The sequence below is a fragment of the Amycolatopsis sp. NPDC114503 genome (assembly GCF_055633655.1).
The window spans coordinates 412,970-469,754 of the sequence record NZ_JBVKDT010000001.1; the positions used below are offsets into that span (position 1 = coordinate 412,970).

At 68.4% G+C, this 56,785-nt stretch carries 49 protein-coding genes, 1 tRNA gene and 1 pseudogene (2 of these 51 cut by a window edge); 24 read left to right on the plus strand and 27 right to left on the minus strand.

Annotated features, from left to right (window positions below):
- Positions 1–981, minus strand: the 5' portion of a protein-coding gene (locus ACZ7OI_RS02090; RefSeq protein ID WP_470262387.1) for a tetratricopeptide repeat protein. The gene continues 327 nt to the left of window position 1, outside the view; only the first 981 of its 1,308 coding nucleotides appear in the window; the start codon lies at positions 979–981; its stop codon lies beyond the left edge, outside the window.
- 421 nt (positions 982–1,402) lie between these two features.
- Between ACZ7OI_RS02090 and ACZ7OI_RS02095 the strand changes: the two genes are divergently transcribed.
- From ACZ7OI_RS02095 to ACZ7OI_RS02105, 3 genes are all read left to right on the plus strand, one after another.
- Positions 1,403–1,762, plus strand: coding sequence for a hypothetical protein (locus ACZ7OI_RS02095; RefSeq protein WP_354736068.1), 360 nt, complete (start codon positions 1,403–1,405; stop codon positions 1,760–1,762).
- Between the two features lie 14 nt (positions 1,763–1,776).
- Entirely contained in the window at positions 1,777–2,199 is a 423-nt protein-coding gene (locus ACZ7OI_RS02100) for a hypothetical protein (protein ID WP_470262388.1), read from the plus strand.
- Positions 2,200–2,767: 568 nt separating this feature from the next.
- On the plus strand, positions 2,768–7,696 hold the full coding sequence (locus tag ACZ7OI_RS02105) for an RHS repeat-associated core domain-containing protein (protein WP_470262389.1): 4,929 nt from the start codon (positions 2,768–2,770) through the stop codon (positions 7,694–7,696).
- A gap of 13 nt (positions 7,697–7,709) precedes the next feature.
- Here the strand turns inward: ACZ7OI_RS02105 and ACZ7OI_RS02110 are convergent, their stop codons facing one another.
- Genes ACZ7OI_RS02110 through ACZ7OI_RS02125 form a run of 4 tightly spaced genes read right to left on the minus strand, consistent with a single transcriptional unit; the run spans position 7,710 to position 11,206 of the window.
- Entirely contained in the window at positions 7,710–8,126 is a 417-nt protein-coding gene (locus ACZ7OI_RS02110) for a carboxymuconolactone decarboxylase family protein (RefSeq protein WP_470262390.1), read from the minus strand.
- Positions 8,123–8,587: a MerR family transcriptional regulator gene (locus ACZ7OI_RS02115; RefSeq protein ID WP_470262391.1), complete on the minus strand. Its 465-nt coding sequence runs from the start codon at positions 8,585–8,587 to the stop codon at positions 8,123–8,125. Before ACZ7OI_RS02115 ends, ACZ7OI_RS02110 begins: the two co-directional genes overlap by 4 nt.
- A 41-nt stretch (positions 8,588–8,628) precedes the next feature.
- Positions 8,629–9,891, minus strand: a complete 1,263-nt coding sequence (locus ACZ7OI_RS02120; RefSeq protein WP_470262392.1) for an MFS transporter — start codon at positions 9,889–9,891, stop codon at positions 8,629–8,631.
- Complete coding sequence (locus ACZ7OI_RS02125) at positions 9,884–11,206, minus strand: GH1 family beta-glucosidase (RefSeq protein ID WP_470262393.1); 1,323 nt, start codon at positions 11,204–11,206, stop codon at positions 9,884–9,886. The genes ACZ7OI_RS02120 and ACZ7OI_RS02125 overlap by 8 nt, the downstream gene beginning before the upstream one ends.
- A 114-nt stretch (positions 11,207–11,320) precedes the next feature.
- Between ACZ7OI_RS02125 and ACZ7OI_RS02130 the strand changes: the two genes are divergently transcribed.
- Entirely contained in the window at positions 11,321–11,980 is a 660-nt protein-coding gene (locus ACZ7OI_RS02130) for a TetR/AcrR family transcriptional regulator (RefSeq protein ID WP_037806876.1), read from the plus strand.
- 18 nt (positions 11,981–11,998) lie between these two features.
- Here the strand turns inward: ACZ7OI_RS02130 and ACZ7OI_RS02135 are convergent, their stop codons facing one another.
- A complete protein-coding gene (locus ACZ7OI_RS02135; protein ID WP_470262394.1) occupies positions 11,999–13,186 on the minus strand; it encodes an amino acid deaminase/aldolase in 1,188 nt (395 codons plus the stop codon).
- Positions 13,187–13,285: 99 nt separating this feature from the next.
- Here ACZ7OI_RS02135 and ACZ7OI_RS02140 point away from each other — a divergent pair, with 99 nt between their 5' ends.
- Positions 13,286–14,587 (plus strand): D-arabinono-1,4-lactone oxidase, encoded by a 1,302-nt coding sequence (locus ACZ7OI_RS02140; protein WP_470262395.1) that lies wholly within the window; start codon positions 13,286–13,288, stop codon positions 14,585–14,587.
- On the opposite strand, the gene ACZ7OI_RS02145 is transcribed toward ACZ7OI_RS02140, so the two are convergent.
- Genes ACZ7OI_RS02145 through ACZ7OI_RS02155 form a run of 3 tightly spaced genes read right to left on the minus strand, consistent with a single transcriptional unit; the run spans position 14,588 to position 16,889 of the window.
- Positions 14,588–15,532 carry a ribose-phosphate diphosphokinase gene (locus ACZ7OI_RS02145; RefSeq protein ID WP_470262396.1) on the minus strand — a complete coding sequence of 315 codons (945 nt, stop codon included), beginning with the start codon at positions 15,530–15,532 and terminating at the stop codon, positions 14,588–14,590.
- The gene (locus ACZ7OI_RS02150) at positions 15,532–16,182 is read right to left on the minus strand and encodes an SDR family oxidoreductase (RefSeq protein WP_470262397.1); all 651 of its coding nucleotides are present in this window, start codon (positions 16,180–16,182) and stop codon (positions 15,532–15,534) included. The genes ACZ7OI_RS02145 and ACZ7OI_RS02150 overlap by 1 nt, the downstream gene beginning before the upstream one ends.
- Before the next feature lie 41 nt (positions 16,183–16,223).
- Positions 16,224–16,889 (minus strand): hypothetical protein, encoded by a 666-nt coding sequence (locus tag ACZ7OI_RS02155; RefSeq protein ID WP_470262398.1) that lies wholly within the window; start codon positions 16,887–16,889, stop codon positions 16,224–16,226.
- A 421-nt stretch (positions 16,890–17,310) separates the two neighbouring features.
- On the opposite strand from ACZ7OI_RS02155, the gene ACZ7OI_RS02160 reads away from it, so the two are divergent.
- Entirely contained in the window at positions 17,311–18,381 is a 1,071-nt protein-coding gene (locus tag ACZ7OI_RS02160) for an HpcH/HpaI aldolase/citrate lyase family protein (RefSeq protein WP_470262399.1), read from the plus strand.
- On the plus strand, positions 18,378–19,238 hold the full coding sequence (locus tag ACZ7OI_RS02165; protein ID WP_470262400.1) for an HpcH/HpaI aldolase/citrate lyase family protein: 861 nt from the start codon (positions 18,378–18,380) through the stop codon (positions 19,236–19,238). Before ACZ7OI_RS02160 ends, ACZ7OI_RS02165 begins: the two co-directional genes overlap by 4 nt.
- A 45-nt stretch (positions 19,239–19,283) precedes the next feature.
- Here the strand turns inward: ACZ7OI_RS02165 and ACZ7OI_RS02170 are convergent, their stop codons facing one another.
- Positions 19,284–20,684 carry an acyl-CoA synthetase gene (locus ACZ7OI_RS02170; RefSeq protein ID WP_470262401.1) on the minus strand — a complete coding sequence of 467 codons (1,401 nt, stop codon included), beginning with the start codon at positions 20,682–20,684 and terminating at the stop codon, positions 19,284–19,286.
- An 8-nt stretch (positions 20,685–20,692) separates the two neighbouring features.
- On the minus strand, positions 20,693–22,015 hold the full coding sequence (locus ACZ7OI_RS02175; protein WP_470262402.1) for an MFS transporter: 1,323 nt from the start codon (positions 22,013–22,015) through the stop codon (positions 20,693–20,695).
- 86 nt (positions 22,016–22,101) lie between these two features.
- Here ACZ7OI_RS02175 and ACZ7OI_RS02180 point away from each other — a divergent pair, with 86 nt between their 5' ends.
- Positions 22,102–22,851 (plus strand): IclR family transcriptional regulator, encoded by a 750-nt coding sequence (locus tag ACZ7OI_RS02180; RefSeq protein ID WP_470262403.1) that lies wholly within the window; start codon positions 22,102–22,104, stop codon positions 22,849–22,851.
- A 10-nt stretch (positions 22,852–22,861) separates the two neighbouring features.
- Here ACZ7OI_RS02180 and ACZ7OI_RS02185 read toward each other — a convergent pair whose 3' ends face one another.
- Genes ACZ7OI_RS02185 through ACZ7OI_RS02220 form a run of 8 tightly spaced genes read right to left on the minus strand, consistent with a single transcriptional unit; the run spans position 22,862 to position 31,173 of the window.
- Complete coding sequence (locus tag ACZ7OI_RS02185) at positions 22,862–24,244, minus strand: amidase (protein ID WP_470262404.1); 1,383 nt, start codon at positions 24,242–24,244, stop codon at positions 22,862–22,864.
- Between the two features lie 15 nt (positions 24,245–24,259).
- Positions 24,260–25,018, minus strand: coding sequence for an SDR family NAD(P)-dependent oxidoreductase (locus ACZ7OI_RS02190; RefSeq protein ID WP_470262405.1), 759 nt, complete (start codon positions 25,016–25,018; stop codon positions 24,260–24,262).
- Positions 25,015–26,439, minus strand: a complete 1,425-nt coding sequence (locus ACZ7OI_RS02195) for an aldehyde dehydrogenase family protein (RefSeq protein ID WP_470262406.1) — start codon at positions 26,437–26,439, stop codon at positions 25,015–25,017. Before ACZ7OI_RS02195 ends, ACZ7OI_RS02190 begins: the two co-directional genes overlap by 4 nt.
- Complete coding sequence (locus ACZ7OI_RS02200) at positions 26,432–27,199, minus strand: ATP-binding cassette domain-containing protein (protein WP_470262407.1); 768 nt, start codon at positions 27,197–27,199, stop codon at positions 26,432–26,434. The genes ACZ7OI_RS02195 and ACZ7OI_RS02200 overlap by 8 nt, the downstream gene beginning before the upstream one ends.
- A complete protein-coding gene (locus ACZ7OI_RS02205) occupies positions 27,196–27,930 on the minus strand; it encodes an ATP-binding cassette domain-containing protein (protein ID WP_470262408.1) in 735 nt (244 codons plus the stop codon). The genes ACZ7OI_RS02200 and ACZ7OI_RS02205 overlap by 4 nt, the downstream gene beginning before the upstream one ends.
- Entirely contained in the window at positions 27,927–28,742 is an 816-nt protein-coding gene (locus ACZ7OI_RS02210; protein ID WP_470262409.1) for an ABC transporter permease, read from the minus strand. The genes ACZ7OI_RS02205 and ACZ7OI_RS02210 overlap by 4 nt, the downstream gene beginning before the upstream one ends.
- The gene (locus ACZ7OI_RS02215; protein ID WP_470262410.1) at positions 28,742–29,686 is read right to left on the minus strand and encodes an ABC transporter permease; all 945 of its coding nucleotides are present in this window, start codon (positions 29,684–29,686) and stop codon (positions 28,742–28,744) included. The genes ACZ7OI_RS02210 and ACZ7OI_RS02215 overlap by 1 nt, the downstream gene beginning before the upstream one ends.
- Positions 29,683–31,173, minus strand: coding sequence for an ABC transporter substrate-binding protein (locus ACZ7OI_RS02220; RefSeq protein WP_470262411.1), 1,491 nt, complete (start codon positions 31,171–31,173; stop codon positions 29,683–29,685). Before ACZ7OI_RS02220 ends, ACZ7OI_RS02215 begins: the two co-directional genes overlap by 4 nt.
- 77 nt (positions 31,174–31,250) lie before the next feature.
- On the opposite strand from ACZ7OI_RS02220, the gene ACZ7OI_RS02225 reads away from it, so the two are divergent.
- On the plus strand, positions 31,251–31,988 hold the full coding sequence (locus ACZ7OI_RS02225; protein WP_470262412.1) for a FadR/GntR family transcriptional regulator: 738 nt from the start codon (positions 31,251–31,253) through the stop codon (positions 31,986–31,988).
- 1 nt (position 31,989) lies between these two features.
- Here ACZ7OI_RS02225 and ACZ7OI_RS02230 read toward each other — a convergent pair whose 3' ends face one another.
- The 4 genes from ACZ7OI_RS02230 to ACZ7OI_RS02245 all read right to left on the minus strand — a co-directional run bounded on the left by ACZ7OI_RS02230 (position 31,990) and on the right by ACZ7OI_RS02245 (position 38,025).
- Positions 31,990–32,586, minus strand: coding sequence for a class F sortase (locus ACZ7OI_RS02230; RefSeq protein WP_470262413.1), 597 nt, complete (start codon positions 32,584–32,586; stop codon positions 31,990–31,992).
- Positions 32,586–33,308: a hypothetical protein gene (locus ACZ7OI_RS02235; protein WP_470262414.1), complete on the minus strand. Its 723-nt coding sequence runs from the start codon at positions 33,306–33,308 to the stop codon at positions 32,586–32,588. The genes ACZ7OI_RS02230 and ACZ7OI_RS02235 overlap by 1 nt, the downstream gene beginning before the upstream one ends.
- 236 nt (positions 33,309–33,544) lie before the next feature.
- Complete coding sequence (locus ACZ7OI_RS02240) at positions 33,545–34,576, minus strand: trans-sulfuration enzyme family protein (protein ID WP_470262415.1); 1,032 nt, start codon at positions 34,574–34,576, stop codon at positions 33,545–33,547.
- A gap of 230 nt (positions 34,577–34,806) precedes the next feature.
- On the minus strand, positions 34,807–38,025 hold the full coding sequence (locus tag ACZ7OI_RS02245; protein ID WP_470262416.1) for a penicillin acylase family protein: 3,219 nt from the start codon (positions 38,023–38,025) through the stop codon (positions 34,807–34,809).
- Positions 38,026–38,188: 163 nt separating this feature from the next.
- On the opposite strand from ACZ7OI_RS02245, the gene ACZ7OI_RS02250 reads away from it, so the two are divergent.
- From ACZ7OI_RS02250 to ACZ7OI_RS02275, 6 genes are all read left to right on the plus strand, one after another.
- Positions 38,189–38,563 carry an FKBP-type peptidyl-prolyl cis-trans isomerase gene (locus ACZ7OI_RS02250; RefSeq protein WP_470262417.1) on the plus strand — a complete coding sequence of 125 codons (375 nt, stop codon included), beginning with the start codon at positions 38,189–38,191 and terminating at the stop codon, positions 38,561–38,563.
- A 119-nt stretch (positions 38,564–38,682) separates the two neighbouring features.
- The gene (locus tag ACZ7OI_RS02255) at positions 38,683–39,441 is read left to right on the plus strand and encodes a S1 family peptidase (RefSeq protein ID WP_470262418.1); all 759 of its coding nucleotides are present in this window, start codon (positions 38,683–38,685) and stop codon (positions 39,439–39,441) included.
- Between the two features lie 124 nt (positions 39,442–39,565).
- Entirely contained in the window at positions 39,566–40,300 is a 735-nt protein-coding gene (locus ACZ7OI_RS02260) for a S1 family peptidase (protein WP_470262419.1), read from the plus strand.
- 36 nt (positions 40,301–40,336) lie between these two features.
- Positions 40,337–40,672 carry a hypothetical protein gene (locus ACZ7OI_RS02265; protein WP_093572255.1) on the plus strand — a complete coding sequence of 112 codons (336 nt, stop codon included), beginning with the start codon at positions 40,337–40,339 and terminating at the stop codon, positions 40,670–40,672.
- Positions 40,673–40,720: 48 nt separating this feature from the next.
- The gene (locus tag ACZ7OI_RS02270; protein WP_470262420.1) at positions 40,721–41,197 is read left to right on the plus strand and encodes a hypothetical protein; all 477 of its coding nucleotides are present in this window, start codon (positions 40,721–40,723) and stop codon (positions 41,195–41,197) included.
- Positions 41,197–42,387 carry a hypothetical protein gene (locus tag ACZ7OI_RS02275; RefSeq protein WP_470262421.1) on the plus strand — a complete coding sequence of 397 codons (1,191 nt, stop codon included), beginning with the start codon at positions 41,197–41,199 and terminating at the stop codon, positions 42,385–42,387. The genes ACZ7OI_RS02270 and ACZ7OI_RS02275 overlap by 1 nt, the downstream gene beginning before the upstream one ends.
- On the opposite strand, the gene ACZ7OI_RS02280 is transcribed toward ACZ7OI_RS02275, so the two are convergent.
- Positions 42,388–44,397: a hypothetical protein gene (locus ACZ7OI_RS02280; protein ID WP_470262422.1), complete on the minus strand. Its 2,010-nt coding sequence runs from the start codon at positions 44,395–44,397 to the stop codon at positions 42,388–42,390. It abuts the gene before it with no gap.
- 221 nt (positions 44,398–44,618) lie between these two features.
- On the opposite strand from ACZ7OI_RS02280, the gene ACZ7OI_RS02285 reads away from it, so the two are divergent.
- Positions 44,619–46,169: a hypothetical protein gene (locus ACZ7OI_RS02285; RefSeq protein WP_470262423.1), complete on the plus strand. Its 1,551-nt coding sequence runs from the start codon at positions 44,619–44,621 to the stop codon at positions 46,167–46,169.
- Here ACZ7OI_RS02285 and ACZ7OI_RS02290 read toward each other — a convergent pair.
- A complete protein-coding gene (locus ACZ7OI_RS02290; protein ID WP_470262424.1) occupies positions 46,125–48,179 on the minus strand; it encodes a hypothetical protein in 2,055 nt (684 codons plus the stop codon). The two genes, ACZ7OI_RS02285 and ACZ7OI_RS02290, sit on opposite strands and share 45 nt — an antisense overlap.
- Before the next feature lie 40 nt (positions 48,180–48,219).
- The gene (locus tag ACZ7OI_RS02295) at positions 48,220–48,675 is read right to left on the minus strand and encodes a hypothetical protein (protein ID WP_470262425.1); all 456 of its coding nucleotides are present in this window, start codon (positions 48,673–48,675) and stop codon (positions 48,220–48,222) included.
- 188 nt (positions 48,676–48,863) lie between these two features.
- On the opposite strand from ACZ7OI_RS02295, the pseudogene ACZ7OI_RS02300 reads away from it, so the two are divergent.
- From ACZ7OI_RS02300 to ACZ7OI_RS02320, 5 genes and pseudogenes are all read left to right on the plus strand, one after another.
- Positions 48,864–49,030: pseudogene (locus ACZ7OI_RS02300) on the plus strand (transposase); the annotation flags it as partial.
- Positions 49,031–49,710: 680 nt separating this feature from the next.
- Positions 49,711–50,328, plus strand: coding sequence for a DUF3558 domain-containing protein (locus tag ACZ7OI_RS02305; protein WP_470262426.1), 618 nt, complete (start codon positions 49,711–49,713; stop codon positions 50,326–50,328).
- Positions 50,329–50,330: 2 nt separating this feature from the next.
- Positions 50,331–51,602 (plus strand): hypothetical protein, encoded by a 1,272-nt coding sequence (locus ACZ7OI_RS02310; protein ID WP_470262427.1) that lies wholly within the window; start codon positions 50,331–50,333, stop codon positions 51,600–51,602.
- Between the two features lie 33 nt (positions 51,603–51,635).
- Entirely contained in the window at positions 51,636–52,415 is a 780-nt protein-coding gene (locus ACZ7OI_RS02315) for an ESX secretion-associated protein EspG (protein ID WP_470263421.1), read from the plus strand.
- A 90-nt stretch (positions 52,416–52,505) separates the two neighbouring features.
- Positions 52,506–52,799: a type VII secretion target gene (locus tag ACZ7OI_RS02320; protein ID WP_470262428.1), complete on the plus strand. Its 294-nt coding sequence runs from the start codon at positions 52,506–52,508 to the stop codon at positions 52,797–52,799.
- A gap of 823 nt (positions 52,800–53,622) precedes the next feature.
- On the opposite strand, the gene ACZ7OI_RS02325 is transcribed toward ACZ7OI_RS02320, so the two are convergent.
- Positions 53,623–53,708, minus strand: a tRNA-Leu gene (locus ACZ7OI_RS02325).
- A gap of 130 nt (positions 53,709–53,838) precedes the next feature.
- Between ACZ7OI_RS02325 and ACZ7OI_RS02330 the strand changes: the two genes are divergently transcribed.
- The 3 genes from ACZ7OI_RS02330 to ACZ7OI_RS02340 all read left to right on the plus strand — a co-directional run.
- On the plus strand, positions 53,839–55,077 hold the full coding sequence (locus ACZ7OI_RS02330; protein WP_470262429.1) for a DUF3662 and FHA domain-containing protein: 1,239 nt from the start codon (positions 53,839–53,841) through the stop codon (positions 55,075–55,077).
- 101 nt (positions 55,078–55,178) lie between these two features.
- Entirely contained in the window at positions 55,179–55,640 is a 462-nt protein-coding gene (locus tag ACZ7OI_RS02335; protein WP_037718919.1) for an FHA domain-containing protein FhaB/FipA, read from the plus strand.
- On the plus strand, positions 55,637–56,785 hold the 5' portion of the coding sequence (locus ACZ7OI_RS02340; RefSeq protein WP_470262430.1) for a PP2C family protein-serine/threonine phosphatase. 228 nt of this gene lie beyond the right edge of the window; the window shows 1,149 of its 1,377 coding nt (coding positions 1–1,149); it begins with the start codon at positions 55,637–55,639; the stop codon falls past the right edge of the window. Before ACZ7OI_RS02335 ends, ACZ7OI_RS02340 begins: the two co-directional genes overlap by 4 nt.

A 56,785-nucleotide genomic window follows, 5' to 3' on the forward strand; every position in this document is an offset into this window, starting at 1 on the left:
GCCGGTCATCGCGTAGACGTCGGTCTCGTTGAAGAACTTGACCCACGATTCGGCCGAGGCCAGGTCGGCGCGGGCGAATTCGTCCTTGCACCGGCCGAGCAGCTTCACCGACTGCTCCTCGTTGCCCATCATCGCGTAGGCCCACGCCTCGTTGGCGCAGAGCACGGCGACGGCCAGTTCGGAACCGGATTCCTGGGCGGCGATCTGGCCGAGCTGGAACAGCTTCAGCGCGTCGTTCGCGGCGTCCTGGTGCAGGTAGACGCGGCCCATCCGGTACAGCACGTTCGCCACCAGGTGGTGGTCGCCGCCCTGTTTGGCCAGGTCCAGCGCCTGCGCGAAATGCCCGCGGGCGGAATCCATCAGACCGGTGTCGAAGGACGTCCATCCGGCGAGGCTGTGCAGGTCGGCGATCGCCGTGAACAGCCGGGTCTTCACCTGCTCGGCCGCGCTGGAGTCGAGCATCTGCTGGCCCCAGGACAGCTGCGCGACGACCGCGTCGCGGCAGAATCCGCCGCCGTACTGGTAATCGAGCGCGCGCAACGCCCTGGTCGCCGCCTCCACCTGGCGCACGTCGGTCGTCCCGATGCGCCCGGGGGCGGGAGTGCGCGCTGGCGCCTCCGACCACGTGCCGGATTCCGGACCGAACACCGCCGCACCCATCGTGACCTGGGCGGCGTGCGCGAGGAACCTCCGTCGCTTCACGGACTCGTCCTCCTCAGCCTGCCGGCCGTCGGACGCGCCGACGACCCGTATCGCCGTGGTCTCGTCATAGGCGAGACCCATGTATCCACGGGGGACACCCAGGCCGTCGGCGATTCTCGTGAGCACGTCGTAGGCCATGACCTGGCGACCCTTGAGGATCTCCGACACCTCGGACTGCGACTGGCCGGTCATCGCGGCGATCTGGCGCTGCGATACTCCGTGTTTGCGCAACAGCCGGTACACGGCGCTGACCTCGCGGGCGGCGAGCGCCTCCCGCATCTCGGGCTGTTCCCAGGCGTCGGCCGGAACCGGATTGCCTGACCGGGTGTCTGCGTTAGAGACTCCGGAACCACTGCCAGCACTGGCATCCATTGCCATTGCGCCCCCTCACCGTCTCCTGGGCGTCTGATCAGCACCCTAAGCACACGCGAGAACCTTGTGAAACGAGCGGAGAACGGGGTTGATCGGCAGGGCCGAACTCCGTTGACCGCTTACCGTGGAACGCGGTCCGGTCACCGCTATGACGCGGTTTCGACCTTCTCTCGCACCCGGTTTCACTTCACTGTAGTTGCCAGATCTCCGTCAGCGCCCGGACACCCGCGGCGATCACGGAGAGCGATGGACCCGACGACACAGATCTGCCGGGACAGGTGCATCTCGCAAGATGCGCCGGCCCGGGACGAGAAAGCGTGGAGGGACAGTGGAGTTCGTGGATTCGCTCGGCGGAGGACATGCCGGGACCGCGGTGCGGTCCGCTCGGCCCGCCGCACCGGGAATCACCACGGCACGCCCGGTGCCGCCTACTGTCGCTTCCGCTGTCGCCGCTTCGGTGTCCGCTGACCCGCGTACCGCGGGCGTGCGGCATTTCGAGGGCGGCCAGGTCGTGTGGCGCGTGCAATGCGGAGATCTCATCAGCCGCGAGCGCGCCGTGACGGTGTTCGTCGAGGACGACGAGGTCGTCGTGGTTTCCCCTCCCGGGGAGACCGCCCGCCTCACGTCCGGCCAGCTCGGCCAGCTCCGGGCCGCGCTCAACGAAGCCGCCACGATGGCGGAAAGGTGACGGTGAGTTTCCCCATGGATCAGGTTCTCGGTCAGGTTCTCCGCAACGCCGTGTGGGAGCGCCTCGACATGCTGTCCGACCTGGCGGAACGCGCCGACGCCCCGTCGCTGGTCTCGGTCGCCCGCTCGGAACTGCCCCGGCTCGCCGAGGGCTGGCGCGCGATGCTGCAGGCGCACGAGCCCGACGAGCGCGGCGACTGCCCCACCTGCTCGACGCGCTGGCACCGCTGCAAGGCCCCGTGCTCGGTGTGGCAGGTGGCGCACGAGCACCTGGTCGCCGGCGGGCTGGCCCCGCAGGCGCTGTCCGCGGCAGGCCACCGCCCGTCCCGCCGCCGCGCCGCGGTTCCCGCCGTGCCCGGCCAGAACCGCCGAGCCGAATCGCCCGCGGAGACCACCGGCAGGCACGCCCTGGTGAAACCGCGCCCGATCAGCGCCTGAACTTCTCGGGTTGGGTGTTTCCGGGCGGAGCGCCCAACCCGACCTCGACTGGCGAGCGCGCGATGAGCCGGAAGCCCCAACCGGCTCGATCGCCCGGCATTCTCGCCCGGCCGAGGGTGGTCCGTCCGTACCCCCGAGCGAGACGGACCGCCCTCGGCCACCTCTGGACCGCAAACGCGATTAATCGAAAAATGTCCGGCAGAACACCTAGCGGACGCAGTAATCGGACGCTAGGTTGAAGATCATCGCACCGGCGGTACCGCGCCGGTCGCGACCCAGAACTCCGCGGGCCGGTGCCGTTGCACTCCCCTCCCCCGACCGGCACCGGCCCGCGGTTCCACTTCCCCGACCCGTCGCGGACTCCGGCTTCCGGAGCTCCCCGGCGGGTTTTGTGCGCTTACCGTTGACCCGCACTCGCCGCGGTGGCGCGTGCGGACATCGCCAGCGGTAATTCCGCGCAACACCGGGGCAAACGCGAGGGAACGGTCGGTAACCTGTTGCGGGGTCTGTGCGTTCGAATTCGGCTGCGCGCCCAAGTGATGTGTGTTGAGCGTCGAGAAGGGCCGGTATGTCGAATCCATTGGTGGCCGAAAAGCAGGACTCGACCTCCGCTATCTCCGGCATCTCGATCCTCGAGGCAGGCAAGGGCCTGAAGGACGGCATCGAGTCCGGCGACTGGGCGGCGACCGTGATGGGCGCGGTCGGGGTCGGCATGGAAGCGCTCGCCGCGGTGATGGACCCGTTCGGCGCGATCCTCGCCGCGGGCGTCGGCTGGCTGATCGAGCACGTCGGCCCGCTCAAGGAAGCGCTGGACAAACTGGCCGGCGACCCGGACCAGGTGCACGCCTACTCCGAGACCTGGAAGAACGTCGCCAAAGAGGTTTCCTCCGTCTCCCAGGACCTGGCCGCGCAGGTCAAAAAGGACATCGAGTCCTGGGAAGGCGCAAGCGCCGACGCCTACCGCAAGCAGGCCGAGGAGGTCGCCAAAACTCTCGAAGGCGCCGCGCAGGCCTGCGAAGGCGCGGGCAGCGGGGTGAAGACCGCGGGCGAGGTCGTCGGCGCGGTGCGGATGCTCGTGCGCGACATCATCGCCCAGGTCGTGGCGCACCTGATCTCGTGGGCACTGCAGGTGCTGTTCACCCTCGGCATCGGGATGGCCTGGGTGGTGCCGCAGGTGGTCAACCTGGTGGCGAAGACCGCCAAGCAGATCGCCGAACTGGTCAAGAACCTCACCAAGGCGCTCAAGGAACTCGGCAAGCTCCTCACCAAGACCAAGGGCCTGTTCGAGAACGTCGCCAAGTCGATGAAGAGCATCAAGGGCGGCGGCAAGGAGGCCACGCACACGCCGAAGGAGATCAAGTCGCCCGGCGGCGGCTCGACCAAACCTTCCGGCGCGAAGGACACTCCGAACGAAAAGGGCGGTGGCGGCGGCGAGAAACCGCCGCCGGTCAAGGACGAGTCCACCAACACCTCCGGCGCCCACGACGGGCCGCCGCCGGAAAACAAGGGCGGCGGGAACCACGAACCGCCCCCGCGCGAACCCGCGAAGGACGAGACGCCGGGCGGCGGCGAGTCCGGTGGCGGCGCGAACAAAAACGAACGCGGCGGGAACGAGCAGCCCGACCCGGCGAAGGACAAGACCGAGGCGTCCAACGCGAAGAACGAGGGCGACGCCGATCCGCCCTGTCTGACCGACCCGGTCGTCATCTCCACCGGCGAGGTGCTCGTCGAGGACTACGACCTCGAACTGCCGGAACTGCTGATCCGCCGGACCCATCGGTCGTCCTACCGCGCCGGGCGCTGGTTCGGCCCGACCTGGGCGTCCACTGTGGACCAGCGGCTGGAGTTCGGCGAGGAGTACGTCCGGTACCACGGGCCGGAAGGCGTCATCCTCTATTACCCGATGCCCGCCGGGGACGAGCCGGTGCTGCCGCTCGAGGGCGCGCGCTGGCCGCTGACCAAGCACGCCGACGGCAGCTGCACCATCGACCAGGTCCGTCCGGACCGGACCATGCGGTTTTCCGGCGAGGGCAAGGCTTTTCCGCTGCGCTCGATCGAGGACGCCGACGGCGCGCGGACCGAACTGTCCTATGCGGACTCCGGCGCCCCCGAACTGCTCACGCATTCCAGCGGGATCCAGGTCGGCTTCCGCACCGACGGGCACCGCGTCACCGAACTGCGGATGATCGGCGACGGCCCGGCTCCGGACGTCGTCGTGCGCACCTACCGCTACAACTACCGCGGCCATCTCTCCGAGGTCATCAACTCCTCGGGCACCGCGATGCGCTACACCTACGATCCCGACGGCAGGGTCACGAGCTGGGAAGACCGCAACGGGGTCTCCTACCGCTACGTCTACGACGCCGAAGGCCGCTGCGTGCGCACCGAGGGCGATCAGGGCTTCTACAGCGGCGCGTTCGAATTCCTCCCCGAGGACCGCATCACCCGGTTCACCGATTCCCTCGGCCACGTCTCGGAATACGAGTACAACCTGGAGGGACGGCCGGTCCGGGAGATCGACCCGCTGGGCAACGTGACGCTGTCGGAATGGGACCGCTACGGCAATCTGCTCCGCCGGGTCGACCCGCTCGGCCGGGTCACCGAGTACACCTACGACGAAGACGGCACGCCGCTCACCATCGCCCGCCCCGACGGCAGTCTCGCCGAACTGGAGCACGACGGCGTCGAACTGGCCTCGATCACCGTGCACGGCAATGGAAGGACCTGGCAGCGCCGGTACGACCAGCCCGCCGTGCCTGAGCTCCCGGGTTTCCTGGGCGAAGCCGAGATCTCCGACGAGGAGCTGGACCAGTTCGGCCGCCCGCGCACCGCACCCGAGGTCGGCGGCGGACGCGTGCAGCTGGGCTGGACGGTCGACGGCAAACCCGCGTCGCGCGTCGGAGTGCGCCGCGAGCGCGCGATGTGGCGGTACGACCGCGAAGGCAACGAGATCGAGCACGTCGACGAACTCGGCCGCGCGACCAAACGCGAGTACGGCCCGTTCGACGTGGTCACCGCGGTCGTGGACCCCTCCGGCGCACGCACCAGCTACACCTACGACACCGAGCTGCGGCTGACGTCGGTGACCGATCCGCTGAACCGCACCTGGACCTACACCTACGACCCGCTCGGCCGGCTGGTCGCGCAGACCGATTTCGACGGCCGGACCCGGACCTACGCCTACGACGCGGCCGGACAGACCGTCGCCGTGACCGAGCCGGACGGTTCGGTCACGGAGAACGTGTACGACCTGCTCGGCAACCGGGTCGAGATCCGCAGTCCGCACCGCACCGTGCGCTACGCCTACGACCCGGTCGGCAACGTCGTGCGCGCCGAGTCCGCGGACTCGGTGGTGGAGTTCGATCGCGACCTGTACGGCCGGGTCGTCCGCGAGGCGATCGACGGCGTCGAGGTGCACTTCGCCTACGACGAGCAGAGCCAGACCATCCGCCGCCGCACGCCGTCCGGCGCGGAGAGCGTGTGGACGTTCGACGAGGAGGACCGGCCGGTTTCGCTGGCCACCGCGGGACACACCGTGCGCTATCGGCTGGACGACGAGGGCCGCGTCCTCGCCCGCGACACCGACGGCATCAGCACCCTGCAGCAGGCGTTCGGCCCTCGCGGGCTGATCACCGCGCAGCAGGTTTCCCGTGGAACATCCCCGGTGCAGCGGCGCGGTCTCGAGTACTACGCGGACGGCAGTCTCGCCGCGGTGCAGGACAGCATCTCCGGGAAGACCGGCTACACGCGGGACGCGGCCGGGCGCGTGGTCACGGTGTCCTCCTCAGCGGGCACGGAAGAGCTGCGCTACAACCCGGCCGGCGAGCTGACCGCCTGGTCGGGCAGCTCCGGTCTGTCGTCGGACTACGACGCCCTCGGCCGCCGGATCCGTCACCGCGAGGTGCATCCGGGCGGCGTGCGGGTGTGGGAGTACTCCTGGACCGGCGACCTGCTCACCGGGCTGCGCACGCCGGACGGCGCGCAGTGGCGCTACCGGTACGACCCGCTCGGCCGCCGGATCGCCAAGGAGCGGCTGCTGGCCGACGGTTCCGTCGCGGAATCGACCCGGTTCGTCTGGGACGGCTTCGTGCTCATCGAACAGGAGCACACCGACCCGGCCGGAGTGCGCCGGACGACCACCTGGGAACGTCGGCCGGGCAGCGACGAACCGGTCACCCAGTTCGAACGCGGCCCCGGCGGCGACCGGTTCGCGTCCGTGGTCACCGACGCCATCGGGACGCCGACCGAACTGATCGACGAACACGGCGGACTCGCCTGGAGCGCGCGGCGTTCGTTGTGGGGCCGGGTCCAGCCCGGCGGAATCCCGCTGCAGTTCCCCGGCCAGTACGCTGACGCCGAATCCGGCTTGCACTACAACGTGTTCCGCTATTACGACCCGGCCGTCGCGCGCTACATCAGCCAGGATCCGCTCGGACTGGAGGGCGGGCCGAACCCGAGCAACTACGTTCCCGACCCGTTCGCGGCCACCGACGTGCTCGGCCTCAAATGCAACAAGGGCAAAGGCAAGGACACCGATCCGCCGCCCGCGGACTCCACGGCCAAGCACAACGCCGACAACGGCGGCGGCAGTTCCTCCTCGACCACCAAGGACAAGGCCGGCGACAAGCGCAAGCGCGGCAAGGACGACGACGGCACCAGCGCCAGTTCGGACAAGTCCGACAAGAAAAAGAAGACCGACGACGAAAAGAAGGAAAAGGGGCCCTGGGCGCGCCCGGACAAATTCCAGAAGCGCGCCCAGGACGTCATCGACGCGCAGAAGAAGGATCCGAAGAGCCCGTTCTTCAACACCGGCGACAAGGTGCACGCGCGGCACATCATTTCGTTCCAGACCATGCGGGACAACATGAAGAAGTGGGTGGAGCACCAACCCGCGAAGGATCAGGCCGCGCTGACGAAGAAGTACACCACCGAGCTGCGGAAGATGAACAGCAACCCGAACAACCTTCCGCTCGGCCCTGGCAAGCCGAACACCTCGATCGGCAGCGTCGTGGACAAGTTCCCGCACGTTCAGGAGCGCATCAAGAACGGCGAGACCCCGAAGGAAGCCTTCGACAATTCGTCCGGCTACCTCAAGGACATCAAGCCGGAATACGCGGACGGGGCGATCAAGGCCACCGACCACATGAAAAAGCCCGAGCAGGACGCGTTCATGGACAACGTCAAGGGCAGCTCCGACTTCGACTGGCCCGGTGGCACGAAAGAACAGTTCAAGGAATGGAGCGACATGCGCGACCGGTTCCTCGACCTCGGCAAGGATCCCGGGAAGTACAGCGCCGACGACGTGAACAAGCTCATCAAGGACTTCGACGACCTCAAACCGCCCAAGATCATGGACGACGCGAACGGCAATCGCGTCATGGGCCATCCGTACCCGAATCAGTTCGACAACGCACCGAAGGGCGATCCGTTCAGCCGAAACGAAAAAGGGGAGATCATCCCGCCCGCGGACCTGCCCCCGTTGCCGGACAAGAAGTAGGGCTCCGCGGACATCAGGCGGTTTCCTCCGCGTCCCGGGCGGCGAACACCTCGCGCGCGGCGAAGGTGGCATTCAGCGCTCGCGGGAATCCCGCGTAGACCGCCGCGTGCATGAGCGCTTCGGTGACTTCCTCGCGGCTGACCCCGACGTTCAGCGCCGCGCCGATGTGCACCTTCAGCTGCGGTTCGCAGCCGCCGAGCGCGGTCAGCACGCCGAGGGTGACGAGCTGGCGGCTGCGCGGGTCGAGGCCGGGCCGGTCGTACATGTCGCCGAAGGCGAACGCGGCCACGTGGTGCCCGAGCGCGGGGTTGATGTCGGCGAGGGAGTCGACGACGGCTTCGCCCTGGTGACCGTCGATGCGGGACAGCACCTCGAGCCCGTGCTTGCGGCGGGCGAGGTTTTCCGGGCTGTCGATGTCGTACTGGGTCACGGGAGCGGGCCTTCCTGGTAAGTGGCGATCTTGTATTCGGTGGCGGCGAGGGAAAGCTGCAGCTGAGCGATCTGCGCGCGCAGGGTGTCGCGGTGCTCCAGGAGCATTTCGACTCGTTCGGGCACGGTCTCGGTGCCGGACTCGATCAGCTCGACGTAGCGGCGCAGGTCGCTGATCGGCATGCCCGAGACGCGCATCCGCGTCAGGAACACGAGACGGCGCACCGACGCAGCGTCGTAAACCCGGTGTCCGGCGCTGTCGCGGGCGACCTCGACCAGCCCGATCCGCTCGTAGTACCGCAGCGTGTGCGGGTTCAGCCCGAGGTGTTCCGCGGTGGTGGCGATGTCCCACTCGTTCGCGTCGTCGTCCCGGGCGAGTTCCCGCAGCGCTTCGACCGACACCGTGCCCGGCGGATCGACCGCCAGGCGCAGCGCCTCGGTCAGCGCGTCTTCCTTCTCCATGCCGAAGACGCTAAGCCTGTGAGCGCGCTCAAACGCAAGCGCTAACCCACCGACCGGATCCGCGTCACCAAAACCCCGGCCAGCAAGGTCGCCACCGCCGACGCCGCGAACAGCCCCGGGTACCCGCCGAGCCAGTGCAGGATCAGCGTCGTGAGCAGCGGGGCGACCACCTGCGGCAGCGAGTTCGCGATGTTGACCACGCCGAGGTCCTTGGCCCGGTTCTGCGCCGCGGGCAGCACCTGCGTCAGCATCGCCAGCGCGACCGCCATGTAAACGCCGAACCCGACGCCCAGCAGCGGCGACGCCACCAGCGCCACCGGCCAGCTCTGCCAGATCACCAGCAGTAACGCGGCCAACGCCATGATCGCCGCCGAGCCGAGGACGTACGGCTTGCGCTTGCCGGACTTGTCGGAGAAGTGCCCGGCCAGCACCGCGCCGATCACCAACGCCACACCGTAGAGCCCCATCATGATCAGCAGGCCGCTGTCCGGATCCGGGTAATGCACCGCGTCCTTGAGGAAGAACAGCAGGTAGAGCGTGCCGAACGCGTTGCCGAGGTTGATCATGAAATGGCAGCCCCACGCCCACGCGAAGTCCGGGTGCCGCCGCGGCGAGACCCACAGGTCGGCGAGGATTTCGCGGATCCGGCCGCTCGGCCGGAACTCCACCGGCAGCCGCGCGTCCGGCGTGCGGAGCACGAACGCCGCCGCGCCGGCGAGCACGATCGCGGCGCAAGCGGCGTAGCCGAGCGGGAGCCCGGCGAGGTCGAGCATCACCACGACCACCACCGCGCCGAGCACGGTGCCGAGCATCTGTGCGATGCCGACCAGCCCGCCGACCTGCGCGCGCTGCCCGACCGGAACCCGGTCGGCGATACCGGACATCAGCGTCGCGAGCATGCCGTTGAGCCCGGCCTGCACGAGACACCAGCCGATCGTCATCACGACGACGTTCGGGGCCTCGGCCAGCACCAGCAGCCCGGCCGCGCCGATCGCGCCGCCCGCGATCGTCCACGGATGCCGCCTGCCGAACCGCGAGCAGGTGCGGTCCGAGAGCAGGCCGATCGCCGGGTTCGCGACGAGCGCGACGGCCGCGCCGATGCCGGTCACGACGCCGAAAACGGTTTCCTTGTGCGCGGCGTCGAGCAGTTCGGCCTGCTGCGGAAGCAGAACCTGGATCGGTGCGTAAACGCCGAGCCAGAGCGCGATGTTCGCGAGGAACAGCAGCGTCATCCACCCGGCGCGGACGCGCTTGACCGGCTCGGCGAAAACGTCCGGGACCGCGGTGGCGGCGGTGTCACTCATGGCGGACCAGCTTCCGGTACCAGGCGAAGGAATCCTTGGGCGTGCGGCGTTGCGTCTCGTAGTCCACGTGCACGAGCCCGAACCGCGGCGCGTAGCCCTTGGACCATTCGAAGTTGTCCAGCAGCGACCAGACGAAGTATCCGCGCACGTCCACTCCGGCATCCATCGCTTCGCGCAGCGCTTGCAGGTGGCTGGCGAGGAATTCGACGCGTTCGGGGTCGGGGACGCTGCCGTCGGCGGCCGGTTCGTCGGCGAAGCTGCAGCCGTTCTCGGTGATCTGGATCGGCGGCAGGTGTTCGCGGTAGCGCTCGTGGAAGGACACCAGCAGGTCGCGCAACGCCTGCGGAACGATCGGCGAATCGTTGGTGGTCATGGGATAGCCCTCGATCGGGCGCAGTTCGAACGGCAGCGGGTTGCCCTCGCCGGGGGCTGTCACGCCTTGGGGTTCGTAGTAGTTGACGCCGTAGAAATCGAGCGGCTGGGCGATCGTGGCCAGGTCGTCGGCGAAGTTCTCCGGCAGGTGCGGGTGGACCTGCTCGGGGTAGCTGCCGAGCAGCATCGGATCGGCGAAGGTGCGGTTGATCAGCGCGTCGAGCCAGTCGGCGGCCTCGCGGTCGGCGGGCGTGTCGTGGTCCGGCCAGATCGGCGAGTGGTTGTTCGCGGTGCCGATGCCGGTCGCGCCCGCCGCGCGCAGCGCCTGCACGGCCAGCCCGTGCGCGAGGTTCTGGTGATGCGCCGTGGGGAGCGCGTCGAGCAGGAGGAACTGGCCGGGCGCGTACTCGCCGATGCCGTAGCCGTAGATCGACATCACCATCGGCTCGTTGAGCGGGATCCAGAGTTTCGCCCGATCGGCGAAATGCTCCCCCACGATCGTGGCGTAATCCGCGAAGCGAAAGGCGGTGTCGCGCGAGCGCCAGCCGCCCGCGTCCTCGATCGCCTGCGGCGTGTCCCAGTGGTACAGCGTGATCGCCGGGGCTATTCCGGCCGCGCATACCTCGTCGATCAGCTTGTCGTAGAAGGCAAGTCCCTCCGCGTTGGGCTTGCCGGCGCCGTCGGGCTGGATGCGCGGCCAGGCGATCGACATCCGGTAGGCGCCGACGCCGAGTTCCGCCATCAGGGCGATGTCCTCGGAGTAGCGGTGGTAGTGGTCGGCCGCTACCTTGGCGTCCTCGCCCCGGGCGATCTTGCCTTCGGTTGCGGTGAACGTGTCCCAGATGGACGGCCCTCGGCCGCCCTCGGCCGTCGCCCCCTCGATCTGGAACGCCGAGGTCGAGACACCCCACAGGAAGCCGGGCGGGAAGGTCGGATGGTCCACGCTGAGCACCCCTTGCCTTCGGACACCCTCGCGGGTGAACGTGAAAAGTTCTCATATGTTAGGTCGTCACTCGTCTCGGGGGAAGCCCCGCGGGGCGCTAAAGTCCCAGATCAGATGAGTGAATCGCGAGAGACTCCGAGGAACGACGTGGCCGAGACCCAGGCTGAACCCACACCGCTGCGACGAAAGCCGGTTCAGCAACGCAGTGCCCGGCGGGTGGAACAGATGCTGGACGCGAGCGCCGTGCTCATCGACGAGCTGGGCTACGACGCGCTCACCACCACGCTGATCGCCAAACGCGCGGGCGTCGCGGTCGGGTCGCTGTACCAGTTCTTCCCGGACAAACGCGCGGTCGTGCAGGCGCTGACGCAGCGGAACCTGGAACGGTTCGTGGCCGCGGTGAACGAGCGGCTGCAGCAGCTCAGCCCCGAGCACTGGTGGAACATCGTCGACTCGGTGCTCGACATCTACCTGCAGATGCACCGCGAGGTGCCGGGGTTCTCGAAGGTCCACTTCGGAGACGTCATCGACGTCCGGCTGCTGGCCGACGACCGCGACAACAACTCGGTCATCGCGGATTCGCTGGTCGAAATCCTGCGCGGGCACGTCGACCGCCCCGCCGACGAACTCCGGTTCGCCATCGCGATCGCCAACGAGACGGCGGACGCGCTGCTGAAGCTCGCCTTCCGCCGCGACCCGAACGGGGACGAGCGGATCGTCGCCGAGGCCAAGCACGTGGTGAAGGGTTATCTGGCAAGCAAATTCGGCGACTGAGCCCGCGGCGGTCTGTGCTCAGCCGAAGTTCTGGCCCTCGCCGCGGTAGGTCGGGACGGTTCGCTCCACCTGGCTGCCGCGGACGAGGTGATACGCCAGGAAGCGTTCGGCCAGTTCCCCGGCTTTCGCGTGCCGCAGCCAGACCCGGTCGCCGAGCCGCAGGGTGCGCGCGGCCTCGCCGGTCACCGGCGTCTGCACCTCGCCGGCGCCCTCGAAACCCAGCAGGCGCAAGCCTTCCGGCAGGTACGGCGACGGTTCGCGCGACGGACCGGTCGGGCCGGAGGCGATGTAGCCGCCGGAGTACAGCGTCGCGACGTTCTTGGCCGGACGGCGCACCACCGGCAGCGCGAACAGCGCGGCCGGGCGCGGCTGGAAGTGCGAGTAGCCGTCGAACAGGGTCGGCGCGAGGAAGCCGGAACCGGCGGCGATCTCGGTGACCACGTTCTCCGCGCCGGTGGTCTCGATGCTCCCGGTGCCGCCGCCGTTGACGAACTCCAGGTCGGCGACCTCGCGCACGGCACGCACCGCGGCACTCCTCCGGCGAGCCAGCTCGGCCGCGGAACGGCGTTGCATCCAGCCGATCACCCGGTTCTGCAGGCCTTTTCCGGCAGCGTCGCCAAGACCGGCGATCTGGCCTTCGTACGCCATCATCCCGACCAGCTTGAAGCCCGGCCGCTCGACGATCTTCCGCGCCACCGCTACGGCTTGCCCCGGTTTGAACACCGGCGAACGCCGGGTGCCGACATGCACGCCGGGGAGCGGACGCCAGGACGCGTCGAGTTCGAGGCAGACGCGGATGTCCGGATGGCCGTGGCCGAGCGCGGCGTCGACGAGGTCGAGGTGCTCGGTCGAATCGACCATGATCGTGACCGCCGTGCGAGCGCGTTCGCTCGCAGCCAGCCGGCGGAGCGCTTCGTGGTCTGCAGTCGGGTACGCGACCACGATGTCGTCGGAAGTGCCCAGCTCAGCGTGCCAAACGGCCTCGGCGAGCGAGTAGCACATCAGGCCTTCGAAGCCGTCTCGCGCGAGCGCTCGCTCCAGCAGCGCACGGCAGCGCACGGACTTGCTGACCACCCGGATCGGCTTGCCCGCGGCCCGGCGCAGCAGGTCGTCGGCGTTGGCGTCGAAGGCGTCCAGGTCGACGATCGCGAGCGGCGGATCCAGGTCCTTCGTCGCGAGGTCGTACCCGTGCGCAGTGGTGGTCACGCACTTACGGTACGACAACAAAGCTTGAAACGCGAATACTATTCACTTACGGTTTCGGCATCTATCGTGGGAACCTTCCAGCGAAGAACAGGTGCCGCAATGACGTGGAGCAACTGGGCCGGAACGGCCAAGGCCACCCCGCAACGGGTGCACCGGCCGCGCAGCGCGGCCGAGATCGCCGAGGTCGTGCGCGGGATCGCCGAGGCGGGGCACCGTGTTCGCGCGCTCGGCAGCGGGCATTCGTTCACCGCGATCGCCGCCGCCGATTCCGACGCGCTCGACCTCACCGCGTGGACCGGCATCGAACGCGCCGACCTCGAAACGCAGCAGGTCACCGTCCGTTCCGGCACCACGCTCCGCACCCTCAACGCCGCACTCGACGCGCTCGGGCTCGCGATGACGAACCTCGGGGACATCGACGCACAGACCATCGCCGGCGCGATTTCCACCGGCACGCACGGCACCGGTGCGCGCTTCGGCGGAATCTCGACCCAGATCGTCGCGCTGGAACTGGTTCTGGCGGACGGTTCAACGGTCCGCTGTTCGGCCGACGAACGTCCGGAGTTGTTCCACGCCGCGCGCGTCGGCCTTGGCGCGCTGGGCGTCATCAGCACCGTGACCCTCCAATGTGAACCGTCCTTTGTGCTCTCCGCGCAGGAGCGTCCGGAGCCGCTGGAACAGGTCCTCGAAGGCTTCGACGACAACGCCGCGAACAACGACCACTTCGAGTTCTACTGGTTTCCCTATGGCAGCAAGGCGTTGGTGAAGCGCAACAACCGCCTGCCGGTGCACGCCGAGCGGAAACCGTTGTCCCGCCTGAAGCAGTTCGTGGACTACGAACTCACCGAGAACGTCGCGTTCGGCGGGCTCTGCCGGCTCGGCCGCGCGGTGCCGAAGCTGGTGCGTCCGCTCGGCGCGTTCGCCTCACAGGTGTCGTCGCCGCGGGAGTACAGCGATCTTTCGCACCGCGTTTTCGTCACCCATCGCGGCGTGCGATTCGTGGAGTCGGAGTACGCGGTCCCGCGCGAATCGGTGCTCGACGTGCTGGCCGAACTGCGCGGGGTGGTGCCGAGGCTGCGGAATCCGGTGGCGTTCCCGGTGGAGGTGCGCGTGGCCGCGGCGGACGACATCTGGCTGTCCACCGCGAACGGCCGCGATTCCGCCTACATCGCGATCCACCAGTTCCTCGGCATGCCCTACCGCGAATACTTCACCGCGTTCGAGGCCATCGCGGGCCAGGTCGGCGGACGGCCGCACTGGGGCAAAATGCACGACCTCGACGCGTCCGTGCTGCGCACCCGCTACCCGCACTTCGACGATTTCCTGCGGATCCGCAAGGAATGCGACCCGGCCGGGACGTTCACGAACACCTATCTCGACCGGGTCCTCGGCACCGTCTGATCAGTTCGGCTCGAACAGGGAACTGACCGACTCTCCATTGTGGATTCGCCGCATCGCCTCGGCCAGCGCCGGGGCGATGGACAGGATCCGCAGTTTCTCCGTGCGTTCCTCGACCGGCACCGGCACCGTGTTCGTGCAGACGATCTCCAGCACGTCCTCCTGGCCGCCGATCCGCTTGAGCGCGCCGTCGGCGAACAGCCCGTGCGTGCAGGCCACCCGGATCGACCGCGCACCCATTTCCCGCAGGCGGTCCAGCAGTTCCAGCACCGTGCTGCCGCGCGCGATCTCGTCGTCCAGCACGATGATGTCGCGGCCGGCGATCTCGCCGATCACCGACGTGATCTCGACGCGATCGTCGGCGAACCGCTGCTTCGCGCCGGCCGCGACCTTCGCGCCGAGCAGCCGGGCGAAATGCGCGGCTTCCTTGGCGTTGCCCAAATCCGGCGACACGACCGTAGTCTCCGAAAGGTCGTACTGCCGGAAGTACCGCGCCAGCTCGCGCAACGCGTGCAGATGATCGACCGGCACGCTGAAGAACCCGTGCACCTGCGGCGAGTGCAGAGTCATGGTGAGCACGCGGTTCGCCCCGGCCGTGACCATCAGGTCCGCGACCAGCCTGCCGCCGATGGAGATTCGCGGCGCGTCCTTTTTGTCCGAGCGCGCGTACGAATAGTGCGGCATCACCACGGTGGTGCGCGCGGCCGAGGCGCCGCGGGCCGCGTCGAGCATCAGCAGCAGCTCGACCAGGTTTTCCTGCACCGGTTTGACCAGCGGCTGGATCAGGAAGACGTCCCGCTCGCGGCAGTTGGCCTGGAGCTGGACCTGGAGGCAGTCGTTGGCGAACCGGTCGATCTCCACCGGAAGCAGCGGAACACCCAGGTTCGCGCAGATTTCCTCGGCGAGCTCGGGATGCGCGCTGCCGCTGAAAACCGCGATGTCGCGCATCAGATCCGGGACAGCGCGTCGGCGATGGAATCGTCGCCGGAGACCAGCTCCAGCGTGCGCCGTGCCGTCGCGGGAGTGTCGAGCAGCGCCAGCAGCACCGCGGCGACGTCCTCGCGCGGGATCTCCCCGCCCCCGGTCTTCTCCGCGATCTTCACCTGGCCGGTGCCGGAATCATTGGTCAGGCGGCCGGGACGCAGGATCGTCCAGTCGAGGTCGCGGGCCTTGAGGTCTTCCTCGGCGGCGCGCTTCGCCCGCAGGTAGGCGGCGAAAACCGGGTCGAAGCCGGGGTCGTCCGCCTTGTCCGCGTTGATCGAACCGACCTGGATGAACCGGCGGACGCCAGCGCGCTGCGCGGCATCGGCGAACAGCACGGCCGCGCCTCGGTCGACGGTGTCTTTGCGGCCCTCGCCGCTGCCCGGGCCTGCCCCGGCGGAGAACACCGCGGCGTCCGCGCCTTCGAGCACCTTGGCGACCGCGGCTACATCGGACTTTTCAAGGTCGAGCACGACAGTCTCGGCGCCGACCGCGGTGAGGTCGGCTTCGTGGTCCGGATTGCGCACGATGCCGACCGGCGCGTCGTGCCGCTGCGCGAGCAGCTTTTCCAGGTGCAGGGCGATCTGGCCGTGTCCGCCAGCAATGACGACTCGCATGAACCCGACTCTATCGCCGCGCGCGGCCCGACGCCGGTGCTTCAGTCCGCCTCGACGGCGGGGACCGGAGCCTCGGAGTCCTCGCGCAGCAGCAGGTCGTAGGCCATCTCGTTGACCCAGCGCGAAACCGGGTCCTCCTGCAGCAGCACCCGGTCGTGGTGGGTGTCGAGGTCGAGATCGGCGGTGGCGTACGGGTCGGCGGTGACGACCGCGAGGCCGTAGGCGCGGGCGCGCGGCAGGCAGTTCGTCACGTAGTCGTCGGTCAGCACGGCAGGCGATGGGAGCACCATCGCGGCCTCGCCGTAGCGCGAAAAGGGCACCGCGGAGGCCATCGCGGTCCGCCAGTGCCGGGCGACCGCGAGGACGCCGATGATCTCGGCGGCCGGCGCGGGTGCGGTCGCGGCCAGCTCTGGCCAGGTCCAGGTGTCGACGAGGGCGCGATCGGCGACGGGACCGACACCCATCGCGATCCGCTCCGCGTGCACGTCGGTCTTGAGCTTCGCGACGATGCTGACCTTGCGGCCGAGCAGGGTCGTCGCGGGCAGCACTACGCCGTTCCAGCCCAGAAGGGCCGCGGCCTTGCGCGCCAGCTCGTCGACGCTCGCGGGGAGCTCGATCGGCGGCAGCACCCGGCTCGCCGTCGTCCGGCTGCGCTTCGCACCGCCGGCGACCGTCGAGCGCTCGGTGTTCTGTGGGGTAGCCGCCACGAGTCCGCCTCCTTCAAGCACCTGTTCCCGAGTACCGGCGAAAACCGGTACATGAACTGAGTACCAGGGCAAAGACGCGAGGTCTCCGGGTTGCCGCGCCGCGTGCGATCGGCGGCGCTCAGCGGTCGGTGACCGGTCGGTAGGCGGTCGTTCGACTTCAGCCCGACCGTGCGGCCAACCGAGTGAGACGGGGGTGAGTGGTGCGCACGGAGCGCTTCCCCTGGGTGTCGCGGCACCCCGCGCGGGGCAGGGCGGGCGGCGCAACGCCTTACTCCGATCGGCCTAATCAATCGGGTTCCACAGTGGACTTCCGCTGGTCACGGGCATCACCCGGATGGCGGGTGAGCTTCGCCGCAGCGAGGGTCTGCGCCTCCGGTTTAGGGTTACCCGTCGGTCAAGTACCCGCCGGGAGGGACCCAGGATGCGCTCGCCGAAGGATTTCTTCGCACCGCTCGCCGTCGGAGCGCCGCAGCCGCCGCGGCAGATCCCGGTGCGGCCGTCGCGCATGATCCACTTTTTCGATCCGGGCAACGAAAAGATGGCCGCGAAGGTCCCGGAGATCGCGAAGAAGACCGACGTGCTGCTGGGCAACCTGGAGGACGCGGTCCGCGCGGACCGCAAGGAGGCTGCGCGCGCCGGGCTGGTGTCGATCGCGAAGGCGACGGACTTCGGCCGCACGCAGCTGTGGACGCGGGTGAACAGCCTCGATTCGCCGTGGGTGCTCGACGACCTGATCACCCTGGTCACCGAGATCGGCGACAAGCTCGACGTGATCATGGTCCCGAAGGTCGAAGGCGCGCAGGACATTCACTACGTCGACCGGTTGCTGGCGCAGTTGGAAGCACGCGCCGGGCTGACGAAACCGCTGCTGGTGCACGCGATCCTGGAAACGGCGAGCGGCGTGGCGAACGTCGAGGAGATCGCCGGCGCTTCGCCGCGCATGCAGGGCATCTCGCTGGGCCCGGCCGACCTCGCCGCGAGCCGCCGGATGAAGACGACCCGCGTCGGCGGCGGTCACCCCGGTTATCTGGTGCGCACCGACCCGGTCGGCGACGACCTCAACGAGGGCCGGACGACGTATCAGCAGGATCTGTGGCACTACACGGTCGCGCGGATGGTCGACGCGTGTGCGATGAACGGAATCCTTCCGTACTACGGACCGTTCGGCGACATCCGCGACGTGGTGGCGTGCGAGGACCAGTTCCGCAACGCGTTCCTGCTCGGCTGCGTCGGCGCGTGGAGCCTGCACCCGGTGCAGATCGACATCGCGAAGAAGGTTTTCTCGCCGTCTCCCGCCGACGTGGCCTGGGCCCGGCGCGTGATCGCCGAGATGGGCGACGGCACCGGCGCGGTGATGATCGACGGGAAAATGCAGGACGACGCCTCGGTCAAGCAGTGCCGGGTGGTCGTGGAACTGGCTGACGAACTGGCCGCCACCGACCCCGAACTGGCCGCCGCGTACGACGCCGCGACAAAGGAGATCCAGTCATGACCGAACTGCGCCCGCGGCGGTCCGTGCTCTACATGCCCGGTGCGAACGAACGTGCGCTGGAGAAGGCGAAGACCCTTCCGGCGGATGCGCTGATCCTGGACTTGGAAGACGCCGTCGCTCCCGATGCGAAGGAAGCCGCGCGCGAGCGGGTCTGCGCCGCGGTTTCCTCTTATGGGAAGCGGGAAGTGACGATCCGGGTCAACGGCCTGGACACCGAATGGCACGACGCCGACCTGCGCGCCGCCGCTGCCGCCGGTCCTTCAGCGGTCGTGGTGCCGAAGGTGAACTCTGCGGCCGAGGTGCACAACATCGAGCGTGCGCTGGAGCTTGGCGGAGCGCCGGAGCACACGAAGATCTGGGCAATGGTCGAGACGCCGGTCGCGATGCTGCACGCGGAGGAGATCGCGGGGGCGTCGGAACGGTTGACTGTGCTGGTGATGGGCACGAACGACCTGGCGAAGGAATTGCACGCGGAGTTCGTGCCGGGCCGGGGACCGTTGCTGGGCGGGCTTTCGCTGTGCCTGCTGGCCGCGCGCGCGACCGGAAAGGTGATCCTGGACGGGGTCTACAACGACGTCAAGGACGCCGAAGGCTTCGAGGCGGAATGCTTGCAGGGGCGGCAGTACGGGTTCGACGGGAAGACGTTGATCCATCCTTCGCAGGTGGAGCCGTGCAACCGGGTCTTCGCGCCGTCGGAGGAGGAGATCGACCGGTCCAAGCGGATCATCGCGGCGTTCGAGGAAGCTTCGGCTGAAGGACGCGGCGTGGTGACGGTGGACGGGCGGATGATCGAGAACCTGCACGTGGAGAACGCGCGGCGCGTGCTGGCGTTGGCGGAGGCGATCGGGGCGAAGTAGGGCGGCCGAGTGCGGCGACGAACACCTCGCCGCCGCACTCGAGGCTCAGAGCAGGTTCTTCTGCACCTTCCCCATCGCGTTGCGCGGCAAGGATTCCAAGACTCGCACTTCGCGCGGTCGCTTGTGGACCGACAAGGTACCCGCCACGAAATCCGTCACCACGGTGCCGTCGAGGCTGTCTCCGACCACGTAGGCGACGATTCGCTGCCCGAGGTCGTCGTCGGGAACCCCGACCACCGCCGCCTCGCGCACGCCGGGGTGGGCCAGCAGCGCTTGTTCCACCTCTCCCGCGCCGATGCGGTAGCCGCCCGACTTGATCAGGTCGACCGATTCCCGTCCGACGATCCGGTGGAAGCCGCTCGCGTCGGCGACGGCGATGTCGCCGGTGCGGAACCAGCCGTCCTCGGTGAACGACTCCGCGGTCTTGCCCGGCAGGCCCAGGTATCCGTCGAAGAGAGTCGGGCCGGTCACCTGGAGATGCCCGAGGCTCTCGCCATCGTGCGGAACCGGGTTTCCCCGGTCGTCGCACAGTCGCGTTTGGACGGTGGGCAGCGCGGTGCCGACCCAGCCCGGCCGCCGTTCGCCGTCGTAGCGCGTGCTGAGGGTGATCAGCGTTTCGCTCATCCCATAGCGTTCGACGGGCGCGGCTCCGGTGAGTCCGGACAGCTTCTCGAAAACTGGCTTGGGCAGCGGCGCACTGCCCGAAACGAGCAATCGCGCGGACCCCAGCGCTCGCGCGGCGGACGGCTCCGCACACATCCGGGACCACACTGTCGGGACGCCGAAGTACAACGAGCCCCGCGCTTCCGCGTAGGCCGCGGGCTTCGGCCGCACGGTGTGCGTGAGCGGTGAGCCGACGCGCAACGCGCCGAGGACGCCCAGCACCAGCCCGTGGACATGGAACAGCGGAAGCCCGTGCACCAAGGTGTCCTCGGCGGTCCACTCCCACGCTTCGCTCAACGCGTCCAGGCACGCGGCGATGGCCGAGCGCGAGAGCACGACGCCCTTCGGCGCGCCGGTCGTCCCTGATGTGTAGACGATCAGCGCCGGGCTTTCGGCGGCTGGTTCCGGATAGCTCTTCGAGGACCGGGCCGCGGCGTCGATCGGCACGACCGGCAGTTCGACGTCGTCCGGCGCGTCACCCAGCCAGAGCTGGACGCCGGAGTCGGACAGGACGTGCCGTCGCTCGGCCGGTCCCGAATCCGGCGGAACCGGCACCGCGGTCACGCCCGCCGTCAGGCAGCCGACCACGGCGACGATCGTCTCCAGGCTCGCGTTCGCGTTGACCGCGACCCGGCCGGCTCCGGCGATCCGGTCCGCGACCGCGGCGGCGGCGCCGCGCAGTTCGCCGAGCGACATCGAGGAATCGCCGACCCGGACGAACGGACCGTCCGCGAAAGCGATCGACAACGCGGTCAACAGGGGCGGCTGGGGGGTGTCCTTCACTGGTTTCCTCACTCGGGCAGCGGTTTGTTGCGGGTCTCGGGGACAAGCGGGAGCAGGAGCAGCCCGGCGGCGAAGACGACGGCGGTGGACGCCAGCGGCACGGCGAGCGAACCCGTCCCGCGGATCGCGACGCCGAGCACGAACGTGCCGACCGCCGCGAACCAGCGGGAGATCGTGGTGGTGAACGCGAACGCGGTGGCCCGGAACAACGTCGGGTACTGCTCGGGCAGCCACACGGTGAACACCGCGAAGTTCGCCCCGCCGAGGCCGAGGATCGGCAGGAAGGCGAAAAGCAGCGGCAGGTTCCCCAGCGGGTAGGCGACCGCGTAGGTCCCGACGATGCCGACCGCCATCAGCGCGAAGAACAGCGCCAGCGCGCCCCGGCGGCCGAGCTTGTCGGCGAGCCATGGCGTGCCGATGCAGCCGATGACGGTGAAGACCGCCGAGATCGCCGCCGCGAGGCTGGCCAGCTGAGGTCCGTGGCTCGCCCCGGTTTCCTTGACGAGCGCCGTCACCGCGGTCGGCACGTAGGTGGCCGTGGCCCACAGTCCGATCACGCAGGCCCCGAGCAGCAGCAGATTGCCGATGGTCCGCCGCCGGTATTCGCGGCTCATGATGTTGCGCAGCGGGGCGAGCAACGACGTCCGCCGGGCGGTTTCGGCTTGTGCCGCCCATTTTTCCGGCTCCTTGGTGTTGCGCCGGATGAACAGGACGAGCAGCGCGGGCACGATGCCCAGCAGGAACAGCCCGCGCCAGCCGAGCTGCTGGCCGAACGCCAGGTAGATCACGGCCGTCAGCAGCTGGCCGACGTAGTTGGCCGAATGCAGCACCCCGCCGAGCTTGACGCGCAGCCGCTCGGGAACGGCCTCCGCCACCAGCGTGGCCGCCATCGCCCATTCGCCGCCGATCCCGACCGCGCACAGGAAGCGGAACGCCATCCAGGCCCACACGTTCGTCGAAAAGCCGGCCAGTGCGGTGAACACCGAGAAGAGCAGGATGCTGCCGATCATCGCCGGCCGCCTGCCGAAGCGGTCCGCGATCGGGCCCCAGATGAACGAGCAGCCCCATCCGGCCAGGAAGAGCGCACCGCTGAGCTGGCCGTAGAAACCGATGTTCCCGACGTCCGGGGTGATGCCGGACGGCGGAAGCAGTTCGGTCAGCGTCGGCGCGAGCACCAGGCCGAACATCGCGAGCGTGAACCCGTCCATCGCCCAGCCGCCGAAGGAGCCCCAGAAAGCGTTGCGCTGGGCCCGGTTCATCCGGACCGGCGGCCCCGGGTCGGCCTGACCGCTGCGGGACCGTTCCCCGTCGGCTTCCTTGATCGTCGTCATGACCACCTCACTGTGGTCCACATTACGGACCGATGGACTACTATGTGGACCGGTAGCGTATGAACGGGATCACCGAAGGTCAAGGGGTGGCGAACGTGAACAGCGTGCTCACTGCGTTACGGGTGTTCGAGGCGGTCGCCGCGGCGCAGCCCGCGGGGCTCAGCGAGCTCGCGCGCCGGCTCGAGGTCCCCAAGAGCACGGTGCAGCGATGCCTCAAGACGCTCGCCGACGCGGGCTGGGTCCGGCCGGAGCCGAGCGGGGACGGCCGGTGGGTGATCACCGGGAAGGCGTTCAGCATCGGCAGCGCGGTCAGCTCCGGGCCGCGATTGCGCGAGATCGCGCTGCCGGTCCTCAGCCGGCTGCAAAGCGACACCCGCGAGACCATCCACCTGACGGTCCCCGACGACGACGCGATGGTGCTGATCGAGCGGCTCGACAGCCCGCATCAGCTCCGCGCGTTTCTCCAGCTGGGCACGCGGCTTCCGCTGCACGCGGCGTCGAACGGCAAGGCGTACCTGGCTTCGCTGGACGACGCGGCCGTCGAATCGTTCCTGCGCAACGGTCTGCAGAAGGTCAACGACCACACCGTCACCGACCCCGGCGTCATCCGGCGGGAAGTCTCGGAAATCCGCCAGCGCGGCTACGCGGTCACCAACGAAGAACTCCACGAAGGCATCGCCGCGGTCGCTGTCGCGCTCAAGACGGCGGACGGCGAGACCTGCGGGTGTTTCAGCATTTCCGGGCCGACGACGAGGCTGACCCCCGACCTTTACGCGACGTATGGCGAGAAGGCGATCGCCGCGAAAGCGGAGATCGAGCGGTTCCTGTCCTTCTGAGGCAGCCCGTTCAGCTCGGCCAGGGAAGCTGTTCCCCGCGCAGCTTCTCGAAGGCTGTCGCGATTCGCAGTACCTCCAGGTCGGCGAACCGACGTCCCGCGATCTGCAGGCCGATCGGCAAGCCCTCCGGGGTATAGCCGCAGTTCAGGGACACCGCGGGCTGTCCGGACATGTTGTACGGCACGGTAAACGCGATGTGCTCGAACGGCCGCGTCGGGTCGTTTGTCGGGGACGGCCAGTCTGCGGGCGGCGGGCCGACCGGGCAGGTGGGCGAGAGGACCACGTCGTACGGTTCGCTCGCGCGCAAGGCGGCCACGCTGATCGCGTCGATGGCGGCGAAACCGCGGTAAGTGTCCACACCGGACGCATCCGCTCCCCCGACCGCCCAATCCGCGATGTACGGCAGGACTCGCGCGCGCTGGTCCTCCGACAGCGCGGCCATGTCGGACCAGGCGCGGACTCGCCAGAAGGTGTCCAGGCCATTCAGATGTTCGCGGGTCAGGAACGGAGCGACAGGTTCTACGACCGCGCCCGCGGACGAGAACAGGGCGGCGGCGGCAGTGACTGCGTCGGCGACCTCCGGAGTGACGGGGAGGCCGACGCCGGGGTCCAGTTGCAGACCGACGCGCAGGCCGTCGAGGGAGCTGGTCAGGGAGAGCCAGTCGATCGACGCTGGCGGCAGGCTTAGGTGGTCGCGCGAATCGGGTTGGGCCAGGACGCTCATCAGCAGGGCGGTGTCGGCGACGGTCCTGGTCAGCGGTCCGGCGACGCGGCCGAGGAACGGCGGATCGACTGGCACTCGGCCGAAGCTGGGCTTCAGGCCGACCAGACCGCACCACCCGGCGGGGAGGCGGATCGAGCCGCCGATGTCGGTGCCTACGTGCAAGGGGCCGTAGCCCGCAGCCGCTGCGGAGGCTGCTCCGGCGCTGGAGCCGCCCGGAGTGCGCGTGACGTCCCACGGGTTGCGCGAAGCGGCGTGGAAGCTTGAGAGGCCGGAGGTGAGCATGCCGTAGTCGGGCATGGTCGTCTTCGCCAGCAGTACTGCGCCTGACTCGCGTACGCGGGCTGCGGCGGGAGCGTCGGCAGCGGCGGGGGTCAAAATGGTGGCGGCGGTGCCGAGAGGCGTAGGGAGGCCTGCGGAGGCGATGTTTTCCTTCAGAGTCAACGGGACGCCGTCGATGGGGCCAGAGGGTTCGCCAGCGTGCCAGCGCACTTCGGACGCCTTCGCTGCTTCACGGGCTGAAGCGGCGTCGTACGCGTACAGGGCGCACAGTTCGGGTTCACGGGCATCGATGCGCGAGAGGACGGCTTCGGTGACTTCGACCGGCGAGAACGTCTGCGCGCGGTACCCGGCTACCAGCTCGTTAGCAGTCAGGTCGGCCAATTCGGTCATCGCGGAACCTCCGATTCACGAAGCGGGTGGGTCAAAGCGGCCGTCGACTGCGGTCCAGCCGCCGTCGACAGCCAACACGGAGCCGGTGACGAAGGTCGAAGCGTCCGAAGCGAGGTACACGACAGCGCCGGCCAGTTCGTCCGCGCGCGCCCAGCGGCCGAGCGCGCCCTTCTGGGCATAGGCGTCGTACCAGTCGGGGCGCGCTTTGATCTGTGCGGTCAAAGGCGTCTCTACGACGCCAGGGGCGATGGCGTTGACGCGTACGCCGGACGGTCCGAACTCGGCGGCGGCAGTGCGGAAGAGTTGCACTAAGCCGCCTTTCGTTGCTGCGTACGGGCCTTGTCCGGGTTCGACGGTGGTACCGCGGATCGAGGAGAAGCCGATGATGCTTCCCCTGCCCTGCTCGACCATCGGCGCACCAAACGCGCGCAGCACCTCGAAGGCGACGCCGAGGTTCAGCTCCACCACGCGGTCGAACTCTTCGCGCGTGTAGTCCAGCAGGCGTTTCCGGACGTTGGTGGCGGCGGTCAGCACGACGGCGTCCAGCGGTCCCAAGTCGGTGGCGGCGGCAGCGACGGCACCCGGCGCGAGCAGGTCGATCTCGTACGCCTCGCCGACACCGGTCTCCCGGGCAGCGGCGACGTCACGGTCCGCGCAGATCACCGACGCACCGTGCGCGGCCAACGCTCGGGCGGCTTCGCGGCCGATCCCGCTGCCCGCGCCGAGCACGACGGCCCGGCGGCCGTCCATTCGGAACAGTCCGGCGTAGTTCACGGGCGCAGCACCGCCATCCTGGTCACGGTCAGCTCTTCGACGGCGAATCGCGGCCCCTCGCGGCCGATCCCGGAGTCCTTGACCCCGCCGTAGGGCATCGTGTCGGACCGGAACCCCGGCACCTCGTTCACCACTACCCCGCCGACCTCCAGCTCGTCCAGCGCACGGAACGCGGTCTTCAGCGAGCGGCTGTACACGCTCGCGTGCAACCCGTACCGCGACGCGTTGACCGCGGCGAACGCTTCGTCCACATCGGACACTGTGCGCAGGCAGACGACCGGGCCGAAGATCTCCTCGTCCCAGCATTCGACGCCGTCCGGGACGTCCGCGAGCACCGTCGGCTCCAGCACGCCGTCGCGCACCGAACCACCGGCCAGCAGCTGAGCGCCTGCCGCGATCGCTTTGTCGACCCACTCGGCGACCCGGGCGGTCGAGCGTTCATCGATCAGCGCCGATACGCGGGTTTCGGGAGAACGCGGATCACCAACGGTCACTTCGCCGAGCCGGGCGAGCACCTTGCCGGTGAATTCCGCGGCCACGGAAGACACCGCCAGCACGCGTTGTACGGAAATGCAGGCTTGTCCGGACGCATAGAACCCGCCGCGCAGCACGGCATCGGCGGCGGCATCGAGGTCGGCGTCCTCGCTGACGACCAGCGCTGCGTTCGAGCCCAGCTCCAGCAGGGTCTTCGTCGGTGCGGCGTCGCGGGCGATCTGGTGCCCGACGGCGGCCGAGCCGGTGAACGACACCGCCCCGATCCGCCGGTCGGTGACCAGCGCCGATCCCACCGAAGCGTCTCCGGTGACCAGCTGAACCATCGCGGGAAGATCGGTCAGCGAGCGGACCAGGTGCACCAGCCACAGCGTCGCCAACGGGGTTTGCGGCGCGGGTTTCACCACCACCGGACAGCCAGCGGCGATCGCAGGCGCGATCTTGTGCGATGCCAGCAGCAGCGGGTAGTTGAACCCGGCGATCCCGACCACGACGCCGATCGGCTTGCGCTTCCAGAACCCGACCAGCCCGTCCCCCGAAGGCAGCAGGTCGAGCGGCACGGTTTCGCCGTGCAGCCGCGACACCTCCTCGGCCGCGGCTTCCCAGGTGACGATCGTGCGCGCGACCTCCACCTGACAGTCGACCAGCGGTTTTCCGGTCTCCAGCACGAGAAGCTGCTCAAACTCCGCGCGACGCTCGCGCACCGCCGAAGCCACGTCGTTCAGCAGCGCCCGGCGAGTCCGCGAAGGCAGCGAAGCAACTTCACGAGCCACTGCTACTGCTTCGTCGATCGCCTGAGCGGCCAGCGCAGCAGTACCGACCGGCGCGGTGCCGATCACGCTGCCGTCATAGGGAAACACGATGTCCGCAGATTCCACTGTGGACACCCAGCCGGGACCAATCGGCAGGCCGTCCGGGCAGTCAGGCATCCGTTTCTCCCTTCAACCGGGCCAGCTCGGTCCGCAGATTCGGCGCGGCGGCCAGCAGTTCCCGGGTGTACTCGTGCTGCGGCTCGGCGTAAACCTGGTCGACCGCACCGATTTCCACGATCTCCCCGCGCCGCATCACCGCGACGCGATCGCACACGTGCCGGACCACGCCGAGGTCGTGCGAGACGAAAATCAACGTCAGCGAGAACTCGTCCACCAGCCGGGCCAGCAGATCCAGGATCTGCGCGCGCACCGAAACGTCCAGCGCGCTCACCGGTTCGTCCGCGATCAGCACACTCGGATGGGGCGCGAGCGCGCGGGCGATCGAGATCCGCTGCCGCTGCCCGCCGGAGAACTGGTGCGGATACCGCATCGCCGCGTCCTCGGGCAGTCCGACGGCGGTCAGCAGCTCCGCGACCCGCTCCGGCGACCGGCGGCCGAGCGGTTCGGACACGATGTCCCGCACGCGCATCCGAGGGTCGAGCGAGCCCATCGGATCCTGGAACACGATCTGCATTTCGCGGCGGAGAAACCGCAGTTTCCGTTCGGGCAGCGAGTCGATCCGCTGGTCTTGGAACGACACGGCGCCTGCGGTCGGCCGGTCCAAGGCGGCGAGCAGGCGCACCAAGGTGGACTTCCCGGAACCGGATTCACCGACGATCCCAAACCGCTCACCAGCGGAAACGTCGAAACTCACGCCGCGCAACGCATGCACGTCCCGCCGCGCGTACCGCCGTTCCAAATCCCGTACGGAGATCATCGCGCCCCCTCCAGATCGGAAGCCGCGAGCAACCGCTGCGTATAAGAATGCTGAGGCGCGGTCAAAACGTCCCGCGTCGAGCCATGCTCCACAATGGACCCGTCGAGCATCACCAGCACCCGGTCGCACATCTGCGCCACCACCGCCAGATCGTGCGTGATGAACAGCAGCGAGCTCTCCGTCGACAACCGTTCCCTGATGAGCGCCAGAATCTGCGCCTGCACGGTGACGTCCAGCGCGGTGGTCGGCTCGTCGCAGATCAGCAGCGCCGGGTCGTTGGCCAGCGCGATCGCCAGCACCACCCGCTGCCGCTGCCCGCCGGACAGCTGATGCGGATACGCCCGCGCGACCCCCGGCAATCCGACCGCGGCCAGCAGTTCCTCCGCCGGACGCCCCCGGCGGCCGTGCACCCGGAACGGCTCGGTGACCTGCCGTCCGATCCGCATCGCCGGATTCAGCGCGGTCATCGGCTCCTGGAACACCATCGCCATCCCGTTGCCGCGCAACCGGGAGAGGTCCTTTTCGGACGCACCGAGCAGCTCCCGGCCGTCGAGGCGCACCGAGCCGGTGGCCGACAGCTCCTCCGGCAGCAGGCCCAGCACCGACAGCGCGGTGAGCGATTTCCCGGACCCGGATTCACCGATCAACCCGACCCGCTCGCCCGCGCCCAGCTCGAACGAAACCCCGCGCACGAGGTCCGCGACCTGCAGGTTTTCCACCGTCAGCGTCATACCCGCGCCGCCAATCGGGGGTCGAGACGGTCGCGCAGACCGTCGCCGAGAAGGTTGAATCCGAGGACTGCCAACGCGATCGCGACACCGGGCACCAGCGCGAGCCGCGGCTGCGCGGTGAGCAATTCCTGCGATTCCTGCAGCATCCGGCCCCACGACGGCGTCGGCGGACGCGTGCCGAAGCCGAGGAACGACAGCGCCGCCTCGGCCAGCACCGCGATCGCGAACGACACCGACGCCTGCACGATCAGCAGGCCGCCGATGTTCGGCAGCACGTGCGCCCAGGCGATCCTCGTCCGCGACCGTCCGCCGGCACGGGCGGCCAGCACGTATTCGCTGCTCATCACCTGCAGCGAGCCGGACCGCGCGATGCGGGCGAACGACGGGATCGTCGCGATGCCGATGGCGACCATCGCGGTGAGCGTGTCCGCGCCGAAGACCGCGCCGAACATGATCGCCAGCAACAGCGCGGGAAACGCGAGGACCAGGTCGTTCACCCGCATCACGAACTCGCCGAGCCACCGCGGAGCCATCGCCGCCAGCACGCCCAGCGGAGTGCCGATCACCGCCGCGATGCCGACCGCGACGACGCCGACGTACAGCGTGGTCCGCGCGCCGACGAGGATCTGGCTGAAGACGTCGCGGCCGAATTTGTCCGTGCCGAACAGATGCTCGGCCGAAAAGCCCAGCAGCCGGTCCGCCGCGTTGACCTGCACCGGGTCGTACGGCGTCCAGACGAACGACACCAGCGCGGCCAGCACGACGAGCGCGACCAGCGTCCCGCCGAGCAGGAGATTTCCGTTGCGGCGCATCAGGACCCCCGCAGTCTCGGGTCGAGCACCGAATACAGCACGTCGACCACGAAGTTCACCAGCAGCACCCCGGCCACCAGCACCAGCACGATCCCTTGCACCGTCAGCAGATCGCGCTGTGCGACCGCGTCCAGCAGCATGCTGCCGAGCCCGGGCAGCACGAACACCCGCTCCACCACGACCGCGCCGATCAGCAGCGTCGTCAACTGCAGGCCGAGCACGGTGACCACCGGGACGGACGCGTTGCGCAACCCGTGCCGGAACAGGGCCTGACCAGGCAACAAGCCCTTGGAACGGGCGGTGCGGAGGTAGTCCTGGCCGAGTGTGTCGAGCACTGCCGACCGGACGTAGCGCGTGAGCACCGCGCCCTGCACCAGGCCGAGGGACAACGCCGGAAGGATCAGCCCGCGCAGGAACTCGCCCGCGTCCTGATCCGGTGGCGTCCATCCGCCGCTCGGCAGCCAGCGCAGCTGCACGGCGAAAATCTGCACCAGGATGATGCCCGCCAGGAACGCCGGGATCGCCACGCCGACCTGCGACAGCCCGGAAACCGCGACACCGCTGGCCTTCCGGTGCCGCACCGCGGCGAACGCGCCGGCGGGCAAAGCGATCACCAGCGCGACGATCATTCCCGCGCCGACCAGCCACAACGTCACCCCGAGCCGGTCCACCAGCTGCGGACTGATCGCCTCGCGCGTGACGTACGACCGGCCGAAGTCGCCGTGGAGCACCCCGCCCATCCAGCTCAGGTACTGCTCGATCAGCGGCCGGTCGATGCCGAATTCGGCGCGGGTCTTCGCGAGCAGCTCCGGCGTCGCGTTCACGCCGAGCGCGACCTGCGCGGGATCGCCCGGCAGCCCCGCCATGAACAGGAACACCACAATGGACGCCACGAACAGGCTCACCGCGAACACGGCCACCCGCCGGAGCACGCGCGCGGTCATGCCGGCCTCACCGCGGTCAAGTCGAACGACTCGCTGACCTGGTTGCGCGCGAGCCCGGTCACCTTTTTCTTGGCGACCACGACGTTCGGGAACAGGAACAGCCAGTCCGCGGCCGCGTCGGTGTTCAGCTGCCGCGCGACCTCCTTCATGTCGCTGACCTGCTCCTGCGGCGTGCCGCTGTCCGCCGCGGCCAGCAGCTGTTGCACGCGTTTGTTGTCGTAACCCCAGTAGTACTTGGCTTTTCCGAACGTCGAGATGTCGCGGGCTTCGACGTGCTGGATGATCGACAGGTCGTAGTCGTGGTCGGTGAAGACCTGCTTGAGCCACACCGCCGGGAAGTCGAGCGGCTCGATCGTCGCGGTGACGCCGACGTCCGCCAGCTGCGATTGCACCACCTGCGCCGCCGACACCGCGTACGGCAGGTTCGGAATCCGCAGCCGCAGCTTGAGATCGTGCACGCCCGCCTCGGCAAGAAGCTGCTTCGCCTTCGCCGGGTCGTACGAATAGACCTTCGAGAGGTCCTCGTACCACGGGTCAGTGGGCGGAACCATGCTGCCGATGAGCGTGCCGCGACCGCTGAAGACCAGGTCCAGCACGGCTTTCCGGTCGATGGCGTAGGTGAGCGCGCGCCTGACGCGCACGTCGTTCAGCGGCGCGCGACGGCCGTTGAACGCCAGCGTGACCTCGCTGTTCGTGGTGCCCTGCTGCACGGTGAACCGGTCGTCGCCCTGGAACTGCGGGATCGAATCGGCCGAAGTGAGATTGGAGATCACGTCGATTCCGTTGGACAGCAGTGCGTTGTTGAGCGCGGTCGGATCGGCGAAGTACTTGAGCACGACCGTGCGATACGCCGGTTTCCGGCCCCAGTACTGCGGATTCTCCCGCAGCACGATGGAATCGCCACGACGGCGCGACGCCACCTCGTACGGTCCGGTGCCGACCGGATGGTTCGCCAGATCCGCGACGCCGGTCGGGCTGAACATCGCGCCGAGCCGGCTGGTGAGGCTGAACAGCCAGCCGTTGCTGGGTTTCGACAGCACCACGCGAGCGTGATCGGGCGCGACGACCTCGACGTGGTCCACGACGTCCATCGCCGATTTGAGCGAGATCGTCCAGTCGGTCTTCACCCGCATCAGCGAAAACTGGACGTCGGAGGCGGTGAACGGCGCTCCATTGCTGAACTTGACGCCCTGCCGCAGCTGGAAGTCGTAGGTCTTGCGGTCCGGGCTGATCGTCCAGGACTTCGCGAGCAGCGGCACGATCCGGCCCTGCGGGTCGAGCTTCACCAGGCCCTCGTAGACGTTGTAGAGCAGCGCCTGCGGGATGGCCACGCCGTCGGAACGGGTGAAGTCGAAGTTCGCCGGCTCCGCCGTGTAGCCGACGGAAAGCGTGTCCGGACCTGGGGAAACACTCGCGCTGGAGCCTGCCGAGCAGCCGGACGTCACGAGCAGCAGCGCCAGTGCCGCCGCAGTGCTCCGGGCTTTCATTCCGCCTCCTGCTCAGTACACTGGTCTGACCAGTAAACCTCACAGCAGACTCGCATCCGGCAGACACCGAGGTCAAGATGAAGTTCGAACCGGTGGCTCCGGTCCGCGCCTACGAGCGGATCGTCGAGCAGATCGAGGAGGCCGTGGTGAGCGGCCGCCTCAAACCCGGTGACCGGCTGCCCGGGGAGCGGGAGCTGATGACGCAGTTCGGCGTCGGCCGGTCGACCGTGCGCGAGGCGCTGCGGGTGCTGCAGGCCGCCGAGCTGATCCGGTCGCGGCCGGGTGATCCGCGCGGGCCCGAGGTGCTGGCCGCGTCGCCGGGCGCGTTGCACCGGTCGATGCACCGGCTGGCGCGGGCGGAACACGTCGGGCTGGCGGAACTGCTGCAATTCCGGATGGTGCTGGACGGATCGTCGCACCTGCTGGCCGCGGAACTGCGCACCGCCGAGGATTTGACCGCGCTCGACACTGCGTTGGAAGGAATGGCGGCGGCGGACGGATACGCCGAATTCAGTCGCGCGGACGTCGCATTCCATGACGTGATTGCCCAAGTGTCACGGAATCCGCTACTGGTAGTCAGCGGCGAAGTGGTCCGCGGGGTAGTCCTGGAATTGATCGAGGACAAACTCAGCCACGCCAACGACCGCGGCACCCTGATGCGATCGTGGCTGCGGCACCACGAAGAGGTGCTGAACGCGATCCGCGCCGCCGACGGGAAGTCGGCGGCGCGGCTGGCGCGTCAAGCGCTGTATGACAACTACGCGGAATACGTGCCGAAGGAGCAGCGACCGCTGCTCACTCCGCTGCTGGCCTGAGTCAGGAGACCAGGTTCGCGTACACCACGATGTTGTCTTTGTAGCTGTGCTCGGCGTGGTCGAACACGCCGCCGCAGGTGATGATGCGCAGCTGCGGTTTGTCGGTGTTGCCGAAGACGGCCTGGGTGGGGAACGTGTCCTTGGGGACCTGTTCCTTGCGGTCCACGACGAACTTCAGCTTCTTGCCGTCGCTGCGTTCGACGTCGACCTCGTCGCCGGGGTTCACGTCCTTGAGCTTGTAGAAGATCCCCGGCTTGTGGTCGCCGTCGACGTGCCCGAGCACGATCGCGGGGCCCACGTCGCCCGGCACCGGCGAGAGCCGGTACCACGCGGCCTGCATCGGGTTCTTCACCGAAGGCACCGAGATCTGCCCCTCTTTGTTGGGCATCACCGTGATCAGCGACGACTTCGCGCCGATCTTCGGGATCTCGACCGACGTCGGCCGCAGCCCGGTGAACGGCTTGGTCACCGGGACCGCCGCGCTGGCCGGGGCCTGCGCGGCCGGGGCCGCCGGGGCGTCCGAGCCGCACGCGCTCAGCGAGAGGGAGAGGAGCAGAGCGCCCGCGAGAGCGGCGCCCTGCCCGAACTTCCTGGTCATCAGGCGGCCATGCCCCCGAAGCCGGTCTCGATGCCGCGCTTCGGCGTGTACTTCACCTGCGAGTCGCCGTGTCCGCCGGTGGTGCCGGCCGAACCCGCGCCCGCGCCGCCGGCCGGGGGAACCGTTCCGCCGTCGGTCGGCTTGCCGCCGCAGGTCCAGACCGCGCGCACGGTGCCGCTCTCGAAGGAGACACCCTCGTGGCGCTTGACGATCCAGCCCCAGTAGCGGCCGTCGACCTCGTCCTGGTGCGGGCCCTCGACGATGTCGAAGTCGTTGGAGTGCAGGCCGGTCGGCTCGCCCGCGGCGCACGAGATCTCGACGTAGCCGTAGCCGTCGGCGAGGTCCAAGCCGGAGCCGGTGTCGTCCACGTACGGCGGCTCGGCCGGAGTGGAAGTCTCCGAGGAGGTCGGCGTGGTCGGCTTGCTGGTGCCGGTCGGCTTGCCGGTCTCGGTCGGCTTGCCCGTCTCAGTCGGCTTGCCCGTCTCAGTCGGCTTGCCGGTCTCGGTCGGCTTGCCCGTCTCGCTCGGCGCGCCGGTCTCGCTCGGCTTGCCGGTCTCGCTGGCCGGAGGCTGCGAGGCGGGAGCCGTCTCGCCCGAGGAGGCCGGCGCCGAAGCGGACGTCGTCGCCGAGGCCTCCTCCGCGTTCGCGGCGGGCGCGACGGCAAGGCTGATCAGGGCGCCCGCGAGCACAGCGCCCGCGAGTCTGCCCAGGGTCTTCTTCAAGATGATTACCCCTCTGAGGAAAAGCGCGATGACCCCCACCGCGCCCGCTGATCCTGTCGAAATTCAGCCCAAAGGGGTAACTCTTTAGCCGGTGATTAATGACACGAGGGAAAGACGTAACGAACGCCTTCGCGGTGGCGATGATTTCGCCCGATTGCCGGGAATCCGGCCTGTCGTGCCCATACCGTAACAGTCGCCGGGCAACCCGCACAGCCCTCGTTAAAGAATGGCGGAATTCAGCCGAGCGCGGTCAGCAAATCCCGCCACAGGTCCTCCGGGTCTTCCAATCCGACGGAGAACCGGATGAGCCCCGGCGGCACGCGCTCCTCGCCGGGAAGCCACGCACGCCGTTCCACCAGGCTTTCTACCCCGCCGAGACTCGTCGCCGACCGGATCAGCCGGACGGCCGCGCACACCTTGTCCGCCGCGTCGGCGTCGGCGACCTCGAACGCCACCATCATCCCGAAACCGGGGTAGCGAACCTTTGTTACCGCCGGGTGTTCCGCCAACCGGGACACCAGCAACTCGGCGGTGCGAGTTTGCTCGGCGAGCCGCACCGGAAGCGTCCGCAATCCCCGTAACGCAAGCCACGTTTCGAGCGCACCCGGTGTCGCGCCGACCCGAGTCCGCGCCGCGCGAAGCTCGTCCACGATCTTCTGCTCGGCTGCGACCGCGACGCCGAGCAGAAGATCGCTGTGTCCGCCAATGAGCTTCGTCGCGCTGTGCACGACAATGTCCGCGCCGAGCGACAGTGGTTGTTGATGCAGCGAAGTCGCGAAGGTGTTGTCGACGACTACGCGACCCCGCGTGCCGCGCGCGATGGTCTCGATCTCCATCACGTCAAGCGTCGGGTTAGTCGGCGATTCGAGCCACAACAGATCGGCGTCGCAGTCGAGCCACGCCTGAGTGTCCGTCGGCTCCAATTCGGTGACCGTGAGACGACCGATCTGCTGTGCGTGCTTCAACGCTCCGCGCGTGACGGCGTAACTGAACGACGGAACCGCAACCGTCGACCCGACCGGCAACGAATCCAGCACCGCGGACAACGTGGCGACCCCTGACGCGAAGGCGACCGCAGTGCCGCCCTCAAGCGACCCGACGACCTCCTCGAAAGAGTCCCAAGTGGCCGTGCCGTCGGAGCGCGAATACACCGCGTCGCCGCCGGCCTCGAAGGTGCTCGTGGCCACGATGGGCGTGTTCAGCGGCTCGCCGGGGCCGTGCGGCCGGCCCGCCGCGATCGCGCGGGTCCGCGGAGTCCAGTCGTCCATGCGGACACGGTAACTTCGCGGCCGCTCCAACGGCAGGCGACGAATATCACCAGGTGGTCAGGTGTTCCACAAAGTGGGCAGCGTCCTGGTCGGCTGGGCGATAGTGCAGGTAGACAGCGCGCGACAGCCGCGGTTCCCACGGCCGGACCGCGACGGCGGGCGTGAAGCACCGCCCCGGCCAATCATGCTGGCCGGAGCGGTCCTCATCGTCACTTGAGTCGCGACCGAAGTCAGTGCGCGTAAACCTCGAACTCATACAGCGAATACCCGTACTTAGTCCCGCGCGAGACCCCCTGCATCCGAACGAAGCGCGCGTCCGAAGGCGCGAACGAGACGTTGTCCGCCCCGCCGTTCCCGTCCGTCACCACGGCCGCGTCGTGCCAGTCGGTGCCGTCCGTGGACAGCTGGATCTTGTACCCCTTCGCGTACGCCTTCTCCCACGACAGCACCGCGCGCGAAACCTGCTGCACCGAGCCGAGATCCACGGTGATCGACTGGTTGTCGTTCCAATCGCTCGCCCAGCGCGTACCCGGGTTTCCGTCAACGGCGTTCGAAGCAGGCGAGTTGTAGAACCCGGTTTCCGCGCTGGAGGCGTTCACCGGCTTGCCCGCCGCGAGGTTCGAGACGTTGTCGCCGCGATGCGCCGGATACTCGACGACCTGCTGGAACGTCGGCCGGTTCTGCGTGCTGATCTTGCCGTGCGCGATGCCGCCCAGCGGACGCTGGACGATCGAGTCGGCGCACCACTGGTCGCCCGCCGAGCAGTCGCCGTCACCCGGGTACACGGTGTTCGCGGGCTGACCGGCAGCAGTGGTCAGCGAGTCGACCAGCGTCTGCCGGCACGCGGTCAGGTCGCCGCCGCCGCAGAACTTCGCGCCGAGCGGGCCCGCCACCGGCTGTCCGAGCACCGTGCGGAGATCCTTGCTGGCGTAACCCCACCAGCCGTGCTGATAGGCCGAACCCTGGTGCGGCTGCCCGACGTGCTTGCCCGGCGTCTCGTTCTGGAAGCCGGACGGGCTTTCGTTGATCTGCAGCACGTTGGTCATCGCGCCGAACGCGTCGTCGCCCATCGACGGTTTGAACTCGCCGGTGACCAGCAGCGGCCACCACGCGTCCATGATCCGGATCGCGTCGGCGTCGTTGTAGGTCTTGCTGCCCGGACTGGATTCGACGCGCTGGTGGCCGTGCTCCATCCACGTCTTCAGCTTCGCCTCGGCGTCCGCCGCGGCGCCGGTGAGCGGGGCCTTGTCGAGCACCTGCAGCAGCAACGGCAGCACCTTCTCCGCCCGCAGGTCGGCCAGCGCCGCGTCCTCCATCGCCTGGGTCAGGTTCACCCGGGTCACCTTGGTGCCGCTGGAAAGCAGGCCCTTGACCCGCGCGTCGAGCAGGTCGGCGCGGTGCACGGCGGACTTGTCCGCACCGCCGGACGCGTAACCGTTGGATTGCGCGTTGTTCCAGCTGATGTAGTAGTCCTGGTTCACCGACTGCGGATGCTGGGACGCGGGCGTGTAGTCGGCCTTGTTGCCCGCCGGGTTCCAGCCCGACCAGTCGAACCCGCGGTCGCCCCACGTCGGCATCATCGGGTCCACAGTGGAATTGCGCACCGGGTTCGCGCCGGAGTTGAAGTACGCGATGTCCTTCGAATCGGCGTAGAACCAGTTGAAGGTGAAGTTGACGTCGTTCGCGGCGCGCTGGAAGTCCGCGGCCGATTTGACGTAGCCCGGGTCGTTGAACTCCTGGAACCCGATCAGCGAATCGACCTCGTGCATGTACGAGGACCGCAGCGACGAATACGCCACCGGCTTCCCGTCCACCATCGCCCGCGAGGTCACCGGGCCGTACTTCGTGCGGTAGCTGCGCAGGGTGTAGGACCCGGCGGCGGTGCCGTCCGCGACCGTCGGCGACCAGGCGTTCTTGCGCTCCACGGTGTCCATCGGGAGGCATTTGCCCTGGTACAGATAGTAGTTCGAGTCCTTTGTGGCCGGTTTGCCGCTCGGGTCGCACAGCGGCAGCGCGTAGGTGTCGATGATGTCCTGCGCCGCGGTCGTCGCGCTCCACGAGTAGTCCTGGCCGCGCCCGAGCAGCACGTACATGCTGATCCCGGCGAACGACGCGCCCCGCGCGCTGATGCCCGGACCCTGGATTTCCTGCAGCAGCAACAGCTGCGGCGCGAAATACCCGGTCTGCGGACCGAACACGGCGACCGGATGTCCGCTGGCGGTCTTCGCGCCGGACACCAGCAGCGCGTTGGACATGCCGTGCTTTTCCTTGAGCATGTTGCCCGGCAGCACGCCGTTGTCGAACATGCCGCGCGCGGATTCCTGGTCCTTCGGCGCGGGAACCTTGACCTTTTCGGCCTTCGCTGAGGCCGCCGAGCCGGTCTGGTCGAACACGAGCTGCTGGTTCGTCACCGAGCCCTTGTCCGGCAACGCCGCGCCCTGCGGGTTCGCCGGAGTGTTGCCGTACGGGAAATTCTGCCCGTCGTGCAGGGTCTTCACGGCCTCGGGATCATCCGCGGCGCGCAGGCTCTGCCACACCTTTTCGCCCTGCTCGACGCCGTACTTCTCCTGCAGCGCCAGCTTCGCGACCGCGTTCTGCACCTCGCCGCCACCGCCGGCGCCGAACTGCGCGCCGACCACCGAGGCGAGCACGACGAGGTCAGTGAGCTTGAACGGTTCGATGGTGCCCGCGTTGGTGATCGCGTCGACGTGCCCGGTGAGCACGTATTCGCCCGGGAAGTACCGGCCGTTGTGCGAATCGGTGATGTATTTGTTGATGCCTTCGATGTACGCCTGCGCGTCGGCAAGGCCCTGCTTGCCGCGCGGACCGCTCGCCGCCACCGCGTCGATCTGCTGCTGCAGCTCGTCCTCGGTGTAGGGCGCGGAGGCGAAGAAAGACTGCTCCAGCTCGCGGTTCGCTTCCGCGCCGCCGGCGTACGACGTGAGCTGGCCGCGCCCGACCCGCCGCATGATGTCCATGAGCCACAAGCGATCCTGCGCCGCCGCGTATCCCGCGCCGTACTCGGTGCCGGAGCGCGTCGTGCCCTGGATGTGCGGGACGCCGGTGGCCTTGTCGCGCGTGATCGTCACGTCGTCGCGCGGCTTCAGCGTGCTCGCGACCTGGTCGGCGGGCACGCCGAAGGACGAATCGTTGAAGAATTTGCCGATCGTGTCGGTCGTCAGCGTCTTGTATCCGCCCGCCAGGTCGGCGTATTTGCCGAGCTGGTCGTCCGCGTGCCCGGGCTGCGTGCCGAACGCCTTGTTGGCGAGGATTTCGGCGAGCGTCGCGCTGCCGTTCTCGCCGGGCGGGAGGATGTCGTTGCACTGGCCCGCGCAATAGTCGTTGCCGGGCAACGCGGCGGAAGCCGGTGCCGCGGTCCCGATCTGCACTAGCCCGGCCGTGAGCACGGCTACCGCGCCCGCGGCCAGGATTGGGATGCGTCGTCGCATTCCGCACTCCGTCCACGAAGGATTCCCCAGGGTGACCCAGCGCACGCTACCGACGGGTAGGGCACATGTGAAGAGTTTTCGCGTTTATCCCCTCGTTGGGAGTAGTCCTCCCTGGTAGCGGTCCATCCAGCGCGGCGTTTGACCGATAGGTACCGTGAGCCCCATGAGCGTGGAAAAGCCCCAAGTCGACCGCCCGGACGGACCGCCGCCCGCCGAGCTGCAGATCAAAGACATCACCGTCGGCGACGGCCCCGAAGCACAATCGGGCAATGCTGTCAGCGTGCACTACGTAGGGGTCTCGCACTCCACCGGCGCGCAATTCGACGCCTCCTACGACCGCGGCGCGCCGCTCGATTTCCAGCTCGGCGCCGGACAGGTCATCCCGGGCTGGGACCAGGGCGTGACCGGCATGAAGGTCGGCGGCCGCCGCCAGCTCGTGATCCCGCCGCACCTGGCGTACGGCGAACGCGGCGCGGGCGGCGTGATCGCGCCGAACGAAACGCTGATTTTCGTCGTCGACCTCGTCGGCGTGAGCTGATTCAAGAAAACGCGGGCAGCCGGGCAAGCCCGATCGGGCAGCCCCGGCTGATCCCCCTTTCGGGGGAAACCGGAGACGCCTACGTTCGCATTGAGTAGTCGTCTTCCGGAGGATATTTCATGCGTTTGCGTGCCGCCCTTTCCGCTGCCTTCCTCGCCGCCGGCGCCGCGCTAGCTGTCGCGGCCCCCGCGTCCGCGGTCGCGAACGGCAACGATGTGGCGCCCGGCGAGTATCCGTTCGCGGCCAAGCTGTCCATGCCTGTCATCCCGAAGGCGGACGGCACCACTTATTCGAGCGGATGCTCGGGTTCGCTCATCGCGCCGCAATGGATCATCACCGCCGGGCACTGTTTCCACGACGTCAACCGCAAGCCGGTCTCCGGCCCGGTGCCGTACGGGACTTCGGTGCTTCTCGGCGCGACCACCGACGAGCCGGGCAAGGGCGAACGGCGCAACGTCACCGAGGTGCAGCAGGCGGGCGTCAACGACGTCGCGATCGCCAAGCTCGACTCCCCGGTCACCGACATCAAGCCGCTGACCGTGTCGCCCGCCGCGCCGACCACCGGCCAGAAGGTGCTGCTCGCCGGATGGGGCAGCCTCACCGAGGTTTCGCCGAAGCCGTCGGACAAGCTGCAGCAGGGCGAGATGCAGGTCGTCGGCTCCGACGCCACCACCGCGAGCATCATCGGGGTCGCGCCGAAGAAGGACACCAGCGCGTGCAGCTACGACTCGGGCGCGCCGTACTTCGTCGACGACGGCGACCACACCGGCCGCATCATCTCGGTCGAGTCGACCGGCCCGGACTGCCCCCACGCCACCCCGGAGACGACCGCGCGCGTCGACATCCTCAAGGACTGGATCGCCTCGCACACCCAGTGAGGGCAAGTCGCGAGATCGGTCGGTTTTCGTCGCCCATCAAGGGAATTCCGCATCGCGGACGGTGTCGTTAGCGTGGAAGGCCGAGTTCATCGGCGTCCGCCGGTGACCCGGACGAAGGGACAGAATGCGCGTCCGCGCCGCGATCTCCGCAGCAGTTCTCCTGCCCATCCTCACCGCGAGCCCGGCTCTGGCCGTCGCGAACGGCTCTGATGTCCCAGCCGGCCAATTCGGCTTCGCCGCGAAGCTGAGCATGACCGGAATCCCGCTGCCGAACGGAAGCACGTACTCGAGCTTCTGTTCGGCAGCGCTCGTCGCGCCGCAGTGGATCGTCACCACCGGCCACTGTTTCCACGACGCCAACAAGAACCGGGTGTCCGGCCCGGTGCCGTACCCGACGACGGTGTCGCTGGGCCTGGTCGACGAGACCAAGGAAAAAGGCGTCCAGCGCAAGGTCACGCAGGTCCTGCAGGCCGGCCCGAACGACGTCGCGCTGGCGCAACTGGACAGCCCGGTCTCCGGCGTTACGCCGCTCGCGGCGAACCACCTGGTGCCAGGCGTCGGACAGCAGGTGACGCTGGCCGGCTGGGGCAGCCGAACCGCGCAGAATCCGGTGCCGTCCAAGCAGTTGCAGCAGGGCACGATGAAGATCTCGTCGGTCGGCGGCACGACAGTCGGCATTCACGGCGTCGCGCCCTCGGCGTCCACCAGCGCGTGCGCCTTCGACACCGGCGCGCCGTATTTCGCCGACGGCAAGCTGATCTCGATCGAGAACAACGGCCCGGACTGCCCGCACACCGGCGCGGAAACGACGTCGCGTATCGACGTGATCGCCGAGTGGATCGACGAGCACGCGAAGTGAGTACGGTGGAAGGGCCGCCGACCTGAGGAGAGTCGCATGCCCGAGCCGATCCTGACCGCTGTCGCCACCGCGCTGGCCACGAAGGCCGCGACCGGGCTGTATGACCTGGTCAAGCGCAAGTTCTCCGGCAACAGCAAGGCGACCGCGGAACTGGAGGCGGCCACCCCCGACAACCCGGCCACGGTGACCGCGCTGGCCGAACGCCTCGACGAGGCCAGCCGCCAGGACCCGGAGTTCGGTGCGGCGCTGCGCACCGAGTTCGAGGTGCACCAGGAGGCGCGCAGCGGCGGGGTGACGAACCACGTGGGCACCGTGGCCGAAGGGGCCAAGGTCGTCCAGCTGCGTGACGTACAAGGCAATATCAGCCTCTGAGGCTTTCTGAGCGACCGGCACGGAGCGCGATCGGTAGGATCGCTCTCCGTGCCGTCGTCGTCGTTCCCCGTGCCGCCCCGATGGCGCACTGTGCCTACGGAACGCACACTGCTGGCGGTAGTGCACAACGTCACCGCGGCGACCCGGCTGCTGGACGTGCTGCCGTTGTTCGCGGGCGATCCGCGGGTGCAGGTGGTGTTCACGTGCCCGGATTCGAGCGCGTTCACCCGGGGGACGGAGGAGTACCTCGCGGCGCGGGGGATCCCGCTGGTGCCGTGGGAAGACGTCGTGGCGGAGGACTTCGACTGGGCGTTGGCTGCCAGTTATGGCGGGGATTTGCATAAATTGCGTGCTCCGTTGACGGTTTTGCCGCACGGAATGGGGTATAATAAGTTCTTGGAAACCGGAAACCGGAAACCGGAAACCGGAAACCGGAAACCGGAAACCGGAAACCGGAAACCGGAAACCGGAAACCGGAAACCGGAAACCGGAAACCGGTTTTCGGGTTGTCCGAGCAATGGCTGATGCATAACGGCGAGGTGATCGCCGAACATCACGTCCTGTCCCACCCCGAGCAGCTCACCCGGCTGCGGCAGTACTGTCCGCAGGCCGCCGACCACGCCGTCATCGCCGGAGACTCCTGCCTGGACCGCCTGCGAGACGCCCGGGAGCTGCGCGAATCCTACCGCCAGGCCCTCGGCGTAACCGGCGAGCAAACCCTGGTGCTGATCTCGTCCACCTGGGGCCACCTCTCGTCCTACGGATCCGGCCCAGACCTCCCCGCCCGAATCGCGCGGCAACTCCCCCTGGACGAATTCGCCGTCGTCCTCGCCCTGCATCCCAATATCGGCCAAGGCCATTATCCGTGGCAACTGAAAATGTGGCTGCGAGACTGCGAACGAGCGGGCGTAATCGTCCTCCCGGAAGAAGATCTGTGGCAACCAGCCGCAGTAGCCGCCGACGTCACCATCGGCGACCACGGCTCCGTCACGTATTACTCCGCCTGCCTGGGCACCCCAGTCCTGCTGGCCGCCGCACCGCACGAAGCCGTCGACCCGGATTCCCCGGTAGCCGCCCTGCTGCGCACCGCCCCCTCGCTGACCGACGAAAACCTGGCCGACCAACTGCGCACCGCGACCCAGCCCGCAGACCTGGTCGCCGCGACCTCCCTCGCGACCAGCGTCCCCGGCCAGTCCGCAGCGCTGCTGACCGACCTCGGCTACCGCACTCTCCAACTAGCGCCACCAGCCCAACCAGCCGGATTCATCGCGTTCCCGCTGCCGCGCGTCCAGCGCCCCGAGCCCGGCGCACAATGGGTCCAGGTCCGCGGCGACGAAGTCACCAGATTCGCCGCCACCACACCTGAGGCCCAACCCGACGCCCACCTAGTAGTCCACGTCGACGGCCCCGACCCGCGCCTGCTGCGCCGCGCCGACATCGTGCTGGGCGACCGATTCCCCGACCCCGGCCGCTGGATCGCCCTCACCCTCGCCGAATTCCCCGGCTGCGAATGGGCCGCCTGCCCAGCCGGATCAGGATGGCTGGCCGGGAGCCGCGACGGCCTGGTCGTCTCCTTCACCGGCACCGACCTGCCGCAGGCCGTGCCGTCGCTGCTGTACACGCGCGACCAACTGGGCCTCGACTTCCCCGAACAGCTCCCGTTCACCGCGGGCGGCCGCAAGCACGAAGCCCGGCTTACCGTCCACTATGGATAGTCAGAGCTGTTCGATCCAGATCAGCAAATCGGTCGCCTCGGCCGTGAATCCGTGCATCCGGGCGATGTTCAGCGCGTCGTTCGCGTGCGCCTTCGCCTGATCGCGGAACCCGCGGGCCAGCGCCGCCTCCGCACGGGAGCGCAAGGCGGCAATGCGTTCGCGGTGCATCCGCAGCCCTTCCGCCGCCGAGTCGAGTTCGGCCAGCACAGCCGCGCCTTCCTCGTACGAACCAGCCTCGATCAGCTTCCGCCCCTGCCACAGCCGGATCTTCACCAGATTGCCCGGCTCGTTCTTCAGCCCCTGCTCCGCTTGCGCCAGCAGGGTCGCCGCCTCCTCCGGCGGCACGACCTTGGCCAGATGCATCCGGATCAACGCGAGCCGACGACGCTTCCCGATCTGTTCGGCAAGCGCAAGGCTTTCCCGAAAGCAGACTTCCGCCTGGTCCCACAACGAAGCCGCGTCGTCCGGCCGTCCCTGCTGTTGCGCGATCAACCCGGGCTCGAAGAACGCGAGGCCGCGCGCTTCCAGCGCGGACGCGTGTTCCTCCGGCGTCGTGGCCAACTCGGCCGCCGCGGCGTACTGCCCCAGTGCCGCCGCCCAATCACGCCGCTGCATCTGAGCGAACCCGAGCTGGGTACGGACCAACCCCTCGGCAAGCGGCATCGCGGCGGCCTGCGCGGCCCGGACCGCGTCCTGGCTCACGGCCAACAGCTCGACGGGGTAAGCGCCGTCTTTGTAGACCGGCCATAACGCCCTCGCCAGCCGGATGACGTCCTCGTGCGCCCCCTCCTGCAACGCGACCTCCGCCGCGGCAACCAGGTTCGCCTGCTCGTCGAACAACCACTCCCAGGCATCCACCTCGGCCGGCGCCGGAGTGAAGCCCGGCCAGATCTTCTCCGGCCAGCCAGTAGACAGCGCGCGTTCCGCGATCCGGAGCCCCTGCTCGGCGTAGTACCCGACCACCACCTCGGAAAGCTCGCCGGCCAGCGCCGCGGCGTGCATCCGCGCCAGCTCGGACATCCGGTATCGACCCCGGATGACCTCGATCAACTTGGCAGATACCAGTTTCTGCAGCGTGTCCTCAGCGTCGTACTCGTCGAGGGAGAGGAGCGCCGCCACGGTTTCCAGCCGAACGGCGCCATCGCCCGGATGCGCGCCGAAAACCCGGTACGCCGCTTGCTCACGCTCGTCCATCTGCTCGTAAGCGACGTCGTACACCGCGCTGGCCAGCGCGCCTTTCGCCCGGATCCGCGCGACCAGCCGCCGCACCGTCCCGCCCTGCCGGGTGAGGAGCACGCCCGCGACGTTGAGTTCCGCTGCGGATCCCGCGCAGATCCGCAGCAGTTCTTTCAGCTGTTCCGGCTCCCCGGCGAGCTTTTCCTCGCCTACCAGTGCCGTCAGCACACCCAGCGCCGCCTCGTCGCTCAACGGTTCCAGCTCGACCTCGCGAGCGGAATACCGGGCACGCAGCGCCTCCAGCCCAGACCCGACCACGAGCACGTACGAACCGGGGTGCGTCGGCAGCAGCGCCTTGACCTCCGCCGCGCTCAACGCGTCGTCGACCAGCAGCGCGACCTTGAACTTGGCGGTCTGCGACCGCCACATCGCCACGCGCCCCTCGAGACTCGCCTGCATCTCGTCCGGCCCGTAGCCCAGCTTGGACAGCAACTCGGCCAGCACGTCAGCACCCGCCCGGTGGCCCACGCGCACGTCGTAGAACCGGTCGAACCGGTCCTGATGCTGATGCAACCAGGTTTCGCACAGCGTCGTCCGCCCACTGCCCGGCGCACCCCGCACGATCGCGATCGCTACCCGATCCAGCGCCTCGTCATGAATTCGAGTGAGCGTAGCCAGCTGGCGCTCGTTGTTCCGGTAATGCTCCGGCGGCGCCTGGACCTGCAACGCCGGCACCGCGGGCTGCTGCGGCCCGTGGAAATGCACGTCGCCGTAGACGTTGCGCGCCTGGAAGACCTTGTCCGCCTGGCCGTCGAAGTAGTTGCCGTCGCTCACCGTTGCCCCCGCCCAGCTGGTCCCGGCTCAGGCTACCGGAAACGTCACGGTCCGTGTCCAGCCTTTCACCACGATCAGGTCCAGGTAAGGTTCTGACCAGGAATTCCAGGACGGATTTGGTAGAATTGAATTGAGCAGCAAAGCAGCAAAGCAGCAAAGCAGCAAAGCAGCAAAGCAGCAAAGCAGCAAAGCAGCAAAGCAGGTGGCGGACCTTCGACCCGGTGGTCGTGCTTGGGGTCGTGCGCACCTGGACTTCGGCGATCAAGCTGCTCGAGGTCTGCCGCCTCTTCCAGGATGACCAGCGGATTCGCTTCACCTTCACGATCGACCGCGGATCCCGGTTCAGCGCGGGCGTCGAGGAGTTGCTCGCCCGCGCGGAAGCGCATTGCACCCCCTGGGAAAATGTTCCGAAGCTCAATTACGCACTCGCGATCACGGCCAGCGAAAACATTGATTTCGACCACGTCTCCGGCCCGGTTCTCGTCCTCCCGCACGGGGTCGGATTCCACAAGTACGTTCCCGACTCCGGTTCCGCCGGCACCCGGCTTTCCGGGCTGATCCCGTCCGCCGCGCTGCGGTCCGGGCGGGTGCTGATGGCGCTCTCTCACCCCAGCCAGCAGCGGCAACTGCACGACGCCGACCCGCTGACCGACGGACGGACCGTCCTCGTCGGCGATCCGCAGTTCGAGCAGCTTCTCCGGAGCGAACCGCACCGCGACCACTACCGCGCCGCCCTTGGCGTGACCGGCCGAAAGTTCGTGCTGGTCAGCTCCACCTGGGGCGAAACCTCGCTGATCGGCCGCCGCCCTCGCCTTCCCGCCGAACTGCTGGCGGCCCTGGACTACGACTCCGCAGCTGTCGGCCTCGTACTGCACCCCAACGTCTGGTCGCGTTACCGGCCGTTCCAGATCCGGTCCTGGTTCGCCGCGGCCGAGGACGCCGGGCTGCTGCTCCTCCCACCGGAACGCGGATGGCAGGCCGCGATTGTCGCCGCGGACGTCGTCGTCGGCGACCACGGCTCGGTCTCCCTGCTGGCAGCCGCGACTGGGCACCCCTTGCTGCTCGGCGCGTTCGGCGACGAGGTCGTACCCGGAACCAGTGCCGAATTGCTCGGCCAGCACGCCTCCCGGCTTACCTGGGACCGTCCGCTACGGGACCAGATCGAAGCGGCAGAAACCCAGCCCTGGCAACAGGATCTCGCCGAACGCACCTTCGCCAACCCGCACGGCGCGACCGCCGAACTGCATGCGCTCGTACTCCGCCTGGCGGGCCTGGAACCCCGTCCCCTCGAACTCTTGCGCGCGCCGGACCCGGAACCACACCAGTCCGCTCCGCTCGCCTTCACCGTCTACCCGGAGTTCATCGGCCCAGATTCCCTTACCCTGCACCGATTCCCACGTTCAGTAGAAGAATGGAAACCAGACTCCGAACGAGCCTCGACCAAGCTGAGACACGTAGTAGCCGACGAACGCGACGACAACCTCGGCCGAATTGGCAACGCCACCGTTCTCACCAGAACCGCACTACGTCCGGCTCCAGAAGCCTGGTGCGCCAACACATTGCGCCTTCACCCGTCCTGCGCACTGGCCGCCGCGGCCATACCCGGTGGATGCGTCGCCCGCACCCGGGACGGCAAAACGTTCACCGTCACCGGCCCGGCTGACGTCGCCGCGCTGGCGTCAGCCCTGCACGCATGCCTGGCGACCGGCCGGAAAGGCGACGGTCCGCTATCCCTGCGACTCGGCTCCGTCGAGACCACCGTCGTTTTCTGACGCCAGCTTGCCCGCCCGCGGACTGCCCAGTTCTCGATACAGCTCAATCGCCCGAGCTAGGTGGCTACGCGCCTCCTCCGGACGCTCCTCGACCAGGGCGCCATGCAACGCTTCCCGAGCCTGGGCTTCGTAGAACGTCGCCCCGCTCGCCTGGAACGCCTCCGCCGCCGCGGTCAACGCGTCAATTCCGCCCGGCAGCCCAGTACGCACCCGCACCTGGCCCGTGATCAGCAAAGCGCGCGCGGCCAACCGCCCGTCGCCGAGCTCGCCGAACGCCCGGTACGCCGCCTCCAACTCGCGCAGCCCTTCCGCGTCGCCGAGCGACTGCCCGAGAAACATCCGGCTCAGCGCCTCTCCACGCGCTTCCCCGGCCGCCTCGTTCAGTTCGATCGACGCGCGGTACACCTGCTGTGCTTGTTCCGGCTGGCCAGCCACATCGTGGTAGCGGCCGGCGAACTCCCGCACCGACGCCCGCAGCACCAGGTGTCCGTCCTGATCCGCCAGCTCGATCGAGCGGGCCACGAAGTTCCCGGCTTGCTCGAACTGCTCGAGATCCGTCAACGGACGCGACGCCAAACTGCGCAATCGTGCCTCCGCGGCGCGATTCCCGGCTTCTTCCGCGGCCTTGATGCCGTGCCGGAGACTGCTGAGCGAATCGGCATGCCGCTTGCGATCGAAGTAGTAGGCCGCGAGCGACTCGGCGATCTGCCAAATCTCGTCAACCAGACCGATCTCCCCGGCCACCGGCAACAGTTCGTGCAGCGCGCGCCGGTTCTCCTCGAACCAGGCCAGTCCGTTGGTCCGACGATCACCGGTGAAGGGATCCGGAATTTCCGGAGCGCTCGCGACCCGGTACCGATTGGCGCCGATCATCGCCGCGTCCGCGTAGTACGCGACGTTGCGGAACCCCCGCACGACCCGGGCGAGCGCCTCGTGGATCTCCTCGTCGCCCAAACCCGAAAGGGACGCCGCGTGGTCGTGGACGAGCGGATGCATGGAGTACCGGCCATGGTCTTCCTGAAGCACCTTCAGCAGAACCAGCTCGGCGAGAATGTCTCCCGCGGCGGCCTCGTCGAGCCCGAGCAGCAGGTGGAAAACCTCAGCGGTGAAGTCGATCGCCGGATACGCGCCGAGCAGCCGATACGCCCGCTGGGCCGGGTCCGTCGCTTCCTGATACGTCGCCTCGAACACCGGCTCCCCCTTCTTCGGCCCCCGGTCGGACCGCATCAGCTCGGCGCGCGAACGCCGCAGCCGGGCCGCCAGCTCCGGCAATGAAGGACACCGCCCGACCACGACGAGCGTCGCGGCGTTCCGGAGGGCCAACGGCAATCCGCCGCAGTAGCCGAGAATTTCCGCCAGCAGCGCGTCATCGCCGTCGAGGCCGCTCAGCTCACGAAACAACTGGGCAGACTGCGCTTCGTCGAGCGGAGTGACCTTGACCGTCCTGCCGCCGACATCGTTGACCTCGATCGGCGACTCCACCCGCCCCGCGACGAGCACCAGCCAATCCCGCCCGCCAGGCATCAACTGCAGAAACTGCTCGGCTTCCGTGACGTTCTCCAGCAGCATCACCGCCGCCGCCCCGGACGACCGGCTCCGCCACAGACTCGCCAGCCCAGGCTCGGCGGGCATCACCTCGTCACGCACCCCGTCGCGGCGCAGCAATGAGCGCAGTGCCGCCGAAATCACCGTCTCCCCGTCGACCGTGTGAGTCGCGTAGTCCGTGTAATAGGCCCCGCCGGGATAACGGTCTTTTACCTGCTCAGCGACATATCGCGCCAACGCCCGCCGCCCGACCCCGGCCAATCCGTCGAACACCACGAGCGGCGCACGCCGATCTTCGAGACACGCCTCGATCTGCTCGTCCCGCCCCACCAACCGCCGCAAGGCCCGCGGCGTTTCGTGCGGCACCACTCGTTCAGGTCCGGGCAACTGCTGGTTGATCGTGCCGATGTACCGCGCCTGCACGAGAGAACTACCGCCGTCGACCGACCCGACTTCGTTGTGCACCAGTCCACCCCTCACCCCGAGTGACCGCCAGCTTACCGATTCACCGCGCCGCCAGCAGCAACATCGAGCCGTCTTCCCAGTACAAACAGGCAGGCGACGGACTCCATCGCGCATCCCCCTGCCACACCACGACCGGCGCGGCCTCCCCCACCTCGACCAACGCCACCCGCACCTCCCCTCGCACGACGGCGATCTCCCCGCTCCGCCCCTTCAATCTCGAGGCCGCTTCGTACGCCTGCCCACGAGCCGGTCCGCTGGGCACTGCCACCGGTTTCCTCTTGGGAACCGTCACGAACTCCCACAGCACCATAAATGGCCAGGCGAGATGGGCGAGGATCTCGAGAACGGCCTCTGTCACGCACCCGAGCGACTGGTCAGTCTTCCTCCGCCGCCGATCGCGGCCCACCTTGACCCGGCCCAGCACCACGACTCGCACCGGCTCCCGCCAGTCGCCCTCGAAGTACCGCTCGACCCGGGATTCCAGCTCCTGGCCCATCAGCCACCTGTCTGATTCCGTTATGCCGCGCTGGAACTGTACCTACTCAGCGTGCGGGGAGAGGGGAAGAAAAGCGAATTGGCGGTGATCAAATTGACTGTAAGCGAGCCGATCCCCGCTCTTGGCGGCCGGATCCTTACCGGGCATCCAGCGTCCCGGCGATAACAGCAGGTTGGCACCTGCCGCCCGTTGACTCGCAGTCGGTGAAAACCAGTGAGGGCGGGGAGCAGGTCGGCTACGACGCGGGGAACGGGTGCGGGGCCGCAAGCGGCATGTGCTGGTCGACACGCTCGGGCTGCTGCTGGCCGTGACCTCGGCGTCGGTGCAGGACCGGCCCGGAGCCCGCCGGATCCTGGCCGATCCGACGGCCACGAGCCACCGCGCGCGAAACCGGACGCTGCGGTCGGCGACGATGACCGCTGACTACAAAACAGCCCTGTGCCGCCAGCCGAAGCCGGAAGCCGAAGTCGCCCGGATCGCAGGCACCGCTCCGGCCGCACCTCGATCTCCGCAGTTCACGGGACACAGGGTTGCGGGTTGGCTACCATCGGTTCGGCTTAGTGAAGCTATAGGCGCGGCTAGCCGCAAGGGGAGGATGCAGATGGCCGAGCAGGCGACACCACCAGGCGATACCGGTGCGATCGGAATGCTCACCGGGGCAAGCTTTTTCGTCGCCGGCGGCCCAGCCGGCGGCGGAGGCGCGTCCGGAGGGGGCGGCGCTCCCGGCTTCTACCTGAGCAAGGACGCCATGACCGCCGAACTCACGAACCTGAAAAAGCTGCAAGCGCGTATCGACGCACAGATCAATAACGCTCGGCCGATGTGGTCCATTGTGTCTCCGGGGAAGGATCCAGCCTCACTGAGGAACACCGACGCCAGCAACAACTCCGGGAACCTTTACCAGGGCCACTTGATGCGGCAAAGCACCTACCTTGGCACCGTCATCCAGAAGATGGAGGACGCGCTGGGCATCCACCGAGCGCACGACGAGCAGGCAGGCAAAGACATCAAGCAGGCAGGCCAGGAACCGATCTGATGACCACACGCACCCGCCTGGCCGCTGTCGGGCTCGCAGCTTCCGCGCTCGTCCTGAGCGCATGCTCCGGCAACCCGGGCACGGCGCAGCCGTCGTCGCCCGCAGTTCCGTCGCATGCCCCGTCTGCGACCGAGTCCGGAGCGCCGAAAGTCCCGAACCCCCTTCCTGCCGGAACGCTTGACCGAGACCCGTGCAGCACACTGACCGCTGGCCAGATCAGCACGTTGCTGGGCACCTCTTCTCCGGATGTGCAACCAGCGAAGGACACAGGGGTCGCCAAGGCGTGTCACTGGGCGAACCTGGACCGGGGCTCAGGCATCAGCGTGCAACTCGTGTACGCCTGGAACGACGGCCTCGGCCACGTCTACGCCAAGAAGAACGAGGGATTCTTCAAGGAACTCGCACCCGTGCAGGGCTACCCGACCGTCGCGTACGGGCCGAGCGACGACAGCTCCACAGGTCGTTGCGGTGTCGCCATCGGCATCTCCGACACGATGGCCTTCGAAGCCGACGCGACCATCTCGCGCGCAAACGTCGGAAAGCCGGGATCCGACCCGTGCGAAGCCGCGCGCCGCATCGGCGACGCCGTCGTCACCACGTTGAAGGGGGGTGCGTGACAATGAGTTTCATCGCAGACAGGTTCAACGAGTTCCTGAAGCAGATGCAGGCCGAAGGCAAGATCATCCTTCCGGGCGAGCTAGTGCGACGAGTGAAAGCCGGGCCTGGACCGGACAGTCTCGGGCAGGCTCAGCACGCCGCGTTGCAACAATCCTCTGAGCAGCAGGGCATCGAGTCCGACACTCTGACGACGGTCGGTCGGCTGGAAGCTGCGTGGTCGGGCCAGAGCGGCGATGCCGCCAGAGGATCGTTGAAGCCGCTCGCGGATGTGGCGACGTCGGCGTCGCTGGCGTTGCACGACAGTCAAAACACCCTGGCCGACCAAGGGCATGCGTTCACCTCGACCCGGGATTCGCTGCACGACGTCTCCGACGACGCACCGTCGAAGTCCACATGGGACACGGTCACCCCTTGGGACACCGACACCGAAAAGAACATCAACGCCCGCAACGCGGCCGTCGAACAGAACAACGCCGTCTATCAAGGGTTCACCGGCACCAGCGACGGCCACGCCCAGAAGATGCCCGTCGCCTACGGCGACGTCCCCGACTCCTCCAACGACACCTACGCCCTGACACCCGCCCAGGACCCGGGCAAGGTCGGCGGCACACAGGACCCACACCAGCAGCAGTTCGCGGCCCGCGACCACCAAGCGGACTCCTACCATTCCGGCTCGACAGCAACGCCGCCACCGTCCGGGAACTACGGCCCCAGCCAGCACTCCGCGCCCGGCGGCCAGCAGCCTCCGGCCTACGCGCCCCCGGCCGCATACGGCGGCGACAGCACGCACACTTCCGGATATGTCCCGCCCGGCTCGACCGGCGTGAGCAACACCCCGGCGCAGTTCGGGCCGACCGGCCCCGGTTCCGCATACGTCGCCGGTTCCGGGCCTGGCGGTTCCAGCAGCTACAACAGTCCCGGATACCTCAGCGGCATGCCCGGGTCCTTCGGACCCGGCGGCGGGACGGGAACGCCAGGCACCGGCAGCGGCAGTCCCGGTGCCTCCGTGCGCGGCGGCGGCCCGGGCGAGGCTGGGAAGTCGACCGGGGCTGGCCGGTTTGGCGAGCCGGAGCCCGGGACGCGCGGCGGAGCGAACACCGGCGCGGCCGGTGCCAAGGGCACCAACGGGATGCCCATGGCTGGCGCGGCGGGCAAGGGCGGCAAAGGCGAAGAGGACAAGGAAAAGAAGGCGGCATCCTACTTGCAAGAAGCGGACCCGAACGCGCTGTTCGGCTACGACGGCAAAGCCACGCCACCGGTCATCGGCAAGTAAGCAGCATCAGCTGGAGCGAGGGGAAACGACGTGATGCTGCTCGACCAACCGGTGACCCTGCCGCGCCTGGCCGTCGCGAAAGCCTGGGAATGGGAACGGATCGGCCCTGCGCATCCGGTGCTGGGCATCGTGGACGTGTGGATCGAAGACGACGCCGCCGGCCGCCTGGACGACCTGACGCGCCAGGTGCTGGCCGAACCCGGGTTCTACAACCTGCGGACCGACCGGGTCACCGGGGAGTTCCGCGACCTAATGCTGGCGGTCGCAAACGCCGACGCCGAATGCTACGGCTGGTCCAACGACCGGCACGGCCATGACCGGGCCACGCTCGCGGCACTGACGGGCCGTGGACGCAACGCCGTCCTCGCCACCGTCGAAGACGACCTGCTGACCTTGACGGCGATCGGCGCGGACCAGCTGGTTCGCGCCGTCGTCGGCGGGCTGCCGGGCTTCCCGGCCGCGAACATCAACGAGTTCGCCGTCCCCAAAGCCGAGTACGACCGGGGGCAGAGCAGCGACTCGTACACATTGGACACCAGCAGCGACTACACCGTCACCAGTCCCGCCGACCAGCTCCGCGCGTTGATGGCGTCGCGGCGGGAAGCCAGCCACCAGCTGTTCGTCGCCGCTCGCACCGGCGGCGGTCGGGCCGCCAGCATGCCGCTGACCGCGGTGGACAGCCTTGACCACGGCCGCGTCCTCACCTACCTCCGGGACAACGCTCACGGCGAGGTCGACATCGCCTGCGGACCTGGCAATCCCGGGTACATCACCGGAACTCTCGAAAACACCCTTCGCTTACTGGGCGGCTGACACGCTCTCGGAGAGCAAGCCCGTGCGCAGGCGCAGCTGATCGGCGGCATTAGCCAACTTCACGGCGAGAGAGGATTGAGGGGGCGGAAAATGGTTCATCAAGGCAAAGAATTCGGCGTCGACCTGTACGAACTGGAGAAAGTGGCAAAGGTCGATTTTCCGGTGGTCTCGGCCGACTACGGCGACGCGATCGGCAGCTGTGATCGAGTCCTCGGCGGCGCGGATCGCGCGATGCGTCGCCCGGAGCAGTTTGGCGGTGGCGCACTCGGTCCGGTGTACCAGGCATATCTCGATCTTCACGAGACCGTGACCGGGTTCCTCAAGGAAACCATAACCAACCTGGACGACACCGCCGCGGCGCTGGGCACAGCGGCTCAGCACTAGAACAAGGCTGTCGAGCTGGCAATCAAGGAGCACGATCAGAGGTACGCGACCCAATCCGGGTTGATTCGTGACCCTGAGCCGTTCAGACAGCACTACGCATTCATCGAGCCTCGACGACGGGTGCCATTTACTGCTTGATGACTTCCCATGTTGTCGTCAGCAGTTCATTGGTCTCGTAGAGCGTGTCGACTTGTTCGCGCAGTGCGTGGATCACGTCTCGTGCATCCGCGTCCAGCTAGGTGTCCGCGACCTGCGGTCGGTCCGCCCGGCCCAGGAGCAGCAAGATCCGTCGATCGCCCCGGACAGTCCGGCCTCCTGCTGGTCGTCGCCGCCAACGTCGAGTTCGGCAACGGCAGGCCGCTGCAATTCTCCGTGCGAGCCCTGCTCACCGGCCTGGCCCTGCACGGCATCGAATGCGCGCTGAGCGGCCGGGACATGGTCTTGCCCCAGGCGGCGCCCCGTGGGCTCAATTCCTCGACGAACCGGACACCACCCCCCGCGCCGCCAAAACCGACACAGGTCCGCACCCGACGCCGCACAAACGCCCTTGGCGATCCACCCGGCTGACCTTCTATCCCACTTCCGCCAACCCGAATCACAACGGTCGATCAGGCGGTAGCCCTGCCCGGAATCCGGTCCACATCGGCCGCCGGCCCCATTCGACGCCTCCCGCAGGACACCCCACCCAGGAAATGTGTCCTGGACCACGCCCATCGATCGGGCGGGCCCCCAACCAGACAGCCCCGCAACGCAAAACTCCCGCTCAGCCGGAGCCGAACGGGAGTTCTGGGAACCTACCTGCGGATCTTCCGTGAAGATCCCATGGTGGGCGAGGAGGGAGTTGAACCCTCACGTCCTTTCGGACACACGGACCTGAACCGTGCGCGTCTGCCATTCCGCCACTCGCCCGAGTTGCTTCCTTGAGGCAGCCAGCAAAGCTTAGCAGGGCCTTCTGACGGGTTTCACCGGGGGCATGCCCAACCCTTCCTCCCCCGGATAGGATCGAAGCGGAAGCACACGTGTGAGGAGGTTGTCCCCGGTGGGTCGCGTTGAGCGCTTCGACAGGCGTCTCGAGAACCTGGTGGGGAATACTTTCGCGCGCATGTTCGGCGGCAACGTCGTCACGCAGGAAGTGGCGGTTGCGCTCGAGAGGGAAGGCGAGGAGAACGTTCGTGAGCTGGCAGGCGGTCGGCAGCTCGCCCCGAATCACTACATCGTGTCTTTGGGGGCGGCTGACCACGATCGCATGGCCGGCGATGAGCAGCGGGTCACCGGGGTTCTCGCGAGGGCGGTGGCGGAACACCTCGCCGCACAGGGCTGGGACACTTATGGTGACGTCGTCGTATCACTCGAGCGCAACGAGGCGCTGCATACTGGACAGTTCAAGACCCGTTCGTCCGTCGATCCCGACGCCCGCGACACTGCGGGGGAAGGGCCGTCACGGCCGGCACGACCCAGCAACGCAGGAGACCCACCAATGAGCCAGCCCCCCGGCTACGGCCAATACGACCAGGGTGACCCGTACGGCCAGCAGGGCCAGTACGGCTACGGACAGCAGGGTGGCCAGCAGCCCGGGTACGACCAGGGTTATGGCGGTCAGCCGCAGCAGGGCTACGACCAGGGCTACGGCGGCCAGCCCCCCGCGCAGGGCTACGACCAGTACGGCGGCCAGGCTCCGCAGCCCGGTTACGACCAGGGCTACGGCGGGCAGCCTCCCGCACCGGGCTACGACCAGGGTTACGGCGGCCAGCCTCCCGCGCCGGGCTACGACCAGGGCTACGGCGGCCAGGCTCCGCAGGGCGGGTACGACCAGGGCTACGGGCAGCCGCAGCAGGGGTACGACCAGGGTTACGGCGGCCAGCCCCCGGCGCCGGGCTACGACCAGGGTTACGGCCAGCAGGGCGGGTACGACCAGTACGGCGGCCAGCCGCAGGCGGCTTACGGCCAGGACCCGTACGCGCAGCAGGGCGCTCCGGCTCCCGGACGGCAGCTGCAGGCGAGCCTCCAGCTGGACGACGGCTCCAACCGCACCTACTCGCTGAAGCAGGGCGCGAACGTGGTCGGCCGCGGCCAGGACGCCGACTTCCGGCTTCCGGACACCGGCGTGTCCCGGCGGCACCTGGAGATCACCTGGGACGGCCAGAGCGCGACGCTCGCCGACATCGGCTCGACCAACGGGTCCACGGTCAACGGCACTCCGGTGCAGACCTGGCAGCTGGCCGACGGCGACGTGATCCGGGTGGGCCATTCGTCCTTGGTGTTCCGAACCCAGGGCTGATCGCAGACCGTCCACAGGGTTCCCGCAGAATTGTCATGCGGGGGGAACCGCGGCGCGCGTGGCGCCGCGGCTGCAGGCACAGGCGGGAGCGGACACAACAAGTGCCAGAGCTGGTCGTTCAACTCACCAGAGTGGGCTTTCTCGTGCTGCTCTGGCTCTTCGTGTTCGCCGCGCTCCGAGTCGTGCGCTCGGACCTTTACGCCGCGTCGGGCCTCCGGGTCCAGGTGCCGTCCTTCCGCCGCAACAAAGAGAAGAAGCCGCGGGGCAGCAAGGCCCCGCAGCAACTGCTCGTCACACACGGGGCCCTCGCGGGCACTCGCATCGCGCTCGACGGGCGGCCGATCCTCATCGGCCGGGCCGACGACTCGACGCTGGTGCTCGACGACGACTACGCATCGACCCGGCACGCCCGGATCGCGCTGCGCGGGGAGGACTGGTACGTGGAAGATCTGGGCTCGACGAACGGGACCTATCTCGACCGGGCTAAGGTCACTGCACCCCTCCGGGTCCCGCTCGGAGTCCCCATCCGGATCGGCAAGACGGTGATCGAGCTTCGCCCATGACTCTCGTCCTCCGCTACGCGGCCCGCAGCGACCGGGGCCTGGTGCGTTCCAACAACCAGGACTCCGTCTACGCCGGCCCGCGTCTCCTCGCGCTCGCCGACGGCATGGGCGGGCACGCCGCAGGTGAGGTGGCCAGCAAGGTCGTCATCGCCTCGCTCGCCCCGCTCGACGACGACGAGCCGGGAGACGACCTGCTCGCCCAGCTCCGCGAAGCCGTCCAGAACGGCAACGCGGCGATCGCCGAACTGGTGTCCCAGGACCCGGATCTCGACGGCATGGGCACCACGCTCACCGCTGTCTTGTTCGCGGGAAGCAGACTCGGCCTTGTCCACGTGGGCGACTCGCGCGCGTACCTGATGCGCGGCGGCCAGTTCGCCCAGATCACCCGGGACGACAGCTTCGTCAACGAACTGCTCGAACAGGGCCGCATCACGCCGGAAGAAGCGGCGGTGCACCCGCAGCGGTCGCTGCTGCTCAAGGCCCTCACCGGACACGAGGTCGAACCGAGCCTCACCGTGCGCGAGGCGCGTCCCGGTGACCGGTACCTGATTTGCTCCGACGGTTTGTCCGGAATGGTCAGCGACGAGACGCTCGCCGAGGCCGTGCAGATCCCGGATCCCCAGGACTGCGCCGACCGGATGATCGAACTGGCCCTCAAGGGCGGCGGCACGGACAACGTGACCGTCATCATCGCCGACGTGGTCGACGTCGATTTCGGCGACGACGCCCCGATCGTGGGCGGAGCCGCCGGCGACGGCAGCGACGAGATGCATCAGGGCGACTCTCCCGCGGCCCGGGCGCGCGCGCTGACCCAGCCGCCGCCGCAGCCGCGACCGGAGCAGCAGGCTCCGCAGGAAGACCCGAAGGCGAAACGGCGGAAACGGTTCCGCTGGCTCGTCGGGGCGGTCGTGGTGCTGATCGTGCTGGGCGCCGCCGCGATCGCGACTCGATACTTCGTGCTCAGCCAGTACTACGTCGGAGAAGGCCCCGATCAGGAGGTCGTGATCTATCGCGGCGTCCCGGGCAGCATTCTCGGCATCGACCTGCACGCGCTCGAGCAGGGCTCGTGCCCGCCGGGCCAGCTGTGCACCGACAAGCTCCGCGTCTCCGCGTTGCAGGAGGACGCGCGGATCGCCGTGCAGAAC

Bases quoted from the DNA above. Each gene is read 5' to 3' on its own strand.
- ACZ7OI_RS02185 (WP_470262404.1), bottom strand. From the start codon at position 24,244: ATGACCGAATTGGCCGACCTGACTGCTAACGAGCTGGTAGCCGGGTAC.
- ACZ7OI_RS02265 (WP_093572255.1), top strand. From the start codon at position 40,337: ATGCCCGAGCCGATCCTGACCGCTGTCGCCACCGCGCTGGCCACGAAG.
- ACZ7OI_RS02305 (WP_470262426.1), top strand. From the start codon at position 49,711: ATGACCACACGCACCCGCCTGGCCGCTGTCGGGCTCGCAGCTTCCGCG.
- ACZ7OI_RS02320 (WP_470262428.1), top strand. From the start codon at position 52,506: ATGGTTCATCAAGGCAAAGAATTCGGCGTCGACCTGTACGAACTGGAG.
- ACZ7OI_RS02260 (WP_470262419.1), top strand. From the start codon at position 39,566: ATGCGCGTCCGCGCCGCGATCTCCGCAGCAGTTCTCCTGCCCATCCTC.
- ACZ7OI_RS02150 (WP_470262397.1), bottom strand. From the start codon at position 16,182: ATGCGAGTCGTCATTGCTGGCGGACACGGCCAGATCGCCCTGCACCTG.
- ACZ7OI_RS02210 (WP_470262409.1), bottom strand. From the start codon at position 28,742: ATGCGCCGCAACGGAAATCTCCTGCTCGGCGGGACGCTGGTCGCGCTC.
- ACZ7OI_RS02295 (WP_470262425.1), bottom strand. From the start codon at position 48,675: ATGGGCCAGGAGCTGGAATCCCGGGTCGAGCGGTACTTCGAGGGCGAC.
- ACZ7OI_RS02160 (WP_470262399.1), top strand. From the start codon at position 17,311: ATGCGCTCGCCGAAGGATTTCTTCGCACCGCTCGCCGTCGGAGCGCCG.
- ACZ7OI_RS02225 (WP_470262412.1), top strand. From the start codon at position 31,251: ATGAAGTTCGAACCGGTGGCTCCGGTCCGCGCCTACGAGCGGATCGTC.
- ACZ7OI_RS02120 (WP_470262392.1), bottom strand. From the start codon at position 9,891: ATGAGTGACACCGCCGCCACCGCGGTCCCGGACGTTTTCGCCGAGCCG.
- ACZ7OI_RS02175 (WP_470262402.1), bottom strand. From the start codon at position 22,015: ATGACGACGATCAAGGAAGCCGACGGGGAACGGTCCCGCAGCGGTCAG.
- ACZ7OI_RS02200 (WP_470262407.1), bottom strand. From the start codon at position 27,199: ATGATCTCCGTACGGGATTTGGAACGGCGGTACGCGCGGCGGGACGTG.
- ACZ7OI_RS02105 (WP_470262389.1), top strand. From the start codon at position 2,768: ATGTCGAATCCATTGGTGGCCGAAAAGCAGGACTCGACCTCCGCTATC.
- ACZ7OI_RS02275 (WP_470262421.1), top strand. From the start codon at position 41,197: ATGCATAACGGCGAGGTGATCGCCGAACATCACGTCCTGTCCCACCCC.
- ACZ7OI_RS02240 (WP_470262415.1), bottom strand. From the start codon at position 34,576: ATGGACGACTGGACTCCGCGGACCCGCGCGATCGCGGCGGGCCGGCCG.
- ACZ7OI_RS02315 (WP_470263421.1), top strand. From the start codon at position 51,636: ATGCTGCTCGACCAACCGGTGACCCTGCCGCGCCTGGCCGTCGCGAAA.
- ACZ7OI_RS02100 (WP_470262388.1), top strand. From the start codon at position 1,777: ATGGATCAGGTTCTCGGTCAGGTTCTCCGCAACGCCGTGTGGGAGCGC.
- ACZ7OI_RS02115 (WP_470262391.1), bottom strand. From the start codon at position 8,587: ATGGAGAAGGAAGACGCGCTGACCGAGGCGCTGCGCCTGGCGGTCGAT.
- ACZ7OI_RS02140 (WP_470262395.1), top strand. From the start codon at position 13,286: ATGACGTGGAGCAACTGGGCCGGAACGGCCAAGGCCACCCCGCAACGG.
- ACZ7OI_RS02130 (WP_037806876.1), top strand. From the start codon at position 11,321: ATGAGTGAATCGCGAGAGACTCCGAGGAACGACGTGGCCGAGACCCAG.
- ACZ7OI_RS02245 (WP_470262416.1), bottom strand. From the start codon at position 38,025: ATGCGACGACGCATCCCAATCCTGGCCGCGGGCGCGGTAGCCGTGCTC.
- ACZ7OI_RS02255 (WP_470262418.1), top strand. From the start codon at position 38,683: ATGCGTTTGCGTGCCGCCCTTTCCGCTGCCTTCCTCGCCGCCGGCGCC.
- ACZ7OI_RS02310 (WP_470262427.1), top strand. From the start codon at position 50,331: ATGAGTTTCATCGCAGACAGGTTCAACGAGTTCCTGAAGCAGATGCAG.
- ACZ7OI_RS02145 (WP_470262396.1), bottom strand. From the start codon at position 15,532: ATGCGCGACATCGCGGTTTTCAGCGGCAGCGCGCATCCCGAGCTCGCC.
- ACZ7OI_RS02165 (WP_470262400.1), top strand. From the start codon at position 18,378: ATGACCGAACTGCGCCCGCGGCGGTCCGTGCTCTACATGCCCGGTGCG.
- ACZ7OI_RS02205 (WP_470262408.1), bottom strand. From the start codon at position 27,930: ATGACGCTGACGGTGGAAAACCTGCAGGTCGCGGACCTCGTGCGCGGG.
- ACZ7OI_RS02220 (WP_470262411.1), bottom strand. From the start codon at position 31,173: ATGAAAGCCCGGAGCACTGCGGCGGCACTGGCGCTGCTGCTCGTGACG.
- ACZ7OI_RS02250 (WP_470262417.1), top strand. From the start codon at position 38,189: ATGAGCGTGGAAAAGCCCCAAGTCGACCGCCCGGACGGACCGCCGCCC.
- ACZ7OI_RS02195 (WP_470262406.1), bottom strand. From the start codon at position 26,439: ATGCCTGACTGCCCGGACGGCCTGCCGATTGGTCCCGGCTGGGTGTCC.
- ACZ7OI_RS02215 (WP_470262410.1), bottom strand. From the start codon at position 29,686: ATGACCGCGCGCGTGCTCCGGCGGGTGGCCGTGTTCGCGGTGAGCCTG.
- ACZ7OI_RS02230 (WP_470262413.1), bottom strand. From the start codon at position 32,586: ATGACCAGGAAGTTCGGGCAGGGCGCCGCTCTCGCGGGCGCTCTGCTC.